Genomic DNA, 57,671 nt, shown 5'->3' with positions numbered 1-57,671 from the left:
CTGCATAAGCAATAACCTGATGCAAACTACCCGTACAACTTGAAACAACATCAGCACGATATAGATTCTCAGCCAAATCTGAAAAATCAATAATCTCAACTTCAACTTGATGTGCAATTTCTTGGGCCAATTGATCGGCACGTTCACGGCTACGATTACAAATAATCATCTTGGCGACGCCCATTTCAGCTAAATGCTTGGCAACAAGGCTGTTCATTTCGCCAGCAGCAACCACCATAACCGTTAGTTTTTCAGGTTTACTAAAAACCTGTAAAGCGAGCTGGGCAACTGCATAACCCATTGAAACGGCATGACTACCTACAGCTGTTTCAGAGCGCACACGTTTAGCGGCGTAAAAAGCGTACTCAAATACACTATTTAATTCTGGAGAAACTGTTTGCGCTTCTTTAGACAATGCTAGAGCACTTTTCACCTGCCCTAAAATTTGCGGTTCGCCCAACATGAGTGAGTCCAAACCACTTGCTACACGCATTAAATGTGTGATGGCTTGAGCATTTTCGTAACGATAAACATGATGAATTAACTGCTTTACATCAATATTATTGGCATCGGCTAACCATTTCAGAAGGCTTTCGGCATCTTCCGCCATGGCGTAGACTTCTGTACGGTTACACGTTGAGACAACCACTAAGTCTTTTAAAGACTCGTGATGACGTTGTTCGGCAAGCAAATTACTTAATCGCTCTGCATTGAAAGCAATTTGCTCGCGGAGTTCTACAGAAGCTGTTTGATGGTTGACACCCAATGCAAAGAAAGACATATCAGATCATCATTTCGCTAAATTTATGCTATTGTGCAACATCGGTGTCATAAAAAGCATTACTTTGGATCAATAAAAATTGCGTCAAATGAATAGCCGTATTAATTTTAACGGTGCTTCGATAAGACAGTATTCTACCACATTCTTATTGTTAGGTAGCATGTCCTCATATGTCTATGCACGTCCAGTGCAAGAGACCTATGCCGTGCATTCATTTGATCAGGCTTTACAGCAGAGTATGGTTGCTGAATTTGCCTTAGCTTATGACGATATTCCCACAGCACTGCACAATTACACAGTGCTTGCGATAAAAAGCAACTCAACAACAATTAAACAGCGTGCATTAGACGTTGCACTTGAATATAACGACTTACAAGCTGCATTAAATATTGCAACACATTGGGTTGTTCAAGAGCCTAAAGATGTCCCTGCTTTATTTTATTTATCGCATATTGCGCTAAAAACACATGAATATCAGCTTGCTGCCGAGACTTTAGATAAAATTTTAAAAATAGATCCAACTGCCGATCTTGAACAAATTTTGGCAAGCATTGCACCTGAAAATGCACAGGATCGAGAAGTTTTATTAACCGCTTTACGTTCTAGTGCAGAGAAAGACAACCCATCCATCTTAGCGCTTATTGCCAACCTAGAAGCACAAAATGGTCAGTTAGAACCAGCCTTAAGTACTATTAATCGCGCACTACGCCGTCGCCCTAAAGTGACCAGCTTTATCTTAATGAAAGCCAATTTACTAATCGCACTCAGTGATCAGGAAGGTGCTTTAAAATGGTATGCAAAATCAAGCCGTAAATATAAGAAAAACCTAGATATTCGCCTAGCCGAAGTACGTTACCTCATCCAGATTAATCAACCCCAGCTTGCTCTTGAAAAATTAGAGAAAATTATTGAAAGCAATCCTCATGCTGAAGAGGCTTTGTTTATTGCTGGTTTAACCAGTATTGACCTTAAGCAATATGACAAAGCAGAACAATATCTGGTTGATTTACGCAACTCTGCAAAATATCAAAATGAGGCGTATTACTACTTAGCGATTAATGCTGAAAGAAAACAACATTATGAAACTGCTAAAGCTTACTACCGTTTAGTCGATGGTAGTTTGTATATTGTTTCAAGACGCAATCTCATTGCAATCTATGATAAACAAGAAAACCTACACGATGCTTTACGCTTTTTAACCCAAGAGCGAGTCAATTATCCTCAGCATGCAAGCTTTCTCTACCAAGCTCAAGCTGAAATTTTGAAGAAGATGGGCAATAAAAAAGCTGCATTAAACTTATTAGATGAAGCGATCAAAAACTTACCAGATGATCCGGAACTCATCTATGCAGAAGTTTTATTATTAGACCCTTATACTGACCGCGATAAACTCGATAAAACACTCAAACAATTATTGCAGTTGGAACCCAATAGCCCAACGTATCTAAACGCCTATGCTTATACATTAGCTTTGCAAAATCGTAGGCTTAAGGAAGCACGTCAATATGCTGAACAGGCTTTAGAATATGCCCCTGAACAAGCTTCTATTCTGGATACGCTAGGCTATATCGCATTTTTACAAAATGATTATGAAGCGGCTGCGGAAGCTTTAGGCAAAGCATATGAACTAAGTCATAACATAAATATTGGCATTCGTTACGCTAAGGCACTTTATATGCAAGGATCATTAACTCAGTTCAGTGCCGTGTTACAACAACTGAAACAAAAGCACGCAAATGATCCACAATTACAACAACTTGATGCGTTAATTTTACCTACATCTGCAAAAAAGAGTTAAATTTATGAGCAAACTTGCCCAACTGTGCACAGCGATCTGTGGATCAAGTGTTTTATTTTTAACCGGTTGTCAGCATTTTACTCAACCTAAAGCTGCAGTTACCCACCAAGTACAAGACGAAAAACACTTCAATTTACAAGGTAAAATTGGAGTACGCACCCCCCAACAAACTGGTAGTGCATTCTTTACATGGATTCAACAGCAAGACAATTTCGATATCGAATTAAGCGGTATTTTAGGTGTTGGAAAAACACAAATTCAGGGTAAACCTGGTGAAGTTACTCTAAACAGTGCTAAAACTGGACTGATTACGGCTGCATCTCCTGAAGAACTTTTAGAGCGTGCAACTGGCTGGCAAGCACCAATTACTCATTTAACCAGTTGGATTTTAGCGAAACCTGCAACTTTAAATGCTCAAATTAGTAAAGATAATGCAAATCGTGTGAGCCAACTCATCGAAGATGGCTGGACAGTTAATTTTAGTTATGATGGTGAACAAACTCTACCAAATAAACTGGTTTTAAAGCAGGCTCTTGCTGAAGATAAAGAAAACCGTATTACAATGGTGATCCAAAACCGCTAATCCTTATTATATAAATCTATGATTCGAGTACCTTCTCCAGCTAAGCTCAACCTGTTTTTGCATATCACAGGACGTCGTGAAAATGGTTACCATGAACTACAAACCATTTTCCAACTTATTGATTTATATGACTGGATGACATTTACGCCTATATCTGAAGATGAGATTCAGATTGAAGGTTTAGGTGAGGTTCAACTTGAGCAAAATCTGATTTATCGAGCGGCACAGATATTACGCCCTCACGCTCAAAATCCTTGCGGACTCCATATAAAAATTGAAAAAAATATTCCGATGGGTGCTGGTTTAGGTGGCGGTTCTTCCAATGCAGCAACGACGCTTATTGTCTTAAATCAATTATGGCAATGTGGTCTAACTGAAGAACAATTAGCTCAGTTCGGTGTCAAGCTTGGTGCCGATGTTCCAATTTTTATTTATGGGTTAAATGCATGGGCTGAAGGGATTGGTGAACATTTATCATTCATAGACTTAGATCAAAAACAATTCATTGTTTTAAAACCTGATTGTTTTATCAGCACTCAACTGCTTTTTTCACAAAAAACATTGACAAGAGATTCTAAGCCCACTACATTTTGCGCCTATCAGTTAGAACCTTCTAATTTCGGAAATAACTTTGAGCCTCTGGCTAGAGAGTTATACCCTGAAGTTGAAGAAGCAATGCAATATCTCGACCAGTTTGGTCATGCAAAGCTTACAGGTACAGGTGCTTGTGTTTTTGCTGAGGTAACCGATGAAATGAATGTTGATGACATTCTTAAACATGCACCATGTAAAGCTTACTTGGTACATAGTTTAAAAGAATCTCCTTTACGTCATTTTAAAGTTGCAAGTTAGGGGCGTCGCCAAGTGGTAAGGCAGCGGGTTTTGATCCCGCCATCCGTTGGTTCGAATCCAGCCGCCCCTGCCATTTTCCACCTGTAATGATGATTGTATTAGGGGCGTCGCCAAGTGGTAAGGCAGCGGGTTTTGATCCCGCCATCCGTTGGTTCGAATCCAGCCGCCCCTGCCATCTTAATACAGCATCGAATTTAGGGGCGTCGCCAAGTGGTAAGGCAGCGGGTTTTGATCCCGCCATCCGTTGGTTCGAATCCAGCCGCCCCTGCCATTCTCTTATTTAAAAGACAGACTTAATTGCCTTGCTTTTTGTTGATTAACCTTGACATTGCATTGCAAAAATATTAAAGTTCTGCCGCATTAGGGGCGTCGCCAAGTGGTAAGGCAGCGGGTTTTGATCCCGCCATCCGTTGGTTCGAATCCAGCCGCCCCTGCCATCTACTTCATTACATACCAACCGCCAAGGGTGCTTCATGCCCAATCTTGTCGTTTTTAGTGGAAATGCTCATCCACAGTTCGCTCAAAAAGTCGTAAGTCACTTACATATCCCTCTAGGTGCTGCATCAGTCGGTCAGTTCTCTGATGGTGAAATTTCAGTAGAAATTACTGAAAATGTTCGTGGTAAAGACGTATTTATCGTTCAGCCTACTTGTGCTCCAACCAATGACAACCTTATGGAAATCTTGGTTATGGCAGATGCTTTGCGTCGTGCAAGTGCTGGTCGTATTACTGCTGTTATCCCTTATTTTGGTTATGCTCGCCAAGACCGTCGTCCACGTTCTGCACGTGTGCCGATCACAGCGAAAGTTGTTGCAGACATGCTTACCACTGTTGGTATTGACCGTGTCGTAATGATTGACTTACATGCTGACCAAATCCAGGGCTTCTTCGATATTCCAGTCGACAACATCTACGGTACTCCTGCTTTGCTTGCTGACTTACGTCAACAACAACATGACAACCTTATGGTGGTTTCTCCTGACGTTGGCGGTGTTGTACGTGCTCGTGCCGTTGCTAAACAGATGGGTGATATCGATTTAGCAATCATCGACAAACGTCGTCAAAAAGCCAACGAGTCGCAAGTTATGCACTTAATTGGTGACGTAAAAGATCGTGATTGCGTTATCGTAGACGACATGGTTGATACAGCTGGTACATTGTGTAAAGCAGCTGATGCGCTTAAACAATTCGGTGCACGTCGTGTTGTTGCTTACGCAACTCACCCTGTACTTTCAGGTAAAGCAATTGAGAACTTACGTAACTCTGTTATTGATGAGTTAGTTGTAACTGACACAATTCCTCTTTCTGAAGAAGCATTAAACTTAGGTAAAATTCGCCAAGTTTCTGTTGCTAGCATGGTTGCTGAAACGATTCGTCGTATTAATAACGAAGAGTCTATCAGCGCGATGTTCGATAGTTTATAATATTGCAGCTTTTTCTTAACCCTAGCTTTGGCTGGGGTTTTCTATCACTAAACTGGTCGCAAGTTTAGTTTATTTAATCTTTAATGAGGATTTATCTCATGGCAAACTTCGTATTAAACGCTCAAGCGCGTGCTGAAGACAAACAAGGGAAAGGTGCGAGCCGCCGCCTTCGTCGCGAATCTTTAGTTCCAGCTATCATCTACGGTGGTAACGCTGAGCCTGTAGCAGTTACTTTAGAACTTCGTGAGCTTGTAAAAGCTTTAGAAAGCAACGCTTTCTTTGAAGAAGTTGTTGAAATCAAAGTAGGTGACAAAGTTGAAAACGTTAAAATCCAAGCGTTACAACGTCACCCAGCTAAAAACACTCCTATGCACGCTGACTTCAAACGCGCATAAGTGTTTAAAGGCGTAGATTAGTGTCAAATATTTCGCTAATTGTTGGTTTGGGCAATCCTGGTTCAGAATATGCCCAAACCCGCCATAATGCAGGTTTCTGGTTCGTCGAACAGCTTGCAGATAAATATGGCATTACATTAAAAAATGATCCAAAATTTCACGGAATCAGTGGTCGTGGTAATATAGAAGGGCATGATGTTCGCTTACTTCTACCTATGACTTATATGAATCGTTCCGGACAAAGTGTTGTTCCTTTCTCAAAGTTCTATCAAATTGCTCCTGAAGCAATTCTGATTGCTCATGATGAACTTGATATGAACCCTGGTGTAATTCGCCTCAAAACAGGCGGTGGACACGGCGGTCATAACGGTTTACGTGATATTGTCCCGCATATTGGCCCAAATTTTCATCGTTTACGTATTGGTATTGGACATCCTGGCTCAAAAGAAAGAGTTTCTGGACATGTGCTCGGGAAAGCACCAAGTAGTGAACAAAGCCTGATGGATGGAGCAATTGATCATGCTCTCTCTAAAGTAAAGTTACTTGTTCAAGGGCAAGTACCACAGGCCATGAATCAAATTAATGCGTATAAACCAGCTTAAATTGTTGAACAATCAAGCTTGCTATCTTGCTTTTTTAGGAGCAAAATGCGCATCAGCCACCTAGCCGGCGGCAAAGGCGAAAGATTTCACCATAAGATCTTCATCTTAGATCTACTCAGGAGACGCTAGCCATGCTATCTCGTTTATTAAAATGCAAAATTCACCGTGCAGTTGTAACCCATGCTGAACTTCACTATGAAGGTTCTTGTGCAATTGATGGCGTATTGATGGACTTAGCTGGTATTCGTGAATACGAAGAAATCCACGTTTGGAACGTAACCAATGGCAAGCGCTTCACAACTTACGCAATTCGTGGTGAAGATAACTCTGGCATTATTTCAGTAAATGGTGGCGCTGCTCACCAAGCAGATGTGGGCGATTTAGTTATTATTGCTACTTTTGGTGATTTCACAGAAGCTGAAGCAAATGCCCATAAACCACGCTTGGTATATGCAAACCCAGATAATACAGTCAATCACACAGCGAACTGTATTCCGGTGCAAGTTGCCTAATTAAAGATTTAAAAATAATAAAAAGCCCGTAATACGGGCTTTTTTTATAAGACTTTATAAACTTCTGGCAGTTCCCTTCCACCAGCTCTGTTGCTGTTTACAATTTAGAGGCTGTAGCTCTTCTCCACGTAAATCAAATAAAATCGCCTCTCCTTTTGTATTTACCTTAAATTCAGCATATTTCGCTTTTTCATAGCAATGAGCTAAGCCTTCGGCAAATAAGAAACTGCGAGAAGCTGGGTACAAAGATTGATAGTGATTGTCCGGATTTTTTAAAATTAAATTCTGCTCGTTAGATAAAGATTTAGGGTCTAAAACCGTACGGATTACTCGATTTCGTGAATCTAAAATAACTTTTGCTGGAACAGAAGCATGATTAAAAATCACCTGATCTAAAGCTTCACTTTCTGTCAAAGCTTTGAGAGATTGTAAATTTAATTCATAAGCCAGCGCCATGTAGTCTCCTTGTAGAATAGAACGAGGATCAACTGGTTTCAGCTTAATAAAAATACTTTTACTCTGATGCAGGTGCCATTCATTTTTCATCACTAAACCTGCAAAAAATAATACAGTGACTATTGCAAGCATAAGAGAGAAATACTTTTTCATTACTTTTCTCCCTCAATACAATTAATTTTAGCTTCTTTCATAAGTAGCCCATATAGAGCCAGCAATATAATGCCCGACACCAAGATTGATGCACTTTTAGCTAAAAAACTTAATTGTAAACTGTAATAAAGTTGCCAAAGCACAAAGGCAAATACTACGAGCGTAACACCATAAACAATGCGATCTTTATTTTTTAAAGCCCATGTCAAAATAACAAATAAGATGAATACTTCAAAATAGCCGAGTGCAATAAGTAATATGCCAAAAACTAAAAAGGCAAAAAAAGTTATACCGTGAAGTTGCCGATAGAGATAGAAAAAACTAAAGCATAATAACCATACGCACGGCAATGCATAAAGCAACCATAGTGACTGATCAGCCGAATCAACAAGTGCTAATCCTATAAAGGTATCAAAGAATGAACTCCCCAAAATTACAACGAGCGTACATAAAAAGGTACTTCGCTTATACGATACGACCGCTTTACTTCCTATCAGTAGTACCGAGCTAAAAACCAAATAGTTAAGTAAGACTAAATTTAAATAAGTCTGAGTAGAGTTTAAAGACCATAATGAATGATCCATTTGTAGTAGATAGATTACTGCTATACCATAAGTTGCAAGCATTTGAATTAAAATAAAGAACCAATGCGGTTTAAGAAAATAACTGATACATAAAATAAAGATCTGGGCAATCAATACCCATAAAATTTGATCTGTTTCAGAACCAAGATGAAATAAAAAAGCAGTCTGTCCACTCACAAATAAACAATATGCAAACTGCCGGATGAAATAACTTTGCGATTTTATTAGTAAAGTTATAGCTACAGCAACAAAGATGATTCCAATAATTAAGGAAATAGTCTCCCAAAACACCAAAGTAAATGCTGCAAGCGCTAGACCAGCAAGCCAAGCACCAATTGCCAAAGGAATGATATAAAAACGGCTTTGACGGAAAATCTTGATTAAGAAATAACTAATGAGTGCAAACCAAGTAAAAATAATCCCCGCGATCAATAAAAAGATGAACTCATTAGAATCTTTAAATAGTTGATTAATACCATCCACAAGCCATATGGTAGCCGTCACACCAAGAACAGCAGCCATTAAACTGGCACACAACTGATCATCTTTATTAAAAAAATAATAAAAAGCGATGATTCCTAGAAAAAAAGCCGAGATCAGATAAGGTAAATTTTCACTTGATAGGAATTGAATCATTCCTGTTATTGAAATAACAGCAAACCAAGCAATAAAAATAAAACGTAAAGCCGTATATTTCTTTTGACAGATCCAAAACTGCACAAGACTTAATAGATTTAGAGCAAAAAGATAAAGATAGGGAAATTTTTCTGCCCAGAAAGTCTGTTTAAAAAATAAAAATAGGGTGAGTTGGCTTGTAATACAAATTAAAGCAAAGATTCCAATATTTGGTCGATATAGCCACGGTAATAAAAGCAAAGTCCAAATCAAGAAAAGTAAATAACTGTCTGCACCAGTTTGATAAACTTGCCCAATTACAGCTAAACTCAAACCGACCATTAAGCCGCAGATGCCATGTAAAGTTTGCCTTACTCCCTCACTTAAAGTCTTCTTGACACTCACCCAAGCTGTAATAAGTAATATAACAGGTGGAATAATGAGTTGAATGCTATCTGGAAGCATCAACCAATTAGCAGCAATTAAGTACAGAATACTGAGCGCCATAAATACATAACTGAAAATATGGAGATGCTGAATAAATAAAGTATTCCTAAAAGGATAATAATCTCTTATCTGCATGAAACACCGGTTTTACTTATAATTTTCTAGAAAAAACATAACATTCACTTTTAAGCTCAACAAGTAAGCTCTTGTTAAAAAGCCTATTTCAATTTATGAAAATACTTATTCATAAAGAGACTTAGCATTCTACAAAAGCATCTAGCCAATTTTGCCAAGCGCGCTATAATAAAACCCATCGCTTCAGGGCGGGGTGTAATTCCCCACCGGTGGTAAAGTTAATTTTTATTGTTAAATTAACAAGCCCACGAGCTTAAATTATGTAATTTGAGCAGATTTGGTGAAACTCCAAAGCCGACGGTATAGTCCGGATGAAAGAAGACGACGAACTGGAATAAATCCATTTTATTTCAGTGCCAGCCTGTTTTTGCATCAGTCCTGAAATGTTCAACCGTATTCTTACGAGAGCGTTTCATTATGTCTAGTTTAATTCAACCAGAACTTTTTTTCTCAGCCCTCTCTCCTGCTGAGCAACGCATTCAACAAGCATTAGAAGATATCCGTCAAGGCAAACCTGTCTTGGTGATGGATGACTTCGATCGTGAAAATGAAGCAGATTTAATTGTTGCAGCGGAAACCCTAACTGTTGAGACCATGGCACGTATGATTCGTGATGGCTCAGGTATTGTATGTTTATGCCTTACTGAAGAGTTAGCTGATCATCTTGAACTTCCACCAATGGTTTCTCAAAACTCAAGTCAGTTTCATACTGCATTTACAGTGACTATTGAAGCTGCTCAAGGCGTTACCACTGGTGTTTCTGCTAAAGACCGTGTAACAACGATTAAAACTGCTATTAAAGATGGTGCTGTTGCAAGTGATCTTAACCGTCCAGGCCATGTTTTCCCATTACGCGCACGTCATGGTGGCGTGCTTACCCGCCGAGGTCATACGGAGGGGACTATTGATCTAGCAAGATTAGCTGGTTTGAAACCTGCTGGAGTATTATGTGAATTAACCAATCCGGATGGGACAATGGCATCAGGAATTCAAGTTTTAGCATATGCTCAAACTCATCATTTAACCGTGATTACAATTGAAGAGCTTGTACAATATCGTCAACAACACGGTATTTAAAAATAAATAAAAAGGTTTGACTTGTTCACTTGCAGGTCAAACCTCTAAATTATAATTCTTGAAATTTAAGAAACTTTCTTTTGTGCGGCCTGTTCTTCAACATAATCTAAAAGTTCAGAAAATTTTGTAATCTTTGCTTTAGGTTGTGCTTGAGTAAGTTCTTCTGGTGTCCCATAACCATAAGTCACAGCTACCGCTTCAATACCATTATGACGGGCACCTAAAACATCGTATTGACGATCACCCACCATCAAGCATTCTTCTGGGTTTAATTGCTCACGTTCAAGAATATAATGGATAAGCTCAGCTTTATTGGTCCGCTCACCCGTTAATTCACTACCGTAAATTTGTACAAAATATTGGCTTAAATCAAAATGATCTAAAATTCGTTTTGCATAAATCGTTGGTTTAGCAGTAGCAACGAACAACCGATACCCTTCTGCTTTTAAGGCCTTAAGTGTTTCCGCAACAGATGGATATACTTCATTTTCAAATAAACCAATCACCGAGAAACGCTCACGGTAAGCAAGTAAAGCTTGCTCAGCTAGTGCATCATCTTGAGTAGCTAATAATTTTGCTAATGACGCTTTTAAAGGTGGGCCAATCGTCCAATCAATATTTAAATCGGCAGCTAATGGATAACCTAACTTATCCATTGCATAACGAATTGATGTATGGATACCAACTTTAGGGTCTGTTAAGGTTCCATCTAAATCAATCAAAATATGTTTTATAGCCATTCAATCACTAACCCAGTAAAGTATTTAATTCAATTGGTCGAGAGTTTAATTAAACTCTCTTATACTAACGTAAATTTAAATTGAAAAGGAAATAACCGTGCGTCCAACCGTACTTTGTTTCTCGGGTTTAGACCCTTCAGGTGGTGCAGGTTTACAAGCCGATATTGAAGCGATTGGACAAAGTGGTGCACATGCAGCAATTGCATGTACAGCCCTCACCATTCAGAATTCTCAACAAGTATTTGGCTTCGAAGCAACCTCAAAAGAACTATTATTAGCCCAAGCAAATGCTGTTGTAGGCGATTTACCCATTAAATGTGTTAAGTCTGGCATGCTAGGCACTACCGATAATATTGCGGCTCTAGCCGAATTTTTACGTGCTCATCCTGACTATCAATATGTACTTGATCCTGTTTTAGTTGCAAACAGTGGCGGTTCGTTAGGAGACCAAGCAACTTTAGTTAAAGCATTTGTGGAGCTTATTCCTCTAGCGACACTCATTACTCCAAATACAGTTGAATTGCGCGCTTTAACAGGCGTTACCGACTTAGATCAAGCAACCCAAAAGTTATTTGAAATGGGTGCCAAGGCCGTATTGGTGAAAGGTGGACATGAAGACACACCTGACTTTATTAAAAATAGTTTATATATTGATGGCGAGCTTGCAGCAAGTAGTACATGTCCGCGCCTTGAAGGTGAATATCATGGCTCAGGTTGTTCATTAGCGAGTTTTATTGCAGGTCGTTTAGCTCTAGGTGACTCTTTAAAAATTGCAGTTCAACATGCAGAAACATGGTTATTTGGTGTGTTAAAAAATGCTGAAACACCTGTACCCAATGGACAAAAGATTCCAAAACGGTTTTAACCAATAAATAAAAAAGGCGCTTTAAGCGCCTTTTTTTATATTCCTATTACTGAGGAATACGTAAAACTTGTCCTGGAAAAATCTCATCTGGATCTTTCAGCATTGGTTTATTCGCTTCAAAGATTTTTTGATATTGATTGGCATCACCATAAAACTCTTTGGCAATTTTTGAAAGATTATCGCCAGATTTCACTGTATAAAATTTGCTTTCTGGCTCAGGAGTTGCAACAGTCATCTGGTCATCTACTTGTGCCACATGATCCACATTGCCCACAATAAGAATAATTTTTTCTTTATCTGCTTGGCTTTGGACTTGCCCTTTAATAATAGCAGTGTCAGTTGAGCCATTATATGTTACAGATAAGCCTTCCACCCCAAGGCCTAAGCTTTTAATCAATCCCAATAATTTATTCGCAATTTCTTGTGCAGAAGGTTCTGCTGGTGTTGCTGGAGCTGCTTGTGGTTCTGCTGGTGCGGTATTTTTCTTACCAATACCTTTTACAAAATCAAAAAGACCCATTATTTAGTCCTCATATTATTGTTTATAGTAAAGTCATTAAACTGACCCTTATTGTTATACTTGAAAAAAGAGACACCTCTGCTATCAATTGAGGTTGATCTTGTAAAAATATGTATCTCATCAATTATCTTACTCGTATAAAAAAAGCCACCTTACGGTGGCCTTCTTTTTTAATCAGCAATATGCGAATTAACCAAGTTTTTTAGTTACATAGTCAATTGCAGATTGAACTGTAGTGATTTCGTTTGAATCTTCATCAGGGATAGTGATGTCGAAGTCATTTTCGAAAGACATAACAAGTTCAACTAAATCTAAAGAGTCAGCACCCAAGTCATCCATGAAAGATGCTTCGTTTTTAATCTCTTCAGCTTTAAGACCAAGTTGTTCTGCAACCGCTTGTTTAACGCGTTGTTCGATATCGCTCACAGGAATTCTCCTCATTGCTTGTGGCGTTTGATTTGCCACTAGTTTAATTGAATATAAAAATTTTTAAAAGTTTATACATCGGCGTTAGGCCATGTATAAACCACCATTTACATGTAATACCGTACCGGTAATGTAACCTGCTTTATCACTTGCAAGGAAACTCACCGCATTTGCGATATCTTGTGGCTCGCCTAAGCGATTTAAAGCCACTTGATCACTCATTTTTTTGCGAATGTCTTCACTAAGTGCATCTGTCATTTCTGTTGCAATAAAACCTGGTGCCACACTGTTTACAGTGATTTGGCGGCTACCCATCTCTTTTGCAAGACTACGGCTAAATGCTTCAATACCTGCTTTAGCAGCAGAATAGTTCGCTTGGCCTGGGTTTGCAAAGTGAGCTACAACAGAACTGATATTAATAATGCGACCAAAACGTGCTTTCGTCATACCCTTAAGTACACGTTTAGATAAACGATAAACGGCTTTAAGGTGGATATTGAGGATGTCATCCCAATCATCTTCCGACATACGAAGCAACAAATTGTCTTTCGTAATACCTGCATTGTTAACGAGAACAAGTACAGGACCATAGTTCTGTTCAATATGAGACACGACTGCTTCAATCTCATCGAGATTACGCACATCGAGAGCCAAACCTGCACCTTGTTCACCAAAGCTATCAGTTAGCTTTTGTGCACCAGATTCAGAAGTCGCAGTACCTACGACAAAATAACCGTCTTGAATAAGTTGCTGGGCAATTGCAGCGCCAATGCCCCGACTCGCGCCCGTTACTAATGCAACTTTGCGTTCTTGTGTCATGCAATTTTTCCTTCTGCCACTAAAACAGCATTTAGGGCATCTTCCATTTTGCTCTTACTATCAATAGAAAAAGCTTTTTCAATATTTGGTAAACGCTTTGCGAGATTACTCAATACTGTACCTGGGCCACACTCAACAATGTACTGAATACCTTGGTCTTGTAGAGACTGCATGGTACGTGTCCATTGTACAGACTGGTACAATTGTGCTGTTAAAGCCTGACGTAATTGAGCAACATCGGTAGCAATTTCCGCGTTGACATTTTGTATTACAGGAATGGTAGGTAGCTCAATGGCAGTTTGTTCCAAAGCTTCTGCAAATTTTTCTGCTGCCGGCTTCATCAATGAACAATGTGATGGAACAGAAACCGGTAAAGCAATTGCTTTAGCAGATTGTTCTTTTGCCAATGCCATAACTTGCTGTACAGATGCAGTACTACCAGCAATCACAACTTGACCTTGTGAATTATAGTTTGCTGCTTCAACTGAACCTTGGCCTGATGCAGACACGCTCTGGCACAATTCAACTACTTTATCATCAGCTAAACCAAGAATAGCAGCCATAGCGCCTTCCCCTTGAGGAACAGCATTTTGCATGAGTTTTCCACGCAAATTAACTAACTTAACTGCATCCGCCAAACTCATTGAACCTGCTGCAACTAAAGCGCTGTATTCACCTAAAGAGTGACCTGCAAGGTATTTAGGGGCTAAACCACCTAAATCTAACCATAAACGCCATAAAGCAATACTGGCAGTTAATAATACAGGCTGGGTATTTTCTGTTTGGTCTAAACCTTCACCACTTTGTGCAATGTGCCAAAGATCAAATCCTAGCGCGTCTGAAGCTTCGGCAAAAGTTTGCCCAACTCCACTAAACTGTTCTGCGAGTTCAGCGAGCATACCAACTTTTTGTGAACCTTGACCTGGAAACACAAATGCAGTTTTTGTGGCTAAAGCTACTTGTTCAAGACGTTTAGCAGACATAAGAAATCCTTTTTGGGTTTTCACTCATTTCTCTGGAGCGGAAATTTAACATTTAATTTGTATATTTATAATTGCGAAAAACAACAAAAAAAGGGAGCTTTCGCTCCCATTTTTTCTATACTTAAGCATCACGCTTAATGCATATCATGCAATTATTCAGCATCAGCTGCTTTAGCGAATAATTGGCGACCACGGTAGAAACCGTCTTTAGTCACGTGGTGACGACGATGAGTTTCACCAGTTGCTTGGTCTACTGTTAATGCATTCTCGGTTAAAGCGTCATGTGAACGGCGCATGTCACGGCGAGAGCGACTTTTACGGTTTTGCTGAACGGCCATGATGGCTCCTTACAAAGATCGAAAAAATGGATCAGAACAAATTCAGTTGTCTTATCCCATAATCATAACACAAATTATGAGTTAAGTTTACCCTTCAAACCTGCCAAAACATCAAACGGATTATCCCGTTTCTCTTCGACAACGTTCTGAATGGTAGGTTGATGTTTATGTTCACAAGCATCATGCTTGGGAGATAAAGGCATCAACAATAACAGTTCATCTTCTAGTAATGCGAGTAAGTTGATCGAGGCAGGTGTATCAAAATCACCTTTTGTCGAAGACTCACTTTCACCTAAAACGATGAAATCAGCATCCTCATCCAAGCGCTCTATCAGTGACTCATCATCTACAAGTGCAATATGAAAGTCAGAAACAATTGGCATTTCAACAGGTTCCAAACAACGTTGGCACTCCATTGGAACTTTTGTTTCCATGTGACCATCTAACCACACAATGCGATGATAGGCATCCATTGATAGCTTACAGTCTATGTTGATCAATTGGTTATCAATTGACCCAACAGCTTCACGAGCAATACGAGCAAAGCGAGACAATGGCAGTTGACCTGACCATGTAAAGCCTTGTTCAGCCCATTTAAACGGCTCAATCTGTGCCGGAAAGGTATTTGCTGACATAATTAAGGCGGCAATTCTACAAATTCATCGGTACTCTGTCAAAGATTAAGATACAATTTTGTACTTCTTTAGACAGAACTCGGGGTAAATTAAGCAATGCACCTGTTGCAGCCGCAACCTGAAGTTAACACTTCATTACTCGTTTGCACCCATTCAACCCACCAGAACCCTCTTTTACCTGACGTGGTGCAACTCTCACCATGGCCAAGCTCAAAATTAGAGTCTGAGCAAGTTGATTGGCTTATTTTACACTTTAATCACTGGTTTTCCCACCATAATGTGACATTAGTTCGTGGAGAATTTGAACCAGAATATTTCCCAGCGAACGATCATGAGCCAGCGAAAATTCAATTTGCTCATGGTTTTTTCAATAGTGCTCTTCACGAAATTAGCCATTGGACGATTGCAGGTACAAAACGTCGCCTATTACCCGATTTAGGTTATTGGTATGCGCCAGATGGCAGAACTAAAGAACAGCAAGATTTATTTGAACAAGTAGAAATCAAACCTCAAGCCATTGAATGGTTATTTGCACAGTCTTTTGGCAGAAAATTCAGAGTCTCGCTAGATAACCTTACGGGCGATGGTGGAGATGGCAGAAAGTTTAAAGATAATGTTTATGCCCAAGTTCAACGTTACTTTTCTGGTGAAGCAAAGCTGCCTACCGATGCAGCAAGATTCATTGAATGTATTTGCCAATGTACGCGAGCAGGTGCAGCATTAAAATTAAATGAATTTAAACGTGAACTCCTTGATTAAATGACAAAAAAACTACGTAAGTTACTTGCTTCACAAGTTTGAAAGGTCTAATACTATTTTTAATAATGGCGTGATGGAGTCTCTAAAATATGCTGCATTTACATGTACATCCTGAAAATCCACAGCAACGCCTCATTGAGCAAGCGGTTGAGCGTATTCGTGCCGGAGACGTTGTGGTCTACCCTACTGATGCTGCCTATGCAATCGGATGCCAGATTGGTAATAAAAATGCGATGGAACGGATTGCCCAGATTCGTGGTTTAGGTCCTAAGCATCAATATGCAATTATGTGTTGCGATTTATCAGATATCGCGACTTATGCCAAAGTTGATAATGCGACGTACCGTTTATTAAAGGCAAATACACCAGCCATCACTACTTTTATTTTACCGGCAACCAGCGAAGTTCCACGCAGGTTAATGCACCCTAAAAAGAAAACGATTGGTCTACGTATTCCAAGCAATCCAATTTGTCAGGCTTTATTAAAAGAGCTCGGTGAACCTTTACTCACCAGCACATTAATTTTACCGGGGCAAGAAGATCCACTAGATGATCCTTACGATATTGAAAATCAATTAGCTAAGCGTATTGATGTCTTTATTGATGGCGGTTTTGGTACTTTAACAACTACGAGTATTGTTGATTTATCAGGTGAGCATCCTGAAATTATTCGTCGTGGTGTCGGTGATGTAAGTGCTTTTGAATAAGCACTTACTTTTCATTTTTTACCAATAGTTTAAAAAAAAGCATTATCAAGAAAAAAAATACTCTTTATTTAGTTTGGATTTTTTTTACACTTTAGTCGTTAAGCAATTTATTAAAAGTCACAATTCCTTTAGAATGCTTCTCACTATCTGCTGTTCTTCTGCTACAGCTATTATTGACTTGAAAAACAAGTCTCATGCTTTTGAAAATTCGCGTGGCTTATAATCGTAATGAACCAATCACTTCATCAATCCATGGAAGACGTTCCACACATCCGTGTTTTAGATGAGTGGCACGACACGATTCCTGAAGATCTTTATATTCCTCCGGCTGCCTTTGAGATTTTACTCGAACAGTTTGAAGGACCACTCGACTTTTTAATTTATCTGATTCAGAAAAACGGTTTTGATTTAGTTCAGCTCGATATCGCCCCTATTGCCACTCAATATTTAGCTTATATGGATAGCATGAAATCCTTAAATATTGAGCTGACTGCCGACTATATGGTCATGGCTGCTTTATTGGCTGATTTGAAATCTCGCTTACTTTTACCTAAGCCTACTGTAGTAAGCATCGAAAAAGATCCTAAACAAGATCTTATCGATCGACTTGAAACTTATTTACGCATTAAACAAGCCGCTGAACGTTTAGGCCAAATGCCAGTTCTTGACCGTGATACATTCAGTGCCAATGTAAGCTTAGGTCATATTGCACCTGTTTATGAAGGATATGATGTTTCAGCATTACACGATGCTTTGTTCTGTGTATTTAACCGTCCGGAACCTGTAACACACACAATTGCGCAAGAGCCTGTACTGTTAGAAGAACGTATTGCTTATATTGAAGAGAAATTAGAGTCAGGCGACGTGTTAAGTTTTAAAGAATTACTTAATCCCCAACAAGGCCGTATGGGAATGGTTGTAACTTTTATGGCTGTTTTAGAATTGACCCGACAACAAAAGATTAAGATTATTGCTACAGGAGTTGAAGCTCCACTAGCTATTCAAGGGTCTTCAATATGAGCAGTTTTGAACAAAATAATAATGATTTGTCATTAGCCGATATTCATCATGAAGTTTTATTACAGCTTGAAGCCATTATTTTTGCTAGTGAAGCGCCTGTCTCAATTGCCCGTTTAAAAGAAGCATTTAATAATCAATATAACAAACAACAGCTTCGTCAGCTTTTACAACAGCTTGCCCTTTTACAACATGGCCGTTCCATTGAGTTGATTGAAACTGCGCAGGGCTTTCGTTTTCAGGTAAGATCCAAATATCGCAATATCATTGCGCAGATTTGGCCAGAGCGACCAACAAAACTGTCACCATCATTACTAGAAACGTTGGCTGTCATTGCGTATCATCAACCGGTCACACGTGCTGATATTGAACAAATTCGTGGTGTATCTAATAATAGTCAGATTCTCAGAACGCTATTTGACTGGAACTGGATTAAAGAAGCCGGTTTTAGAGATTTACCCGGAAGACCTGCGTTGCTAATTACAACGCCTCAATTTCTGAATGCTTTTGGTCTAGCCTCTCTAGGCCAATTGCCTCCCCTGCAGAACGCCAAGGAAGCATTTATGGCTCTCGATGCAAATGCACCGAAGTCATAAAGAGGTGGACTGTTGATCATTATGTCTAAGGTTGTGCTGTCATGAGTGAAAAATTGCAAAAAGTATTAGCGCGAATCGGATTAGGTTCTCGCCGATATATGGAAGAGGTTATTGCCGCAGGACGCGTGAGTGTGAACGGCCGCGTTGCCCAAGTTGGCGAGCGCATTGAACCAGGCGATGAATTACGCATTGATGGCCGTAAAGTTCAGTTCCAGATCGAAGATGAAATTCGTCGTCGTGTACTGATTTATTATAAACCAGAAGGTGAAATCTGTTCACGTAATGACCCTGAAAAGCGTCCAACCGTATTTGATCATTTACCACAAATTGCAAATGACCGTTGGGTAATGGTAGGCCGTCTAGATATTAACAGTACAGGTTTATTACTTTTTACAAACGATGGCGAGCTTGCTAACCGCTTAATGCATCCATCTAATGAAATTGAACGTGAATACGCTGTACGTGTAATGGGTGAAGTAACACCACAATTACGTCAAAACATGGTCAATGGTGTAGAGCTTGAAGATGGCCCTGCCAAATTCGAATCTTTCTCTGAAATTGGTGGTGAAGGTATTAACCGCTGGTATCAAGTTGTAGTGAAAGAAGGCCGTAACCGTGAAGTACGCCGTATTTTTGAATCACAAGGCCTTAAAGTAAGCCGCTTATTGCGTACTCGCTACGGTACAGTCATTTTACCACGCGAATTACGTACTGGTCGCTGGATGGAACTCGACAAAACTGACATCGATAACTTGGCAAAATCTGTTGAGTTAAAACCACGTCAAGGTACAGGCTTATTTGGTATGGCAAAACGTCGCACCGAACGTATGACAGAAAAGCCAATGGCAGCACGCCGTGGTGGTTACTTACGTCAGCAACGTCGTGATGATGAAAAAGAAGCACCAGCTAACACAGGTAATCAGCGCAAATCGACTGGTTTTAAACGTGGATTTAAAAAGTTCTAAGTAAAGCTTTTAAATCAAAAAAACCGCTCAATTTAGAGCGGTTTTTTATGGCCTAATTTTTTAATTCATTCATTTTTGCTAGTTCAATCCACTCAGCTTCAGGGAAATGAATGGCTAAATGGTTCTTCAAATAATTTGAAGTATCTTGAGAGATTAATGGATCTTTTGATTCATCTTTTAGGTTGTAAACCAAAGCTTTTAATTTCAGACCACGTGACTTAAGTGCCTCGAGACTAAGCAATGTATGGTTAATACTCCCCAAACGACCAGACGTCACCAAAATAACAGGAAACTGATGCTGAGCAACGTAATCAATAGTAAGTAAACTGGTGGTTAAGGGTACCATTAAGCCACCTGCACCTTCTAACAATACAATTTCAAAACGCTCAGCCAATGTTTGAGTCGCATTCTCAATTTTTTGAAAATCGATCTCTCGGTTATCAAGACGCGTTGCTAAATGAGGTGAAGCAGGATAACTAAAGATTTCCGGCATAGTCAGCTTGTCATGATCTTCCTGAAACCAACCTTGCCCCATAATTTCACGATGCTTCTGGATATCCTCAGAGATATCAGCATTACCTGTTTGAATAAGTTTTTGGGTAATTACTTTTTTACCCTGCTCAGTCCATAATTTTGCTAAGAAACCTGTCGCGTAGGTTTTACCAATTTCGGTATCAATCCCACTCACAAAATAGATCTGGCCACTCATTTACTTCATTCTCCGGGCAATACAATAAATCGGGTGATATGTTAGGGAGTACCCCTCGGTGTGCTTAAACCGGTCATAATCTTGATAAAACTGCTGTAAAGATTGCTTAGTCCAACGATGCTGAGCAGTTGCTGTTACACCTGTTGCTTTTAAATGCTGCAACACAGCTTTAGGCGAATCGAAATAAAGCTGAGTTTCTGACTGTGCCAAATGCAAAATCTCAAAACCAGCCTGAGTTAAGGCACTATTCCAATTTTCAAGATTCCAATAATTTAAACCTTGTCCAGTTAACTCTTTAATTTCAATGAGGTTTTTAGGACCAAATGTTGAAAAGCATAGCCAGCCTTGCTCATTTAAAGCAGCATCGCAATGTTGAAGTAACCGTGGTAAATCTTGCATCCATTGCAAAGCTGAACCGGAAACAATCATATCGAGCTGCTGAGGGAGTTCTAAGGTTTCAACGTCTCCAATTAACCATTTCACATGTTCTTCATGATTAAAGTGCTGTTGCACCTCTGCATACAAATCATTTAAAACTAAATCTTCAATTTGAAAAGATTCAACAAGCAGACGAGTTAAATTGCCAGAACCACAACCAATTTCAAAGACACGTGACATCGTGCTTGGACAAAATTGCTTTAGTAAGTTCGTTAAGTTTTGGCAAATTTGTTTTTGGACAATTGCATGCTTTGAATAGCTTTGCCCTGCTTTAGCAAAACGTTGGGCAACCAAATTTTTATTCAAACTCACAGGAAACTCACCAAGGCTTCAAGTTCATGTTGCTCAACCATTGATGTTAAGGAAATGCGCAAACGCGAACTATTTTTAGGTACTGTTGGTGGACGTACAGGCATGGCATAAAAACCGCTTTCCTGAACCTGTTTCGCCTTATCGATAGCAGCCTGACTTTCTCCCACAATCACTGGAATAATATGGCTAGTCGATGGACTCACATACCCCTTTTGCACCACTGCTTGTTGAAGATATTGGCTAATATTTTTTAAATGTTTACGTTGAGATTGAGCGTTTAATACTTTTTGAAAAATAAAATTTGCCCAAGCCATAACAATCGGAGGTTGAGCAGTACTAAAAATAAGCGGGCGCATTTTATTAATGAGATAATCTTTAATAATTGGATGGCAAATAATATAACCACCGACTGCTGCTAGCGCTTTACCCAAGGTACCAACTAGAAAATCAATTTCCTGAATTACATTATATTGTTCGGCACACCCTAAACCCTGCTGTCCACGTACGCCAATTGAATGCGCTTCATCGACATATAACATGGTTTTAGCAAAGCGTTTTTTAAGCTGGACTAAAGCGGTTAAATCTGTTTCATCGCCATCCATACTAAAAATACTTTCCGTGACCACAATGATTCGTTCAATCTGGTCATCATCATGATACTTTTGTAGAAGTTGCTCTAAATGCTGTAAATCATTATGTCGATACCGCACATACTGGGCACCAGACAAACGGATCCCATCAATCATACTGGCATGAACTAACTTATCTGCCAGAATTAAAGTTTTACTATCAGCAACAGCGGGCAAAATACCAATATTCATATGGTAGCCACTATTAAATAATAGAGCCGCCCGACCACCAAATGCTTGGCTTAGGCTATTTTCCAACTGTTCATATTCATCAAAATTGCCCGTTAATAAACGTGAAGATGAAGAACTAAAATAGCTACGTTCTAATGGATAGCAATCTAAAAATTCTTGGCGAAGATCAATATCAGCTGCCAACCCAAGATAGTCATTTGAAGCTAAATTGAGCATCGTTTTATTTTGAATTGTAATAAAACGGCCATGCTGCACATTTTGGGTAAATTGTCTGAAATTACCTTGTCGTTTTAACTCATCTAACTCTGTAGCAAAATGATCGAGCAATGACATCTTAATGTGCCCCCTGCATCGTTTTAACTACTTCAACCAACTGTTCGAGCAAGTCACTTAACTCTTGTTGAGTGATGACATAAGGCGGCATGACATAAACTAATTTTCCAAAAGGACGAATCCAGATTCCACGCTCTACAAATTGTTGCTGTAAAGTTTTCATATCGACATTAAAGGTGAGTTCTACCACACCAATTGCACCGAGCACTCGTACATCAGCAACATAATCAAGCTGATTTAAAGGCATTAAATATTGGCTAAGCTGTTGCTCAATTCGCTTAATATTGGCCTGCCAATCTTGCTCAATTAATAATTGCGTACTTTTTAAAGCAACGGCACAAGCGAGTGGATTGGCCATAAAAGTTGGGCCGTGCATAAATACCCCAGCCTCACCGCGACTAATGGTTTCTGCTACATACTTTGTCGTTAAGGTCGCAGACAAAGTCATATAACCGCCTGTTAACCCTTTACCTAGGCACATAATATCCGGCTCGACTTGAGCATGTTCCCAAGCAAAGAGCTTACCTGTACGGCCAAAACCAGTGGCAATTTCATCAAAAATTAACAACAGATGATATTTTTCACAAAGCGCTTTAGCCTGACGTAAATATTCAGGGTGATAAAAGCGCATGCCTCCTGCCCCTTGGACAATCGGCTCAATAATCAGTGCAGCAAGGTTTTCATGATTTTGCTGAATAGCTTGCTCTAACTCGGCAATATCTTCTCGGTTCCACTCCTCATGAAATTTGGTTTGCGGAGCTGCTACAAAAAGACGGTTCGGTAAGCTGGTACCAAAAATCTGATGCATGCCTGTCACTGGATCACAAACAGACATCGCATTCCATGTATCACCGTGATAACCAGAACGTGTAGTAATAAAATTTGTTTTTTGTGGCTGGCCTTGTGCTGTCCAGAATTGCACAGCCATTTTCAAAGCAACTTCAACGGCAACTGAACCTGAGTCTGCATAAAAAATTTTATCGAGACTCGGCGGTGTAATTTTTAAAAGAATTTTGCCAAGTTCAATAGCAGGATCATGAGTTAAACCGCCAAACATGATATGAGACATATTTTGTAGCTGGTCGGTCACTGCCTGATTAAGTTCAGGGTGGTTATAGCCATGAATTGCACACCACCAAGATGACATACCATCAATTAAAGTTCTACCATCATCAAGTTCAATCGTTGCCCCATAGGCACGCTTCACTTTAAATGTGGGTAAAGGTTGGGTCATTGAAGTATATGGATGCCAAATATGTTCCAAATCAAAATTATCGGTCATCCTCTATACCCTTTTACAGCAATCAAATCTTTCATTTAGCACATGTTAAACCTGTTAAGAATGAAAGAAAATTGCGAGATCAACCAAAGCTTATGAACTTTGCTGATGAATTGTTAAAAATTGGCAGATTTCTTCAATTGTTCTCTCTACCTGTAAGTAGGGAAAAGCATGTGTAGCATCTTTTATTAGCTTATAACTCATGTTTTCTGTCACTATATCTTTAAAATTTTCAACAATCTTGCAAGGAATGACATTATCTTGCTCAGCAAACAGGTGAAGCTGTCGACCTGAATAGGTTTTCAAGTTATCTACCAAATTTAGCTGCTCAAGCATTTTCAAACCTTCTAACAACAGTTTATTTGAGGGCGGATTTGCTATGTTTTGTACATTAAGCCAATCTTGTTTTGCCTGAGATGAGCCAAGTGTAATTAAATAATAAAAACGTTTTAAAGTAGCTTGGGGATTCTGTAAAAAGGACGCTTTAAATTGACTAAATACATCAGCAGGCATAGCAGTATGCCACGAGGTATTAGCCACAAAACAAGGATTAGAAGCAAGCGTAATTAACGTTTTAGTTTGGCCCGTTTGTTTATAAAAAAAGTCAACCAGGTATGTTGCTAACTGTCCACCTAAAGACCAACCTACAACCACCTCAATATCAGTTAAAAAATCAAGCTGCTCGTGAAAGCCACCATCTAAAACATTAAAAATATTAATAAGTTGCGTGTCATACCCAGCTTTCATTAAACCTAATTTTAACGATTGCAAAGGTTCTATTCCTACTCCCCAACCTGTAATCAATAAAATTTTATTTTGTAACTTCATATGCACGCTCAAAGACAAATTTATGGAAATTATATATTAATATCAATTTAAAATATCTTTTAAAATCAATATAAAAATTGAATTCAAAAAAGTAAAATCAACTATTTATAGCTGTTAAATATTCTGAAATATATTGATAAATAAGGCCTAAAATATTTATATGAAATATACAAAAATTTAATTATCTAAACATTGAAGCAAATCAAAAAACAACATAATCCACACTTCACCCATAAATCCATTATGCAATGTAATTAATGTTAATACTTATGTTTTTTTATTAAAAAAAATGACTCATCAATTCATTTTAATGTTAGAAGATTAAATATTGATCAAAAAAATATGGGCAGGCAAATATGAACAATCAAAGTATAATATCTGATGGGAGAGAAAAAGATACATATTTTGTTACACCCAATGATATTATAAATACCTTACCTACAGATAAAAATTATTGTTTATTTCTGGATATTGATGGAACATTAGCTCCATTTCAAATTCATCCTGAGCATAGTTTTATTCCAAATACTACCTTAGAAGTTATAAAAAAAATTATTGAATTAAATATACCGGTGATTGCTGTAACAGGACGTGATGTTGAAACAGCAAGTAAGCTACTTCAGTCTATTGAATTACCTATAGCGGGCTTACATGGTTTAGATATTTATTTTGATTCTGATACTTATATTCGCCCAGATTTAAGCGATATTAATTTTCAAAAATTAAAAGAAGATATTATAAATTCTTGTGAAAAATATCCCGATTTATTAATTGAGGATAAAGGGCATTCTATTGCTTTACATTATCGAAAAAACCCAGAATTAGAAGATAATGCAATTTATATTATGCAACAAATTAAATATTTTTATCCTCAATTAAAATTAAATAGAGGAAAATTTGTCGTTGAATTATTACCTAAACAGGCAGATAAAGGTAAAGCAATACAAACAGTATTAAACCACCTTAATTTACCGTTAATTCATCCTATATTTATAGGAGATGATTTAACGGATGAATCAGGTTTCATTTTTATTAATCAACAGCTTGGCACTTCAATTAAAGTAGGTTCTGGTGAAACAGAAGCTCAATATAGATTAAAAGATATTAATAGTGTTTCTAATTTTCTTTTTTTCTTCCTAGAAAAAATAAAAAAGTTATACGTCAAAAATAGTCAAGATCAGAATGGAGAACAAATATGTCTAAATTAATCGTGTTATCGAATCGAATTAGTATGCCATCGGGTAAGGCTTCAGCAGGTGGCCTTGCAGTAGCTGTACAAGACGCATTAAATGATAGTAACGGCATTTGGTTAGGCTGGAATGGTCAGCAAATTACCGATACTGAAGCGCCTGAATTCGATCAGGCATATTCTCATGGGATCGACTACATTACCTGCCCTCTTACACATCAGCAATATGCACAGTACTACTGTGGTTTTGCCAATAAAGTATTATGGCCTGCCATGCATGATCGGGATGACCTGATCGAATATAATGCAGAAGAATATAATACCTACCAAAAGGTCAATCGTTTATTTGCTGAAAAATTACAACAGATTGCTCAGCCTGATGATCTTATTTGGGTGCATGACTATCACTTTTTCAGCGTAGCTCGTCATTGCCGTGAATTAGGTATGCAAAATAAAATCGGTTTCTTTTTGCATATTCCTTTCGCAAGCTTAAATATCTGGCGCAAGATCCCAGTTGCACTACAGTTGGTCCAAGATCTTTGCCAATATGATGTGATTGGTTTACAAACTCAAACCGATCAGAACACCTGTATGCAAACCTGTATGGGCTTACTTGAAGCTCAAAAAATACTAAGCGACAGAATCAGTTATAAAAAACGTCAAATCTTGATTAAGTCCTATCCTATTGGTGTTCAACCAGAGCTTATTCAGCGCCAAGCACAACAGGCCTTTCATACCTCATACGTATTTAACTTTGAAGATATACCACGTCAAAAAACAATTATTGGGGTTGACCGGATTGATTATTCAAAAGGTTTACTTGAGCGTTTCAATGCATTTGCAACCTTTCTTGAAACTAATCCTGAATATCATGGATTGGTACGTCACCTTCAAGTTGCAACGCCTTCACGTACAGATATTCCGGCCTATCAACGCTTATACCAACGCTTTAAGGCCAAATTAGAACTGATTAATGAAGAGTTTGCTCATGAAGATTGGCGACCTATCGATTGTTGCTTCGACACAGTTCAACATGACAGCTTGATGCATATTTATCGTCGTTCTGACATTTGCTGGATTAGCTCATTACGTGATGGTATGAATTTGGTCGCAAAAGAATATATTGCAGCTCAAGATCCAGAGAACCCAGGTGTGCTGATTTTATCTAAATATGCCGGTGCAGCTGAACAAATGACTCAAGCATTGATTGTTGATCCATTAGATAGAGCAGCCATGATGGATTCTTTAAAAACGGCTCTAGAGATGTCAAAAGCTGAACGTATTAATCGTTATGAACAGTTAATAGGAGGTTTAGCAGCTACTGACCTGAGCGATTGGCGAAATAATTTCTTGAAGGATTTAGAAAATTCTCCGACATTCACAAAGTCTAAGTTGTCCTTACAAGAAAAGTATCAACCCACTTACCATGTTTTATAATAATTTAAGCTTAGGGAACATCGAGGATGTTTTTCTCGATGTTCCGCGGCTGGTAAGCAAGCTTAAATTACTTGGCCTTCACAAGAGTAAAGCGATTGAGTATAGCAATCATGGTTAATAAAACCGCCACTCCTGATAAGACGGTGGTTAGGCTAGTCCACTGGCCAATCAAACCAATTAAGGCTGGGCCACTTAATGAACCTGTATAAGCAATCGTTGACACTAAAGACAGTGCCGCTGCTTTAGGCATATCATTTTGGCGTCCAACACGAGAGAACATGACTGGTACAATATTAGAACAGCCTAAACCTAAAAGTGCATAACCCAATACGACAACTTGCCAAACAGGTGCCATCACAATAGTGACCATAGCAAGAGCAGCGACAATTGCACTATAAGTCACAATAGTTTTCTCACCCCACTGTTTTAACAAGATATGCCCTGCAAAACGACCACTTGTCATACTAAGCGCGAAGAAAGTATAAGCCAGCCCAGCAAAGGCAGGATTAAGCTGGTATTTACTGGTTAAATAAATACCACCCCAATCCATTGCCGCACCTTCTGACAAAAAGGCAATAAAACACATCATCCCAATCAAAAGGATCGTACCGTTCGGACGTGAAGATTTTTTAGGCGTGTCAGTTATTTCCGCTGCACCTTGTTCATCTTGCTCAAATGTTGTTAAGGCAGATGGAATGGCAACAAAGCTCACCACCAATAAAACCATGACTACAGACAATGTGCTCATGAGTGGTGAAAGGCCAATTGCTAATAGTGCAGTGACAAGCATGGCACCGATTAAACCGCCAAGGCTACACATACCATGAAAACTAGACATGAGCGCACGTAAGCTGTGCTTTTCCACCACAACTGCTTGTAAATTAATAGCAACGCCAAGACTACCTGCTGCCGTACCAAAAATGAATAACGCTACAGCCATCGATACAAGACTATGCCAGATCGTTAAACTTGGTAGTAATACCATCAAGAGTATGGTCGCCACAGCAATTAATGGACGACATCCCCAACGCTTAACTAAAGCCCCAGTCGCAGGCATAGCAATCATTGAGCCGATTCCCATACAAAGCAGCAATAAACCAAAATTTGCATGATTTAGGTTTAAACGTTGCTGAGCATACGGAATAAGTGGTGCCCATGCAGATATCGCAAAGCCCAAGCTAAAAAAGCTAAGACGAGTTGCTAATCGTTGTGTACTTAAGAGAGTAGCTGTATCTAAAACAGCAGGTTTGGAAAATAACATATACGCGAAGCTCACCATAAAACCATTGGCGATCCATACCAACCGATTCCCCATAGAAAAACCCTTGCCTCATTAAATTTCTAGGCAAGGGTTTTTGTTGGCGAAATTATATCCAATTCCACAAAAAAAACATGGGGTCTGATACAAATTTTCTGACTTTTTTGTAACTGCCAAAGCCTTATGTAGTAAGGCTTTGAATATATTCAATTTGGCAGAATTAACATTTAAACGGTGACTTCATTTTATTAAAATAAGCCAATAAAAAACCCAGCCTAAGCTGGGTTTTTCAAATCATTAAATTTGAGACTGGATATAATTTTGTAGGCCAATCAGTTCAATTAAACGCAACTGTTTTTCAAGCCAATAAGTATGGTCTTCTTCAGTATCTGATAATTGTTGACGTAACATGTCACGACTGATGTAGTCGCCTTTTTCTTCACAAAGTTTAATACCTGTCGCTAATTTTTCACGCACATGATATTCAAGTGCTAAATCGGCTTTTAAGCAAGATACAACGTCTGTACCAACATTGATATCTTCACGATGCATGTTTGGTTTGGCACCTAAAAATAATACACGACGAATAATCGCATCGGCGTGAGACGCTTCTTCTTGCATCTCATGGTCAATACGTTCATAAATCTTGTTTAAGCCCCAATCTTCATACATACGAGAATGGATTAAATATTGATCACGGGCAGCCAACTCTCCGCCAATGAGCATATTTAAATAGTCTATGACTTCTGGATTGCCACGCATAATAAATCTCCTATCGTATGAGTCTATTATGGGCAAACTTAAAAATGATTGCAAAACAAAAAATAGTTAAGTTTATGATTTTTATCAAATTAAAATGAGAAATATACGCATTTGCAGTTTAAGTTATTTAAATTTCCTTTGCAAAAAGAAACGCTTGTCCGATTTATAAGCTCAGACAAGCGTTCAAATATGGCAAAAACCATCAATTTATAAATTTGTAACTAAAATCAATGGTTCTTATTTCGCTAACCTTTTAGCTCAAAGTTTGCCCATAGCCTGCCATGAGTGATAAGAAATCTGTTTCATTCATGACAGGAATACCTAACTTTGCAGCTTTTTCTAATTTTGAACCCGCCTTCTCACCAGCAACTACACATTTCGTTTTGCTAGAAACACTCCCACTTACTCGTGCACCTAATGCTTGTAACATTTGAGTGGCCTGATCACGGGTCATTTGCTCTAATGTACCTGTAAGTACCCAGCTTTCACCATTTAAAGGCTGACGCGTTGGTGCTGTTGGCGCATCCCAATGAATTCCTGCGGCAATTAAACGATCGAGTACTTCAATGTTATGTGGTGCCAAGAAAAAGTCAGCAATCCACTCTGCTGTAATATCCCCTACGTCTGGGGTTTTCTTTAAAGCTTCTACATTCGCAGCTTTAAGAGCCTCAAGCGTCTGGAATGTATTTGCTAACATTCTAGCCGTTGTTTCACCTACTCCACGAATACCTAATGCATAAATAAAACGTGCTAGTGTTGTTTTCTTACTTGCTTCAATCGCATCTATTAAGTTCTGTACTGACTTTTCTCCCATTTTTTCGATGCCCAACAGAGTTTCTCTGTGCTCATGCAAATGGTAAATATCAGCAACATCTTTAAGTAAATCGAGACGTAATAAAGATTCTACCCAACGATCTCCCAAACCCTCGATATCCATCGCTTTACGCGATACAAAGTGACGAATGGCTTCAATACGCTGTGCAGCACAATATAAACCGCCTGAACAACGTGCAAGAGCCTCACCTTCTGGCATCACTACAGGCGAAGCACATACTGGGCACGACTCTGGTAAATGAACAACTTCTGCTTCAGCAGGACGGAACTCCGGCCAAACTTTTTCTACTTTAGGAATTACATCACCCGTACGATATACACTTACCGTATCGCCAATACGTACATCTAGACGATGAATTTCCCCAATATTATGCAACGTTACGTTAGAAACAGTCACACCACCCACGAAAACAGGGTTTAAGCGTGCTACAGGGGTCAAAGTCCCTGTACGCCCTACTTGCCAGTCAATCTGCTCAACTGTAGTTAATGCAGCTTGTGCCGGGAATTTATAAGCAGTTGCCCAGCGTGGCTCACGACTTAAGAAACCAAGCTGCTGTTGCTGTTTTAGGTCATCAACCTTCACCACCATGCCATCAATTTCAACTTGCAAGTTTGGACGCTCTTGCTGAATTTGCTCATAGCGCTGCTGTACTTCTTGAATTGAATTACACAAGTACTGACGCTCAGCAATTTGGAACCCAAGTTCCGTTAACCATTGCAAGCTATCATGCATGGTTGTCAGGCCATGATTTGGTTCACACTGTGCAATCCCATACGCATAAAATGCCAAAGGTCGAGCAGCAGCAATATTTGGATCAAGTTGTCTTAAACTTCCTGCGGCTGCATTTCGAGGGTTAGCGAAGGTTTTTTCTCCCTTTGCTTCTTGGTCAGCATTGAGTTTTTCAAAACCAGACTTTGGCATCAATACTTCGCCACGTACTTCAAGTAGACGAGGTATTTCATATTTTTCTGAATGCAGAACTTTAGGTAAGTTACGAATGGTTTTAATATTTTGAGTAATGTCTTCACCCGTTTCGCCATCCCCACGGGTTACGCCGCGAACGAGTACACCATTTTCATACCATAGTGAAATCGCAAGGCCATCGAGTTTTAACTCAACTTCATATTGTACTTTCTGGTTCGGAAGTCGCTCTTCTACACGGCGTGCAAATGCAAATAAGTCTTCTTGGTTAAATACATTACCAAGTGAAAGCATTGGCACCACATGTGTCACACTCTCAAATTTTGAAAGCGCTTGACCACCTACTTTCGTTGTTGGTGAGTCGGCTTGTACAAATTCCGGATATTGTTCTTCTAAAGCTTTTAACTGATGAAATAAATGATCATATTCACTGTCCGAGATTGTCGGCTGATCCATGACATAGTAGGCATGGTTATGCTTTGCAATCAGTTGAATAAGCTGACGCATCTGTTCGATCACGGAAGTTATTGCCATTATTTTATTCACCATAAAAAAGGGTGGAAATTTCTCCACCCTGAGCTGCGACTAGATATATTGCAATTATCGCAACCTATACCAAAAATTTAAACTAGGCTGTTGCCTGTGCTGGACGATAATCAATCACATGATGGCGCCAATGTTCTTTTAACTGTGGCGTAAATTCAAGGTTATTTTCATCATAAACCTTACCATCAATTTCACGAGCAATAAGGCCTGCAATACTGGTCATCATGTCAAAACCGGTAACAGCTTTGCTGTTTGGAAGTGCAAGGAAAAATGCTAAACCTTGAACTTGCTCAGTCGATAAAGTTTCTAAATCGAAACCAGCAGGACCATTATCAGTCATACGCAATACAGAGAACATCAATGCACTCGGCTCATCGGTATTTTCATAGCGGTGGAAACAAGACATTTCACCGTAACGTAGACCATATTTTAAAAGCACTTTCAGTGCTTTATCACCCGATAACGCACGGCGCGGATTTGGATATACATTTAATGCGATAATCTGCTCAGCCATTGCTAACGCACTTTCGTCATCAAAACGCTGCTGCTCATGTAAATGTACATCAAGAATGTTGCTTTCACCTTCAAACTCAGCAATTTCAGCAGTTTCGATATTTGGATTTAAGCTTAATTCCGGCTCAGTTTTCGGTTGCCCTTCTGCAACTTTTGGTTCTGATGAGCTAACAACTTCTGGTTCAGCAGAAACGGTATCAACTAACTCAACTGAACTATTTTCACTTACAGTTGGGCTAACAGTATTTTCTTCAGCTTTAACTTCTTCTACTTCTACTGGCGTATTTTCAACGGGTACTTGTGTCTGGACTGTTTGAGCTTGTGAAGCCTGTTCTAGTTCTTTTGTTCCCTTTTCTTCTGACTGTGCTGGCTCGCTTAAAGTTGGTTCCACTCGTTCAGCAACGGCTGCTGACGCAACAGTAACTTCTGGCTGTTCAAGTTGATCTCGTACATGACGAGGGATAACCGGTTGATTACTTTCAGGATTAATATGCAAATCACTGTCTAGCGAGGGTTCAGCATGGTTCGGCTTTTTTAAAATCATTCTTAAGCCAATTAGCATGATAATAATGGCAACAACGATGCCAATAATCGTATTGATTTCCATTCTATGACTCCGAAACTAACCCGTATTCTTTTGCCTGTTCTAAATTGACAGTGACTAATTTTGATGTACCCGGTTCAGGCATGGTTACACCCAACAAGTCAGTTGCCATGGTCATCGCCAGCTTATTATGTGTAATGTAAATGAATTGTACATGTTCAGAAAGCTCTTTTACCAAATTACAATATCTCTGTACATTCGCATCGTCGAGTGGGGCGTCCACTTCATCAAGTACACAAAACGGTGCCGGATTTAACCTGAAAATAGCAAATACTAATGCTAACGCTGTTAACGCTTTTTCTCCACCGGAAAGTAATGCTAGAGAACTGTTTTTCTTACCCGGTGGTCTCGCCATGAGCTTAACCCCAGATTGCCAATCATCCTCAAGACTTAAACTGGCTTCACCACCATTAAAAACTTTTGGAAATAGATTTTGTAACTCTTGATTAATCTGATCAAAAGTCGACATAAACAACTTACGGGTTTCTTGGTCAATGCTCTTCATCGCATCTTTTAACTGAGTTACCGTATTTTCCAAGTCTTGAATCTGGTGGCTCAACTCATCAAAACGCTGAGAAACCTCTTCAAACTCTTGTGAAGCAGCTAAGTTAACTGCACCGATTTTTTCAAACTGTTTCTGTACTTTTTCTAGTTTTTGCTGGTGTTCAGTTAAATCTATTTTCAAGCCCGTTTGAAGCTCGGCATTTAACTCTTTGAGCTGTTCTTGATAGTGCTCACGGTCCGACTTGGCGGCTTGCCATGCTAAACGTTTGGCTTCAAGCTGCTCTCTAAGCTTTTCATCTTGCTGTTGGTATTGATGGCGTTGGTCTGTAAGCGTTTGTTGCTTCTCTTGGACACTATTAAGCTCAATCTGCCATTCATTCCATGTCTTTTGCAGCTTTTCGGTTTGAGCAAACTGTTGTTGAAACTCTGACTCAAGGTTTGGCAACTCTAACTGAATAGGGTCAACAAACTTTTTCGCCTGTTCCATTTGCGCTGTAATTTGTTGATATTGGCTCTGCAAGAACGAAATATCTTTTTCAAGCAGCTCAATCTGTTGAGTTGTCTGCGTACTATTACGGCGTAAAATCTCACGTTCTTGTTGTTGCTGTTGTAAGACTTGTTGCTGTTCTTCAAGCTGCTCTGTTAATTCTTCTACCTGAAATTGCAAAGTTTTATAGTCAGGTAAAATAGTTTCGAGCTTCATTGCCAATGCATGCAAATCAATTTCAAGATCATCTTTTTGCATCGCATCTTCTTCAAGCTGCGTATCTAATTGAGCGAGTTGATCTTTCAATTGCTGTTTTTGCAATAAAAATGCTTGTGCTGCGGTTTGTTGCTTGGCAATTTGTACATCAAGCTGTTGCAAGTCTTTTTGTTTTTGTTTAATGACTTGTTGTTTTTGCTGTAGGTCAACTTGTAACTGTCCTAGCTCATCTTTTTGCTGAACTATAATTTGATCTAATGCTTGTAATTCTGGTTGCTGCTTTTGAAGAACTTGTTCAATTTCGTCTAGACGAATACGATGACTGAGCATACCTTGCGCACTTTGACTTTCGTCATCATACATAAGAGCAATTACCCAATCTTGCCCGACATGATAACCATCTAAAGTCAAAATAGACTGGCCATATTGCAGTTGCTTTTGTTCATTTAAAGCATGAGATAAATCTTGTGCAATCGCTACATTCGAGAATATTGATAGCTGTGGCGATGCAATCCAATCATTCAAGCAAGTCAGGTTCCCCTTAAATTTGCTTGATTGCTCTGAAGGCTTTAACTGGCGAGCAATTCCTTCCTGAAAGGCTTGTTCAGTTTCAACAATATGTGCCTGTAACCATTTTGCTAAAAACTTTTCAATAATTTGTGCGTGTGGTTTGCCCTGCTCTGTTAACTCTAGAGCCTGCATTAAACGTAGCGTATCTTGGTTTTGCTTTGGACTTTGTTTAGCAACAAGCTGGCTTAAGTTTTTCTGCTCTGATAATAAAACCTGTATTTCTGTTTTTAACGTTTGCTGCTGGTTTTTATTTACCTGATGCGCTTGTTGAGCTTGTTCAATACGCTGCACATACTGCTCAATTTCAGCTTCTAGCGTTGAGATTTCACGACAAAGCTGCTGCTGTAATTGCTCAAGCTCGCCTTGTTCATCTTCGTGTACTTGCGATTGGATCTGGTTTGCTTGATGTTGCAGCGTTTCTTTTTGCTGTTCAATGCGCTGAACATTTTTGCCTAATTGCTCGATTTGAGCAGACATTTGCATTTTTTGCTGTTGTTGTTTTTCAACCTGAGCTTTTACTTGCTCAAATTGTTGCTGCGCTTGCCGTTGCTGTGATTGTAAACCGGCAAAACTTTGCTCTGCTTCAGCTGCTGTATGCTCAATTGCAGTTAAAGCTTCGGTTTGCTCTTCTAACTGGCTATTCAGTGTTTCGAGTTGCAATTCAGAAAGCTGTAAACGTTCTTTAGTTTGGGCTTTTTGCTGTTCTAACTGAACGAGAGTTGTACTATTTTGCTGAAATAAACTTTGTTTTTGCTCTAGAGTCATTTTCAATTCAGACAGTTTCTTTTCAGCTTGTTGCCATTCTTGTTGTAACGGTGAAGATTGCTGAATAAGTCTCTGAAATAAAGCACTGGTAGATTCTAAATCATGTTCAATCGTACTTAATTCTGAACGAACTAATTTAAAAGTTTCCCCCAGTTCATTCATTTGAACGGTATATTCTTCTTGTAGACGTACACTTTTCTCTGCCTGAAAAGACAAAATTTCAATTTTGAGTGTACGAATCTGGCTTTCTAATGTTTTATATTGAACTGCTGCTTCTGACTGGCGTTTAAGCGTTTTAAGTTGTGATTTTAACTCAAGCGCAATATCTTCCAAGCGTGAAAGGTTTTGCTCCGTATGTTCAAGGTGCTGCAAGGTTTCGCGGCGACGCGCCTGATAACGGGAAACACCTGCCGCCTCTTCAATGAAAATACGCATTTCTTCTGGCTTGGCATCAACCAAGCGGTTAATCATGCCTTGTTCAATGACTGCGTAAGAGCGTGGCCCTAACCCTGTGCCCAAGAAAATGTCAGTAATATCACGGCGGCGACAACGTGTACCATTTAAGAAATACTCAGATTTACCTTCGCGGGTCACCTGACGACGAACTGCGAGCTCATTATAAGCATTATAAGCTCCACCTAATTTGCCATAGGTATTGTCAAAACGCAGTTCTACACTGGCAACACCAACTGGCTTACGCTTGGATGTTCCGGTAAAAATAACATCTTGCATGCTACCACCACGCAGCTGACGAGCGTTTGACTCCCCCATCACCCAGCGGATCGCATCAATAACATTGGATTTGCCACAACCATTTGGACCAACCACTGCTGTGCGGTTCGCCTTAAAATTTAAAGTTGTACTATCTGCAAAAGATTTAAAGCCGGAAAGTTTTAAACTGCTTAAACGCATAATGCCCTAACTAGCGGCGTGAGCGTCTCGCCCAAGCCAATTCAATCTGTTTCATTCGTGTCAGCGATTCCAACACAAGGTTACGTAAGTGTCGACAAAAATCTTCCATAAATAAAGCGGCTTGTTGTGATTTTCGGATCAAAATTGCATCAGTCACGAGTTTAAATAATGCAAACGCTTCTTGTAGTTCCCGTTTAGAGGTATTTAGCGTCAAAAAATAACTACGACGTAATGATGGTAATAATTCTTTATAAAATTTCATTAAATAAGGATTACCGACCATATCTTGTTGTTCAGCAAGATATTGGAAAATAGCATCGTAGAATTTTTCGATATCGCCTGCTTTTACATGCTCAAGAAGCTGTTCTAACAAGAGCTGTAATTGATCAGCTTCATGGGCACGCCATGTTTCGCTTATGCGTTGTACAATATGCCCCAATAACATCATATTTGTATCAAACAACGCTTTGACCTGTTGTGCCGACATTTCCGAAACAATTGCACCACGACGCGGAAAAATTTCAATGAGATGCGTACGCTCGAGTAATAATAGCGCCTCACGAACTGATCCCCTACTTACGTCAAGTTCTTTAGCGATACGAAGCTCTTGTATGCGTTCGCCTTCAACCAATTCGCCACTAATAATCTGTTCGCTAATATATTTGACAATTTGCTCAGAAAGACTTTCTGTCTCTTCGAGATTCATAAATCACCCGCTACTTTTTATATGCATTAATCCATGCTTTTCTTTCGCATCCTTGTTTTTAACTGATCCCATCCATTAAAAACTATGTCATTGTCTGACAATTTTATTGCATTTTAAGCCAACCCACCCAAAATCCATACACAAATCGGATGAAAAACTCACCGTTAATCTTTTCAAGTCTTCAAATAAAAAAAGCTTAAACCGTGAGAGTCTAAGCTTTCTTTTCTATATATTTTTAATAAAACGTTTTTAATTCATAAAACCTTTATAAATAAAGTAACTGCCGACCACGACTAACAAGCAAGCAAAGCATTTTTTTAGCATTTGTGGTGACAATGCGTGGGCAACCTTAGCCCCAAGTTTAGCAGTGACAAAACTCATGACACTAATACCAATAAAAGCGTAGATATGGATATATCCAATTGTATTAGGTACAGAAATGTGCTCTTTAGCACCAAACCACATAAAACCAATTGCACCTGCAATAGCAATAGGTAAACCACAAGCAGCAGAGGTCGCAACTGCTTTTTGCATGACTACGCCATGACGGTTTAAATATGGGACAGTTAAGCTTCCGCCTCCAATACCAAAAATTGCAGAGGCAATACCAATGCCTCCACCCGCCATAAATTGCATAGGTGTTGAAGGAAGCTGACGTGTTGGGTCAACCACAACATGGGCTCCTTTGAACATCCGATAAGCCATCACAACAGCAAAGACACCAATAAGAAGCTGTAAATGCTGTCCAGACAAAAGGTCGGCAATACCTGCACCTAAAAAGGAACCAATCACTAGTCCCGGTGCTAAATTACGAAAAACAGGCCAGAGGACTGCACCTTTTTTATGATGAGCCGAAACTGAACTAAAGGAAGTCACAATAATGGTTGCTAGGGAGGTTCCGACTGCAATATGCATGATTACCGCGGGATCATAGTGCAACTGGGTAAAAACGACATAGAGAATTGGTACAATAATTAGTCCACCACCAACTCCAAACAGTCCGGCAGTAAAACCAGCAATTGCGCCAATGAGTAAATATATGATTAACTCCATAAATGTTTTACCACTCTGCTCATATTCAACATGGATTTAGAGACTCGCCAACTACAACAACTTTTAAGCGCAAAAAACCAGCTTCCAGAAGTGGTTTTATTAAAAGCAACCACAACTTCGACCAATGATGATATTCGTGAAATTGCCCAAAAAGGCATTACAACAGGCTTGGTTTGCAGTGCTCAACAAACTCAAGGGCGAGGTCAACATCAACGGCAATGGATTTCACCTGAAGGAAACATTTATTTAAGCACATTGGTGCAAACTCGAACACCCTTAGATGGTCGCTTAGCACTTGAAGTTGCGTTGAATATTTTACAAATTCCACAGCTACAACCTTTGAGCCTACAAGTGAAATGGCCAAATGATTTGTATAGTACACAAGGAAAATGGGGCGGAATTTTGGTTGAACCTCTTTCCCAACATCAGGCGATTGTGGGTGTAGGTATTAATTTAAAAACACCACCAGTCACTGATAGTGATCAACCGATCACGTCTCTAGAAGATTTAGGCCTAGAGCAAATGAGTCGTCTTGAGTTAATTTCGGAGCTTTATGTTGCAATTCAAAATGCAGCCCGCTGGTTTGATCATGGTTGTTATAACCTTGCAGGACGTTTTAACCACCATGCAGCATGGCTTAATCAGTTAGTTCAGTTCGAACATAGTCAAGGACTGGTATATGGCCGTTTCGTTGGAATCTCTAATGAAGGTGCGGTGATTCTTGAAACTCCTGAACCACAGCAGTTTTATCAAGGTCGTCTAAGACCACAAACCACTCAGTAATCAGGTATTTTTCCCATGAAAAGTTTATGGCTTGATATCGGAAACACCCGTTTAAAATACTGGATTACTGAAAATCAGCAAATTATTGAACATGCAGCTGAGTTACATTTACAGTCTCCTGCCGATTTATTACTGGGATTAATCCAACACTTTAAACATCAAGGCTTGCATCGTATTGGGATTTCTTCGGTTCTCGATACCGAAAATAATCAGCGTATTCAGCAAATTCTAAAATGGCTAGAAATTCCTGTTGTTTTTGCCAAAGTGCATGCTGAATATGCAGGTTTACAATGTGGCTATGAAGTTCCAAGTCAGCTCGGGATTGACCGCTGGCTACAGGTACTCGCTGTTGCTGAGGAAAAAGAAAACTATTGCATTATTGGTTGTGGAACAGCGCTTACCATTGATTTAACCAAAGGCAAACAGCATTTAGGCGGTTATATTCTGCCAAACCTTTATTTACAGCGTGATGCACTGATTCAAAATACCAAAGGCATTAAAATTCCTGATTCGGCTTTTGATAATCTAAATCCAGGCAATAACACCGTAGATGCAGTACATCATGGTATTTTACTGGGCCTCATTAGTACGATTGAAAGCATTATGCAACAATCACCTAAGAAACTACTCCTCACAGGTGGCGATGCTCCTCTTTTTGCAAAATTTCTACAGAAGTACCAACCTACTGTTGAAACAGATCTTTTACTTAAAGGGTTGCAACAATATATTGCTTATCATCCTAAAGATGAATAAATACTCTGCAAAATAAAAGGCGCTCTAGGCGCCTTTTATTTTATGGTTTTATTTCTTTTGGTCGTTGTTACCAAATAGTGGTCCCATACCGCCGCCACCGCCAAATTGTTTTTGCATATTGCCTAATGAACGCATCATTTTGCTCATACCAGATGGATTCGCAAACTTCTTCATCATTTTAGCCATTTGTGCTTGTTGCTTAATGAGTTTATTCACTTCAGCTACATCCATACCACACCCAGCTGCAATACGTTTTTTACGGCTTGGGTTCATCAGGTCTGGATTACGGCGTTCCTTGATGGTCATTGACTGGATAATAGCTTCCATTTTCTTGACCTGCTTTTCAGGATTCGCCTGCTCAATTGCTTGCTGAATTCCTGCACTGCTCATGCCTGGCAACTTGTCTAAGAAGCCCATCATGCCGCCCATCTTCTTCATTTGCTCAAATTGCATCAGCATATCTTCAAAGTTGAAGCTGCCACCTTTTTGCAATTTTTTCGCCATTTTCTCGGCTTTTTCTTTGTCGATTTTACGTTCAACTTCTTCGACTAAAGAAAGTACGTCACCCATACCTAAAATACGTTGAGCAACACGGTCCGGATGGAATGGTTCTAAAGCATCAAGCTTTTCGCCCATACCTAAGAACTTAATTGGCTTACCGGTAATAGCACGCACAGAAAGTGCCGCACCACCACGCGCATCACCATCAGTTTTAGTAAGAATCACACCTGTAAGCGCTAAAGCATCGTTAAATGCTTTAGCAGTATTTGCAGCATCCTGACCTGTCATGGCATCAACCACAAACAAGGTTTCAGTCGGCTTAACTGCTGCATGCAATTCTTTAATTTCGTCCATCATGTCTTCATCGACATGTAAACGACCCGCCGTATCGACAATCAACACATCAGCAAACTGGATTTTTGCCTGTTCAATTGCACGGTTAACAATATCAATTGGTTTTTCAGAAGGATCTGATGGAATAAAGCCTGCACCAACTTCTGCTGACACAGTTTCTAACTGTTTAATCGCTGCCGGACGATAAACGTCGGCAGAAACGGTCATTACTTTTTTCTTTTGACGTTCTTTTAAGAAACGTGCCAGCTTGGCTGCTGTAGTTGTTTTACCTGCACCTTGTAAACCAGCAAGTAATACCACAACTGGAGGCTTAGCACTTAAATCCAGTGTTTCATTCGCCTCACCCATCATCTTGGTGAGTTCATCATAGACAATTTTTACAAATGCCTGGCCTGGAGATAACTGAGTCATCACTTCTTGGCCCAATGCCTCTTCCTTAACTTTCGCGATAAATTCACGAGTTACAGGTAACGCGACATCGGCTTCAAGAAGAGCCATACGTACTTCACGTAAGGTATCTTTAATATTGTCTTCGGTCAGCTGCCCTGAGCCAGTAACATTTCTTAAACTCTGCGTGAGTCGTTCTGTTAAGGTATCAAACATTGCAAAATCCGCTTAAAATGGCTAGTTGCAAAAAAATCTTTCTCGAAATAGAAAATTTATGCATAGAATGCTATAGGATACTTTAGTTCGCAGCGAATTTATATCTTATCTAGATGAATTAATCCTGAAAAAGGTTTGACATGATTAGCCTCCCCTTGGTTTACACAATTTTGGCACTCATCGCATATACCACTTCTTTCTGGTATCTGTTCATACGTTTAATGTCAAAACGTGAACCAAACCCATGGTTATTTGCTTTTGTTACGACCTTAGCACTGCTGTTACATGGCACAGTTTTATGTCATGCCATGCTGACGCCATCAGGAATTAACTACGATGTTTTTAATCTGGTGTCTTTTACATCAGGTCTTATGTTGTTGTTAAGCTTAGTTTTTAGTACTTTCCGCCCGATTGTACCGTTAAACTTGCTCGGCATTCCTGTAGCAGCGATTGGTCTTATTTTAGGTTTTGCATTTAGCCGTCCCGATCAGTTTATTGAACAGCATTCATTAGGTTTAGATACTCATATTATTCTTTCACTTTCTGCTTATGCTGTTTTACTGATGGCAACCATACATGCGATCTTGATATGGTTCCAAAACCGTGAACTCAAAAAGAAACAAAAAAAACGTATTTGGGTCAATTTACTTCCATCCATTCAGGCCATGGAGTCTTTATTATTTGACCTCATCATTACTGGTTTTATTTTATTAACCATTGCTCTCGCGTTTGGTTTCTTAACAGTTGATAACTTCTTTGCCCAACATCTCGCTCATAAAACCGTATTTAGTATTATTTCATGGTTTATTTATGGCTCTTTATTGATTGGCCACTATAAACTTGGCTGGCGCGGTCAAAAAGCGATTCGTTTTACCTTAATTGGTTTTGCATTATTAGCGATCGGTTTTATTGGCAGTAAATTTGTGCTTGAGATGATATTGGGTCGATAAAACAATTAAAATTTCAGCACTACTAGACAGCGTTATACATATCCCGTATAACGCTGTTTTTGTTTTGCTCAGGTGACTCAGACTGTGAAACTCATACTCGCTCCAATGGAAGGTTTAACCGACCCGATCATGCGGGATACACTCACATCTGTTGGTCACTTCGACTGGTGTGTAACCGAGTTTATTCGCGTTACAGACAGTATTTTGCCAGACCATATTTACTATAGTTTTTGTCCTGAACTTAAAAATGATGGTAAAACAGCTGCTGGAACACCTGTACACGTCCAGTTCTTAGGCAATAATCCAGAGATGCTGGCAGCAAATGCGGCAAAAGTCGTTGAACTGGGTGCTCCTGCAATCGACCTTAATTTTGGTTGTCCTGCAAAAACCGTCAATCGACATCGAGGTGGTTCGGTACTTCTTGATGAACCAGACGTAGTACATATACTCATTAAAGCTGTTCGAGATGCTGTACCTGCGCACATCCCTGTTTCAGCAAAAATGCGTTTAGGTTATCTAGATGAAAACCACACCATGGAAAACGCCCATGCTGTTGAAGATGCGGGTGCAAGCTGGTTAACTGTACATGCTCGAACTAAAGCAGATGGTTATACGCCACCAGCTTATTGGGAAAAAATTCTGCCTATTAAAGAAGCTTTAAAAATTAATGTGATTGCTAACGGCGAAATCTGGACCAATGCTGATGCTAGAGCTTGCCAGCAACAATCTGGCTGTGAAGATTTAATGATTGGCCGTGGTGCAGTGACTACTCCAGATTTAACACAATGTATTCGCCAAAATATGGATGAAGCACTGTTTACTTGGGAACAACTGGTTGACTTACAAATACGTTTTTTAAATGGTCAAGCAAAAACAGAAATTGGGATGGTTGGCCGTTATAAGCAGTGGTTAGGTATGATGACAAAAGCCTATCCTCAAGCGAAAGAATTATGGGACCAAGTGAAACGCATTAAAGCTTTAGATGAAATTGTTCAGCAGCTAGAGCAAACCAGTTCTTCTCGTATTTAATCACTCAAACAAAAGAGAGCGATTGTTTAGACAACCGCCCTCTTTTGGTATTTCAGGTTAAGTAATTATTAATTATTTTTTTAAAAGCCACTTACTTTCATTTTAAAGTCGGTCACCGAAGCACCCGTAACTCCAAAACTCCCCATAGACCCATTGGGTAAATTATTAAATGTTGTTGTACTTTGTGTACCTAAATTTCCTAAAGTCACATTGTTAAGTGATGCATCAAATTTACTAGATACACCTATATTTCCAATGGTAAGTCCAGTCGGATCAACTCCAGCATAAAATCCATCAAGAACAAAACCCGTTGACGCATTCGTACCTGCAAATTTAAACCCAAATGTAGCACCTGTGTTATCGGAAACTAAAGTAATCGGGCAGCCAGATGCAGCAGAACAAATCGATTGAATAGCTCCTCCAAATTTAACCATAACCGACTGGGCAGCATGTCCCAATTGAATATTTAAACGAGGCTTATTGGTTTGTACAAAGTTAATATCAAGATTACCAGTAGAACGAATCAGCTCTTTTACCCCGGTATTCACCGTTGTGCCCGAACTAAAAATTGATTTTGGTGCATAACTTGTTAATGCATAATCGGATGGGCTAGATAAAGATGTACTTGGTGCTAAATAAACTGAAAATGGTAAAAGCCGAATACCATTTACGTCACTCCCCATCGTGACAGCTAAATTTAAAAAAGGATTTCCACCACCAGCATCGGTATCGATTGCAATATTAAAAGAAGGATTTGTAGATACAGCAGCTTTAATAAACTCTATGCCAGGAACCGGGTTAGTAGAGTTTCCTGCAATGACAAGACCTGCTTTACTGTTGTACGACGTAGATGCAATACCGTTCGTATCAATCAAGGCGACTTGATTAAATTTAACTTGATCAGCCTGAATACCTAGGGTTAAACCATTTTGACCCGTCGCAGCCGCAAGACTTTGATCATCCAAAGGTTGCATCGCGCAAACACTTGAACTACCGGCAAGTAACAGCCAGCACCCTATATTTTTATTTTTCATGTCGCTCTAATCCTTAAGAGACAAACGTTTATTATTTGTTCAGACTATCAGAATAATATTCAAGTACAAAGCAATTATCCCTATAACCCGACGAATGCAAATCCAATCACACTAAACTAAAATTTATATAAAAAAGTGACGTTAAACGTCACTTTTATTGATTAGTTAAAGGCGCCATTTCTAGGCACAATGCTAAAGCTACTGTTTAGACGTCCACCCGTAATTGCAAGCTCACCTAAACGTGCTCCTGCACCTGTTGAAGGTGGGTAGAAATTAATATCTTTCACACGTAATGCACCGTCAATACTCTTATCAGGATTAAAATAAACCGCGGTATTTACACCAACTTTACCTAAACCACTTGCGGTATCTTTACCCACAACTAAAGCGGTATTAAACGCTAACTTTCCAGTAATATTGTCAAAACCAATTGCAGAACCATCAATCGGGTCACTAATTTGTACAGTATTTCCAGTTGCTGTCGCAGGCATTGTAAAATCGCCTAGTACAGTTAAAGCACTACCATCTGCAATTGAACTATTCGGCACTATCGATAAATTAAGATCGCCGCCTAAACGTAGTTTTAAACCAAATAAGACATCATTATTTTTGGCAAAGTTATCGATTGGCGAAGTACAAGACCCGGTTGCTGGACAAGTTTTGTATTTAGCTCCCGGTAAATAACCTGCCGCAATTTCGGTTGATAAAGCAAGTAACATATCTTTTAAACCGATATTTAAACTGCCATTTTCTAAACCAATAGTGCCATTGCCTTTGAGGAACATATCAATATTACGTAATCCCATATAATAATCGGTAGGGTTGCCCGCATTATTAGCATTTGGAGAACCATCAATTAATAAAATTGAAGTTGTTTTAGTACCGCCTGCATCTCGACCTGTCGTTCCGACAGCTATACCAAAACCTAAACGTGAAGTTGTACCAGATGTTGCAACTAAATTTTGAATCGGTTTACCGTTGGCATCTTTTGTATAGTAATAAGCACTATTTGCAGGCGCATCTACACCATAGACAGCGGCATTCGCATTTAAATTATAAAAAGGTAATGCCAAACCCCACTGGTTATTTAAACCATTATCTGCAAATTGATTAGCAGCAGCGACATTTGCACTGGTGGTAAAACGACCTCGTCTTGAAAATGCCTGAAACTCTGCTCCACGCATGGCAAGAATTAAGCTAAATGGATTAGTCACCGTATCACGATGAATATTATGTTGATAATCGGCAGCAGTTGTTAAAGTGCCGGATCCTAAACGAATTGCATTTAACGTTGCGTTATTTGGCATTAATAAAGTTTTTGTATCAGCAAGATTTAGATAAATATTTCCGCTGTCAAAATAACCGCGTGTAGCCGAGTTCAGCCCCGTTAAATTACCGAATTCAAAACCATAAGCATTCAGACCTGCACCACCAATTTCCAAGGTAGTTGCTTTACCATCTGAACCTAACATCGAATCATTATCTTTAGTGAACTCCCCTTTCATACGAAAGGCAATTCCAGAGTTACCTAAAATACTATTACTTGAACCCGTTCCAGAAGCCGTATTGGCAGTACCTAATGTTGTTTTATCTGAAGAACCATCCATACCACGGACTTGTAGGTAACTGTTAACCATACGGCCGCTAGCACCTAAACGAATCAAGCCTTTAGAATTCTGTGGGCTATTTGTCGTGTCTAGGGCATAAGAATTTGCCTTATCAACATTTGAGCTAAGCATTACTTCAATATTTAGACCTGAATTGGTTACTTTCCCACTACTGTCTACATATGTACCAGCAGTTAAACCAGAAGCAGAATCGGCGACACGATTAAAATCGACATAGCCATAGGTACTATTTGGAGTTTGCCCAACCGCAGCAGTATTATTCCCTGTATTAGTTTGTAAGACTATGCCACGGGTAGGATCAATAAACATGACGCCTTTACCAACAAAATTAAAGTTAAAATTCTTTAATATCAATTGATTTAGCTGACTACGCGCATCTAATTGCCCTAAATAAATATTTGCATTATTTAGACCAAGCGTCATGCTTGACTGACTATTCGGGCTAAATAAACCATCTTGAGTAGCAAGAGCCAAGTTTAAAGGCGAAGTTGTTTGTATAGCCAACTGTCCTAAAGTAGGTGAACAAGCAGCCGAACTATTACAGACTTTGACGCTATTTACAGTAATGAGCGAGGGGCTACTTTGCATAGAAAAATCGACCCCTGCTTTACCTGTAGTCGCATTACTTCCTACGTCTAAACGGTAGTTTGTACCTAAAGCTTGTGTAGAGGCATTGCTTTTTTGTATTTTTACACCACTCGCTTGAGCTCTTAAAATTTGATCAGCACTTGTTGGTGTGCCTGCATGGTCGTCCCAATAAGCATTATCAATATTGATTTCGTTGAAAGTCGTTTGTATCGAGATTCCATCTTGACCATTGACCGCACTCAAATCGGCATCTGTTAACGCTTCTAAAGCAAAAACCTGTCCGCTCACTAACAACATACTGGCTGTTAATGTATTTAAAATAAACTTTGAGCCGTGACTTTCTTTATTTTTGTTCATCACTTCAGTTCCTTTGAAATCTACATTAACCTTTAACAACGTGGATGGCTACCATCACAGCTAAAGACCATGACTTTTCCTTGGATAGCCAAATTCCCATTCATCATCAAGCCCATAAAACCAGTTTCACGTCCATGGTCATACGCCGATGGGGTCGCAGTAGCAACTTGCTGGTTTGCACTATTAGCAGTGGCCTCATAAGTTGGCTTTTTGAAATATGCATAATCATACATATTTGCACTCGAGCCTTGCGCTGTTGTTGAACTGGTAAAGTTATCTTGCTCAATTGATAAGGCATTAAAACCAAAGTTACGAATTAAAATTGGCTGTGCTGCACTAAAACTAAGTTGAATAGCCGGTTTTATAATTTCCGTATTACTTTTATCAAGATACTTTAAATCAGCACCATCCAAACCCATTTTTTGAATATTTAAAGTGCCTTGCACACCTTTAAATACTAACCAAAGTTTATTACCGCTGTCGCTATTTTCAGCCCAACCACTTGGCTTAGTCGCATCTGCTTGCACAAAGCGTTTATTAATTGCTAAACCAATATGACAGAACTCTACCTTTTCACAAACGCCACCACTGCCATTATCAAATATACCGTTACTGGTCTGGTTTAAATTAAGCATGAGTGATAAATCAGCACCAGCTTGGCCATTAATTGCCTGTAATGCATCATTATCCAAGGTTTGTAACTCTGCATGAGTCACAGTTGCACAAAGAGTAAAGAGTAAAGCAGTTATTTTTTTCATCGCGTTACTCTCCTCTTATAAACCTTTTGTGGTGAGCTTTAAATGTTGAATTAAAACACCATCAATAACAGCTGAACCTAAATTGTTTAGAGGACTAATATTGGATAATGCAGGTGCCTGATTGGCAGTTGGAATCACATAGCCTGTGGTGCCATTACTACTTCCAATTAAATCATTGACAACAGCATTTCTTGATGTGAGCCATGGAATAGCAGAATTATTCCAATCTCGGTTTAAAACAGTTCCATACATTGGGGTTGAACCTGATTTGTTGGTGCATCCTAATAGACTAGAACACTGTGGTGCATCTGCTGGTTTAGCTGTTGGATCCGTAATTACCCAAGTGCCTGTTCCTTTGTTATATTCCCACTGATATAAATAACCAGCAGTTTTATAACCACAGTCTGAATTAAATAAACCACAACTATATTCCTGATTCCATGTTTGAGTATTCTGTTGTCTTTGCTTAAAACGGACTTCTGTCATAGTTGCCGAGGTAGTTCCAGACACAGAATTGTTCAATGACACTAGACTACCAGCGGAGGTTCCAGAAACTTGCGTACCTGTTGAAATTAAGCGCCCAAATGAAACGCCTATTGCCCCTTCACCTGTATTTGCTAACAAGGTTTTTCCATTATCAGGACTATAGACCGTACCAATTGCGATACTACTATGCGTTGGGTTAGCACAAGAGTAAACATTACAAGTAGAACCTTTATAAGTCGTATCAGCACCAGTATAGTCAGTATAGACCTGTTTATATATTTCTGGCTTATTGGCAATTCTCGCAATTTCTATACTAAAGTTTTTACCATCAGTCCCTAAAATAACGGGTTGATATAAATTACCTAATACTAAATTAATATTTGGATTGTATAAATATAAACCCTCACTATCAGCAAATTTCGGTGCTATAGCACCAGTAGAATCCAATGCTGGTGTATATAACTTGTTTGATGTATTTGGTGAATCTGAAGTTTCACGGGTACTAAATCGTAAGACTTTACTCGTATCGTTAAAGGAATTACGCGTCTTACTTGATGTTCTTGTATCTGTTCTTGTGCGATTTTCTACGTAATAACGACATCCACGTAATGTGCTAAAGCTTCCCGTTCCACTATTACCACAATCTCCAGTGCTACTCGTGCTTAATGTAGAATTTGCGCCTGCATGTACCGTTTGCCAACCATTATTGGTACTCGATGCATATGTCTGGGTTTGACTCGTAACGTTTTCAGTCACTATACTGGTATTTTTACTATCACCTGTATTTAAGCGGACTAGGCCAGACATACCTAAAGTATTATTGTAAAAGGGGCTCATTCCACCTGTAGTAGTTGCTCCACCTAAAGTTTGAAACATACTAATCTGGCTGCCATTCAGACTAAAGCCATTTAAAACACCTTGTAAGCGCAATCGGTTAGCCCGATTTGTATCAATACTGGTACCAATTAATCCATTACTATCGCCATACTGGAACTGTGCTAAAGAGCCATCTGTAGTCGCTACAATATTAGGATTCCGTACAAAGGCATCAGCCCATAATCCTAATTTTAAATTATATGCATCAGCTCCTTCTGCACCATCAATTGTTGGTTGATATAAAGGAGCCTCTAAAGATAAATATGTTACAGGGTAAAGAGAACTATCCGTTGTACTAAAATTAGGAACATTCGTAGCAGTTTTTACCTTAAATATCCAAGGATTGGCTGCTGTGCCCCAACTCGAAATCGCTGCTGCTGTTGCAGTATTGGCAATACGTGAGTTTGCATCACCGTCCGATTTGGAAAGTGCTAAACCATAAAGAAAGATATCAGCTTTACCTACTGCGCGGTCTTCTGGCCCCACAGTGCCATTACCACTAGTATCGGCAGCAGCCACACTCAAGGGTCCTACAGGCACATAGTTAATAGAGCCTATATCTTTACTACGATCAGTAATAATTTGATTTACAGATTCATTTGGACCAGCACCACGAAATACCATAAATGCATTTTGAGGTAATATTGCAATACCTTCGCCCGTAGTTTCACTTAAACCGGCATCAGAAAGTTCTTCAAGAGCAAAGCTAGATTGACTTAAACAGAGTCCAATTAAGCTTGCTAAAACGGTTTTTTGAAAACCGACCGTATAATTAAGTGTAGTCATCATGACCTTCCTGTTTTATACGATGCCGCGCACCATATTTCTTTTTCTTGAACAGTCCTTGAGGCAAGATGAAATTATTTCCTTTTTCATCTCACTAGGGGCAAACTCTAAAAATTGCCAATCTTTCCACATTTCCATTATGCTGAATATTTACTCAAATGCAAAATTAAATCAGCAAAAACGCTTTTTTCCGATGAATGAAAATATTGATTTTTAGCTCAACTAACAGAATTTCAAAGAGCCATAACAGTTAGCTGAGAAATTTTGTTTTTGTAAGACAACATTAGTTAAGGTCATAGAGGCTGGCGTTTTTCCTGTTAAATCAACTGTCCCTACAGGAAGATTCCCTACTATTAAACAATTAGCTGCTAAAATTCCACATTCTACTGCGTGACCTGGACTATTTAAGTAAGCACTTACTTGCCCTAATGCATCAACAATTGTAGAAAGTGCAATATCAACGCTACCTGTAGGAGTAATTTGGCCGATATCAATTGGATTTGTGAGTTCTAGCCACCACCCAGTCTGTGCAGTAGAAGCAGCTTCAGGCCATAGAATATTTACCCCCTGTACGGAAAGATACCCTGCGGATCCATTTAATTGTGCAGCATGGAAATAACCCAGACTTTGTTTAATTGCTACATTAACATCTAGATTATCTACAGAACCTGTTACATTACCAGAAATAGGAATAGGAATTCCAAGTACTGAAGCTGTAGCATTTAGGGTCCCACTAATAGCCAGACCGCCGACTGTAGCTGTCGCTTTTAAATTAGCCGTATTTATACGTTTACCCGTAATAATCTGTTCCCCCATCGACAATGTACCCGTACCTACACCTAAATTTAAGTTATATGCAGTGGATGTAAAAGGAACCGTGACACCCTGTCCTAGAACAGTTGCTCGACCAGTAATTGCTGTGTTTGTTTCATCTTGAGTAATACCATAGTAAGGATTCGTTGTCACAGTCCCGCCTGTTGGTTTAGTAATTAAGTAACCACTCAAAGAATTAATACCACTCGCAGCATCGCCATTTTGCAAACCAAAGGTAAGTAAACCCGAAAGCGATTTAGCACTTAATCGGAAACCTTGTATTTCACGTGTAGACGCTGAATTCGGGTTCTTAACAGCGAACTCTAAAAATGGATTAGTAATAACTGCTGAAGAGGCAGCACGTTCAGCACTGGTACTATCTACAGTACCACCACTTAAGCTTAAATAATCGATATCAATATCACAGGCCCCTGCTCCATTGACACCACCACAACCTAACTGTAATTTTTTAATATTGGCATTCAGTTCTAATTGGGCATCTAGAGCAAGTCGATAGAAGCCCATGTTTCCGTTAGTATTAGAATTACTTGCAGCATCGGTAGGCGCAATATAAGACATACTCATCAAGGCTTGGCCACGAGTAGCTGACAATTCAGCATCTGACATTGGAACTAAAGTAGAACCAGCATAAGCTGAAGAAAAGCATAAACTTCCGAGTGCTAATATCGCAACCTGAAGAGACGTAAACTGTCGCATGACCGACCTCCGTATCCTTGGGGGCATAATCTAATTTCTTTTTATTTGGCTTCTTTTTCTTTAATGTACTCTTAAACTAAATACATAAGAAAAATACCGATATTTACGATTTCGCTTCTTTTTAATTTGTGTGATCCACATCAAAGAAAAAAATCAATTCTTGATCATTTTATATCATTTTCTACAAAAGAAAATGTACCTTATTAATATTCCGATAAACGTCACTTTCTAAGGTATATATAAAAAATAGGCCACTTAAAGTGACCCATTTTTAAAGCTCATCTATTTATAACAACTTATGTTTTAGGAAGTGTAACTCCAGTTTGACCTTGGTATTTACCACCACGATCTTTATAAGAGGTTTCGCATACTTCATCACTTTCGAAGAATAGCATTTGTGCTACACCTTCACCCGCATAAATACGCGCCGGTAAGTTCGTAGTATTTGAAAATTCTAAAGTAACGTGCCCTTCCCATTCTGGCTCTAAAGGAGTGACATTTACAATAATACCGCAACGTGCATAAGTTGATTTACCAAGGCACACAGTCAAAACATTACGTGGAATACGGAAATATTCAATTGTACGCGCTAGAGCAAATGAATTAGGCGGAATAATACAAACGTCAGACTCAATATCGATAAAACTTTTTTCATCGAAATTTTTTGGATCAACAATTGCAGAATGTACGTTAGTGAAAACTTTAAATTCGCGGGCACAGCGTACGTCATAACCATAGCTAGAGACCCCGTAGGAAATCAATTTTTCGCCATTCTTATCAAAACGGACTTGATTCTCTGCATAAGGTTCAATCATGCCGTGTTTTTCGCTCATCTCGCGAATCCAACGATCAGACTTAATAGCCATGTATTTTCTATCCAAAAGGTAATTTCATTGATTGCGACGTACTTTAACGTAAAAAAGCAATTATGAAAACAATGACGGCTACTCTTATCGCTAAGAATAGCCCGGAATAAATTTTTAAAGATTTAATAAAGCAGAATAGCTAATTGGAATTGAGAAACTAACTAAAACCAACGAGGCTGTTCTTTGTAAATTTGATTGATTTAACCAACGTACTTTATTTGCAGCCAAGACTGACCCTAAAAAAATCCAGAATAAGGCAATTGGGGTAATTAAAGCTAAATAAGCCAGCATATGAATGAGATAAATATGAAAATTAGTCCACGCTGCAACAGGGAAAATCGCTGAAGCAAAAAGTAATGCCTTAGGATTTAGTAAAGTTGCACAAAATAATTCACGTGGGCGAATAGTTGGCTGATCTAGTTCAAGCTGTTGATTTGCCGTGTGCCATAATTTAATTGCTAAAAAAATAATATAACAAGCACTGAGCAATTTAAGTATAGGAGGTAATAAAGGAAGCGTTGCAGAAACTTTCCCGATTAACATTCCCCAAGCTGAAATCGAAATCACATACCCTAGAACTTCTGCCGGAATTAATTTAGCAGATTTTTTGAGGCCTACTTGTACTCCTGATGATGCAAGTAGAGTATTTGTTGGGCCAGGGGTAAGTAAAATAGAGGCAACCAAGCCAATAAAAAGCCATGAAATCATTGAATGACCTCACAATGTAGTCATCTCAGATTAATAGATATTATTCTAGAAGGCAAAATCTAATTGTAAGACAATTTTTTAATATCTTAAGAAATAAAATTTAAAAATTATTTATAAACAATAATTTATTAAAATTTTATTAATTCTAAGCTAAAAAACTATAGAGTCAGTCACAGCGTTTTGCGTACCAAATTATATTTAAGTAATATAAGTATTTTTATTTTAAATCTATTTTTACATTAAAAAGGCCTATAATAAATTATTACTGCAGTAAGTTTAATTTTTAAGCTTTTAATAAGTTTCAATTAATATATTGTTTCTCTGTGTTTATACGAGCCCCTACGCTCTACTATCCTATGATTATGGCAAAGCAATTTTTTCAATCTTGGCTTCCTTCTCCAGAGAAAGTTTCAAATATGAAATTTTTAAGGATTTTCGGGCAAAAAACCCTTAATCCTGTGCTTTGGTATGTCAACCGTAAATCTATTACCCGTGCCATTTTTGTAGGGACTTTTTTCGGTTTACTGCCTATACCCTTTCATAGTGTATTTATTGTTATGGCAGTTTTACTGTTTGAAGTTAATTTACCTATTAGCTTAATGCTTGCTTGGCTCAGCAATCCTCTTACATTAGCGCCTATTTTATATATTGGTTTCTGGTTTGGTGCCCATATTTATCATGTACATATGATAAATAAGAAAATGCTTTTAGGGGTGCTTCACCAGATTTCACGTTGGATTACGCATTTTGGTCATGGTCATATCGATTTGAGCCTCGCTAAAATTTTAATATCAGGTCTCATTGTCGAAGCGTTTGTATTTGCAACCATACTATATATAGTGACTGAGGTTTTTTGGCGTTGGATGGTCATTCGAAACTGGAAAAATAGAACAGGTCATAAAAAACAAGAAGACGCTCTATAAGAATTCATCTTCTTGCCTAAAATTAAATTGTTATTTTGGTAGTTTAGATTTCATATATTCTTCAGCTACGTTAAGCACGTAGTCTTGGCAAGCTTCTCCTGTACCAGGGTCATAAGCCCCGTTATTTGTAATATTATTAGATAAAATTCGAATTCCTAAAAACGGAACATTTAATTGACTAGCAATTTGCGCAACAGAAGCCGCTTCCATTTCTTCAACTGATGTACCATAACGCTCATGGAAAAATTGAATTCGATCAAGTTCATTATTCCAAACATCTGCCGAGCCAATCGTTCCTTCAACCACCTCACCTTTGTCATAACGTACTTTATGTGCCGCCATTAATAGCTCTTGGTCACCTTCAAATTTGCGAATTGCAATAGGCTCAGGCTCAGATTCTTCTGTCGGTAAAACATCAAAAGCCTCAACCCATGTAAGTGAGTTTGAACCACCACCTAATGGCTGTTTAGGCGTTCTAAACGCCCCAATATTGGTTGCATATTTTCCTAAAACGATATCGTAAACATGAAGATCAGGATCGTGCCCCCCTGCTGTTCCTTGGTTAATAATCGCAATCGGTTTATAACGTTCAATTGCCAAAGCGGTTGCGGCAGCAGAGTTACTCATCCCCATACGTGTTTTAGAAATAATCATTGGATAACCATTGTAGGTTCCTTTCCAAAAGGTCCAGCCACCTATTTTTTCAACAGTTTTATTTTCTAACTTTGAAGCCATTCTTTCCGACTCTACGGGTAAAGCACCCTGAATAATAATCGGCTGTAACTTCTGTTTTTGTTCCTGAACAGTTGGTGTTTGTGAAACTGATGAGTTGTCATCATTACATCCAACTAAAAATAAAGCGCTACATAAACTGATAACGCCCAAACTATACTTAAATTGCATTTTCCACCTGTTTCTTTGAAAAAGAAGCGTAAAGTAGCAATCTGCATGCCAATTTCAAGTTTAGCTTTGTTATTTAGATTCAGTAATTTAAATTTTTCTTTTAATCAGCCAATAAAAAACCCGACTTAAAGTCGGGTCAAATGAATCAAAAAATTCGTTTGTCATCTCGTGTGCGCTGAGGGATTTTTTCAATCTGTTGCCACACTGCTTTCGCAATATCGATATAACTATCAGCTGCGTCATCCATTGCAACAACACTCGGTTTGCCCTGATCCGCATGCTCACGTATTTGAGCATTTAAAGGCAAACGACCCAGCAATGGAATATGGTACTGCTCGGAAAGCTTATCACCACCACCGATACCAAAAATTTGCTCTTCATGACCACAGTTTGAACAAATGTGGGTCGACATGTTCTCAACGACACCTAATACCGGAATACCAACTTTATTAAACAACTCGATTCCTTTAGTCGCATCAAGCAAAGCAACATTTTGTGGGGTCGTCACAATGATTGAGCCAGTCACTGGAATACGCTGTGCAAGTGTCAGCTGAATATCGCCTGTACCCGGCGGCATATCAATCATGAGTACATCTAAATCTGGCCAAAGCGTTTGATTAAATAATTGCATTAGAGCGCCTGTAGCCTTCGGTCCACGCCATGCAACAGGTGTGTTGTTATCGCCAGTTAGATGTCCAATAGAAAGTACTGCCATACCGTAAGCATCTAAAGGCACAAAATTTTCACTTTCAATCAGAGGAGTTTTACCAGCATTACCTAGCATGGTCGGGATACTTGGTCCATAGATATCAGCATCTAATACCCCAACCTTAAGTCCCATTTTTTGTAAGGCAAGCGCTAAATTGACCGTAGTTGTCGATTTACCAACACCACCTTTACCTGATGAAACTAAAATCACATTCTTGATTCGAGGATGAAGTGGCACATCTCTTTGTTGCGGCGCCGCTTTCTGAATGGGTGGGTTATTTGGATCCGGTTCAGACTTAGGTGAAGCATCAAGCACAGGAGGTAAATTCGAATTCTCTTTCGGTGCTTTAGATGAACAACCTTGACCCGAACTCTCTTGTGTAGGACGCTTTTGTTGAACTACATGTAAATTAAGTTCTTCAATACCACACTTTTGCAAAGCGCCAGCTAAATCATCATGAATTTGCTGCAAGTATTCTTTTTCGTCTGGGAAAGTATTAATGGTGAGTTGTAAAACACGACCTTGCACTTGAAGCTGACTAATGCGCTCTTTTAAAGCATCTTTTGAATCTGGCAATAAATAATTTTGGAGTACGGTTTGGATTTCCTCTTCTTTCACTTCTTGTGCGGGTGAAAAAACGGATTTTAATGAAGAAAGCCAAGACATATTGTTTACTCCAAAAACAGATCATTACAGCTTAATGGAGATAGTGTAACAGTATTGCTCCGCACTCGCTCACCTTGGGATGAATAATTACTAACTTCAGAACTCATCTTTTAGGTAAGGAGTACGGATTTTAGTTTAAATCAGCTTATTCAGCAGAATCATGATTTTTCAATTTATTAAGTTTTTCGGTAGCTGTTTTCTTCAACTCATCAAATTTCGCAGTTGCTTGAGTTTTTAACTCATCAAATTTTGTAGCCGCCTCTTCCTTTAATTCTGCAGCTTTGGCTTTAGCATCATCAAGTTTATGCGCTGCTTCAGTACGTAAATGATCAAACTTGTCTTGCAGGCTATGCTGAGCATCATCAAGTTTGCCTTTCAAATCACTAGCTTTATCTTCAACTGCCTCTTTTGCAGCAGCTTGTTTTTCTTTTACATTTTCCTTTAAATCTTCCAAGGCTTTTTCACCTTGTACTTTTGCATCGGCCGCTTTGGTCTTTAGCTCATCTACTTTATCTGCAACTGCTTCTTTACCCGCAGTTTGTTTCTCTTTTACATTTTCTTTTAAATCGTCCAAAGCTTTTTCACCTTGTACTTTTGCATCAGCCGCTTTTGCCTTTAATTCATCTAATTTATTTTCAGTAGTCATCGTTGTTATCCTCATCGTTAATTAAAAAAATTACCTGAATAAGTTATTAGTTATACATCGTTATGGCTTATTTTCTGACCGTAACTGCAATTTGAAACAAAGACAATACAGGAAGATTCAAATATTTTTTGATTTGTTTATCTGTTCTAAAGAGAAATAACTTCTGGCTTAGAGGTGGTCCCACATGTTTGAACAACTAAAAGCTTATTTATAAGTGATACTCTGCTCTAGTTAAGCTACCTTATTTTGTTGTGGTAGCTGGTCATAGTAAAACTCATCTGGAGTCATTTTGTCCAGACTCGAATGAGGTCGTTTCAAATTATAAAATTCAAAATATGCGTTTAATTGCTTCTTCGCATCCAAAACATTGCTGTAGGCTTTGAGATACACCTCTTCATATTTAACGCTCCGCCATAATCGTTCAACCATCACATTATCAACCCATCGACCTTTACCATCCATGCTGATTTGGATGTCATTTGATTTCAATACATCAATAAATGCATCACTGGTAAACTGACTGCCTTGGTCTGTATTAAATATTTCAGGTCGACCATATTTTTCAATAGCTTCATTTAATGTTTCTATGCAAAATGTAACCTCCATACTAATCGATACTCTATGCGCAAGTACCTTGCGGCTATGCCAATCAATCACAGCACATAAATAAACAAAGCCTTTTGCCATAGGGATATACGTTATATCCGTAGACCACACTTGATTACTGCGCTGAATAGCCAATCCTTTGAGCAGATATGGATATTTGCGGTGAGCTTGATTAGCCTGGCTTAAATTTGGTTTGCAATATAACGCATTAATGCCCATTTTCTTCATTAAAGTACGTGTATGACGTCGTCCTATATGATGTCCTTGACGATTCAACAAATCACGCATCATACGGCTACCTGCAAAAGGGTATTGCATATGTAACTCATCCATACACCGCATCAGCTTCAGATCTGATGCACTCACAGGTTTTGGGCGATAGTAATAACAACCACGGGAGACTTTCAGCAGCTGAGCTTGCTTAGATACTGAAATCTGAAGTGAGTCATCGATTAACTTTTGTGGTTGAAGCGGCCCAGTTTCTTCAACACACCTTCTAAAAAATCAATTTCTAATGCCTGCTCACCGATTTTTGCATGTAGTTTTTTTAGATCGATGGGTGGTTCTGTTGGAGCTTTTGATTGATCGAAAGCTTGCGAGGAAGCTGAAATCAGTTGATTTTTCCAGTCGATAATTTGGTTTTGATGAACATCAAATTCAGCACTCAATTCAGCAAGTGTTTTTTCTGCTTTAATCGCAGCAAGTGCTACCTTAGCTTTAAAATCATTTGAATGATTTCTTCTTGGTCTACGTGCCATAAAATACTCCATATATTGATGTTTATAACATCATTTGGGGAGCAAAATATCACTTATAAGTGTTGTTCAAATTTCCTGATCCACCTCT

The 57,671-nt window shown here is 39.0% G+C and carries 55 protein-coding genes, 4 tRNA genes and 1 riboswitch (1 of these 60 running past the window's edge); of the genes, 25 read left to right on the top strand and 34 right to left on the bottom strand.

Going from position 1 to position 57,671, the window contains the following annotated elements:
- Positions 1-781 carry the 5' portion of a glutamyl-tRNA reductase gene (gene hemA / locus MKL36_RS07800; RefSeq protein ID WP_000007423.1) on the bottom strand. Its footprint begins 503 nt before the window's first position, so only the first 781 of its 1,284 coding nucleotides appear in the window; its start codon is at positions 779-781; the stop codon falls past the left edge of the window.
- 88 nt (positions 782-869) lie between these two features.
- Between hemA and MKL36_RS07795 the strand changes: the two genes are divergently transcribed.
- From MKL36_RS07795 to panD, 11 genes are all read left to right on the top strand, one after another.
- Entirely contained in the window at positions 870-2,579 is a 1,710-nt protein-coding gene (locus MKL36_RS07795; protein ID WP_001088484.1) for a tetratricopeptide repeat protein, read from the top strand.
- 4 nt (positions 2,580-2,583) lie between these two features.
- Complete coding sequence (gene lolB, locus MKL36_RS07790; protein ID WP_000039821.1) at positions 2,584-3,162, top strand: lipoprotein insertase outer membrane protein LolB; 579 nt, start codon at positions 2,584-2,586, stop codon at positions 3,160-3,162.
- 18 nt (positions 3,163-3,180) lie between these two features.
- Positions 3,181-4,014, top strand: coding sequence for a 4-(cytidine 5'-diphospho)-2-C-methyl-D-erythritol kinase (gene ispE, locus MKL36_RS07785; protein ID WP_000621866.1), 834 nt, complete (start codon positions 3,181-3,183; stop codon positions 4,012-4,014).
- Positions 4,013-4,087 (top strand) — tRNA-Gln (locus tag MKL36_RS07780). The genes ispE and MKL36_RS07780 overlap by 2 nt, the downstream gene beginning before the upstream one ends.
- A 27-nt stretch (positions 4,088-4,114) precedes the next feature.
- Positions 4,115-4,189: transfer RNA gene (locus tag MKL36_RS07775), tRNA-Gln, on the top strand.
- A 21-nt stretch (positions 4,190-4,210) separates the two neighbouring features.
- Positions 4,211-4,285 (top strand) — tRNA-Gln (locus tag MKL36_RS07770).
- A 91-nt stretch (positions 4,286-4,376) separates the two neighbouring features.
- A tRNA-Gln gene (locus MKL36_RS07765) sits at positions 4,377-4,451 on the top strand.
- Positions 4,452-4,487: 36 nt separating this feature from the next.
- Entirely contained in the window at positions 4,488-5,438 is a 951-nt protein-coding gene (locus MKL36_RS07760) for a ribose-phosphate pyrophosphokinase (protein ID WP_001133287.1), read from the top strand.
- Positions 5,439-5,536: 98 nt separating this feature from the next.
- Positions 5,537-5,833, top strand: coding sequence for a 50S ribosomal protein L25 (rplY, locus tag MKL36_RS07755; protein WP_001273421.1), 297 nt, complete (start codon positions 5,537-5,539; stop codon positions 5,831-5,833).
- Positions 5,834-5,853: 20 nt separating this feature from the next.
- Positions 5,854-6,435, top strand: a complete 582-nt coding sequence (gene pth / locus MKL36_RS07750) for an aminoacyl-tRNA hydrolase (RefSeq protein ID WP_000065594.1) — start codon at positions 5,854-5,856, stop codon at positions 6,433-6,435.
- Positions 6,436-6,566: 131 nt separating this feature from the next.
- Entirely contained in the window at positions 6,567-6,947 is a 381-nt protein-coding gene (gene panD, locus MKL36_RS07745) for an aspartate 1-decarboxylase (RefSeq protein WP_000952664.1), read from the top strand.
- A gap of 54 nt (positions 6,948-7,001) precedes the next feature.
- On the opposite strand, the gene MKL36_RS07740 is transcribed toward panD, so the two are convergent.
- A complete protein-coding gene (locus MKL36_RS07740; protein WP_000759822.1) occupies positions 7,002-7,556 on the bottom strand; it encodes a GDYXXLXY domain-containing protein in 555 nt (184 codons plus the stop codon).
- Entirely contained in the window at positions 7,556-9,337 is a 1,782-nt protein-coding gene (locus MKL36_RS07735) for a DUF2157 domain-containing protein (RefSeq protein ID WP_021511493.1), read from the bottom strand. Before MKL36_RS07735 ends, MKL36_RS07740 begins: the two co-directional genes overlap by 1 nt.
- Before the next feature lie 176 nt (positions 9,338-9,513).
- Positions 9,514-9,664, top strand: a riboswitch (FMN riboswitch).
- 90 nt (positions 9,665-9,754) lie between these two features.
- Here MKL36_RS07735 and ribB point away from each other — a divergent pair.
- Positions 9,755-10,414: a 3,4-dihydroxy-2-butanone-4-phosphate synthase gene (ribB, locus tag MKL36_RS07730; protein WP_000096535.1), complete on the top strand. Its 660-nt coding sequence runs from the start codon at positions 9,755-9,757 to the stop codon at positions 10,412-10,414.
- A gap of 65 nt (positions 10,415-10,479) precedes the next feature.
- On the opposite strand, the gene MKL36_RS07725 is transcribed toward ribB, so the two are convergent.
- A complete protein-coding gene (locus MKL36_RS07725; protein WP_000985172.1) occupies positions 10,480-11,154 on the bottom strand; it encodes an HAD-IA family hydrolase in 675 nt (224 codons plus the stop codon).
- A gap of 97 nt (positions 11,155-11,251) precedes the next feature.
- Here MKL36_RS07725 and MKL36_RS07720 point away from each other — a divergent pair, with 97 nt between their 5' ends.
- A complete protein-coding gene (locus tag MKL36_RS07720) occupies positions 11,252-12,019 on the top strand; it encodes a hydroxymethylpyrimidine/phosphomethylpyrimidine kinase (protein ID WP_001247940.1) in 768 nt (255 codons plus the stop codon).
- Positions 12,020-12,065: 46 nt separating this feature from the next.
- Here MKL36_RS07720 and lysM read toward each other — a convergent pair whose 3' ends face one another.
- The 6 genes from lysM to MKL36_RS07690 all read right to left on the bottom strand — a co-directional run bounded on the left by lysM (position 12,066) and on the right by MKL36_RS07690 (position 15,740).
- Positions 12,066-12,539, bottom strand: coding sequence for a peptidoglycan-binding protein LysM (gene lysM, locus MKL36_RS07715; RefSeq protein ID WP_000522216.1), 474 nt, complete (start codon positions 12,537-12,539; stop codon positions 12,066-12,068).
- Between the two features lie 189 nt (positions 12,540-12,728).
- Positions 12,729-12,965: an acyl carrier protein gene (gene acpP / locus MKL36_RS07710; RefSeq protein ID WP_001279871.1), complete on the bottom strand. Its 237-nt coding sequence runs from the start codon at positions 12,963-12,965 to the stop codon at positions 12,729-12,731.
- Between the two features lie 84 nt (positions 12,966-13,049).
- The gene (fabG, locus tag MKL36_RS07705; protein WP_000191300.1) at positions 13,050-13,784 is read right to left on the bottom strand and encodes a 3-oxoacyl-ACP reductase FabG; all 735 of its coding nucleotides are present in this window, start codon (positions 13,782-13,784) and stop codon (positions 13,050-13,052) included.
- Positions 13,781-14,767 carry an ACP S-malonyltransferase gene (gene fabD / locus MKL36_RS07700; RefSeq protein ID WP_001274817.1) on the bottom strand — a complete coding sequence of 329 codons (987 nt, stop codon included), beginning with the start codon at positions 14,765-14,767 and terminating at the stop codon, positions 13,781-13,783. Before fabD ends, fabG begins: the two co-directional genes overlap by 4 nt.
- Before the next feature lie 152 nt (positions 14,768-14,919).
- Positions 14,920-15,105 carry a 50S ribosomal protein L32 gene (gene rpmF / locus MKL36_RS07695; protein ID WP_000290730.1) on the bottom strand — a complete coding sequence of 62 codons (186 nt, stop codon included), beginning with the start codon at positions 15,103-15,105 and terminating at the stop codon, positions 14,920-14,922.
- A gap of 74 nt (positions 15,106-15,179) precedes the next feature.
- The gene (locus MKL36_RS07690) at positions 15,180-15,740 is read right to left on the bottom strand and encodes a YceD family protein (RefSeq protein ID WP_001275712.1); all 561 of its coding nucleotides are present in this window, start codon (positions 15,738-15,740) and stop codon (positions 15,180-15,182) included.
- 96 nt (positions 15,741-15,836) lie between these two features.
- On the opposite strand from MKL36_RS07690, the gene MKL36_RS07685 reads away from it, so the two are divergent.
- The 5 genes from MKL36_RS07685 (at position 15,837) to rluB (ending at position 19,784) form a co-directional block, all read left to right on the top strand.
- Positions 15,837-16,499, top strand: coding sequence for an elongation factor P hydroxylase (locus MKL36_RS07685; RefSeq protein WP_021511494.1), 663 nt, complete (start codon positions 15,837-15,839; stop codon positions 16,497-16,499).
- Between the two features lie 89 nt (positions 16,500-16,588).
- Positions 16,589-17,206 carry an L-threonylcarbamoyladenylate synthase gene (locus tag MKL36_RS07680; RefSeq protein WP_000902820.1) on the top strand — a complete coding sequence of 206 codons (618 nt, stop codon included), beginning with the start codon at positions 16,589-16,591 and terminating at the stop codon, positions 17,204-17,206.
- Between the two features lie 228 nt (positions 17,207-17,434).
- A complete protein-coding gene (locus tag MKL36_RS07675) occupies positions 17,435-18,226 on the top strand; it encodes a segregation and condensation protein A (RefSeq protein ID WP_002040502.1) in 792 nt (263 codons plus the stop codon).
- Positions 18,223-18,819 carry an SMC-Scp complex subunit ScpB gene (gene scpB, locus MKL36_RS07670; RefSeq protein ID WP_000093856.1) on the top strand — a complete coding sequence of 199 codons (597 nt, stop codon included), beginning with the start codon at positions 18,223-18,225 and terminating at the stop codon, positions 18,817-18,819. Before MKL36_RS07675 ends, scpB begins: the two co-directional genes overlap by 4 nt.
- 41 nt (positions 18,820-18,860) lie before the next feature.
- A complete protein-coding gene (gene rluB / locus MKL36_RS07665; protein ID WP_021511495.1) occupies positions 18,861-19,784 on the top strand; it encodes a 23S rRNA pseudouridine(2605) synthase RluB in 924 nt (307 codons plus the stop codon).
- Between the two features lie 52 nt (positions 19,785-19,836).
- Here the strand turns inward: rluB and bioD are convergent, their stop codons facing one another.
- The 5 genes from bioD to MKL36_RS07640 all read right to left on the bottom strand — a co-directional run bounded on the left by bioD (position 19,837) and on the right by MKL36_RS07640 (position 24,504).
- Complete coding sequence (bioD, locus tag MKL36_RS07660) at positions 19,837-20,493, bottom strand: dethiobiotin synthase (protein ID WP_000016601.1); 657 nt, start codon at positions 20,491-20,493, stop codon at positions 19,837-19,839.
- Positions 20,494-21,243, bottom strand: coding sequence for a malonyl-ACP O-methyltransferase BioC (gene bioC, locus MKL36_RS07655; protein WP_000055881.1), 750 nt, complete (start codon positions 21,241-21,243; stop codon positions 20,494-20,496).
- Positions 21,240-22,397 (bottom strand): 8-amino-7-oxononanoate synthase, encoded by a 1,158-nt coding sequence (locus tag MKL36_RS07650; protein ID WP_000054329.1) that lies wholly within the window; start codon positions 22,395-22,397, stop codon positions 21,240-21,242. Before MKL36_RS07650 ends, bioC begins: the two co-directional genes overlap by 4 nt.
- A gap of 1 nt (position 22,398) precedes the next feature.
- Entirely contained in the window at positions 22,399-23,679 is a 1,281-nt protein-coding gene (gene bioA, locus MKL36_RS07645) for an adenosylmethionine--8-amino-7-oxononanoate transaminase (protein ID WP_000131440.1), read from the bottom strand.
- A gap of 90 nt (positions 23,680-23,769) precedes the next feature.
- Positions 23,770-24,504, bottom strand: coding sequence for a hydrolase (locus tag MKL36_RS07640; protein WP_000776128.1), 735 nt, complete (start codon positions 24,502-24,504; stop codon positions 23,770-23,772).
- A 356-nt stretch (positions 24,505-24,860) separates the two neighbouring features.
- Between MKL36_RS07640 and otsB the strand changes: the two genes are divergently transcribed.
- Positions 24,861-25,712, top strand: a complete 852-nt coding sequence (otsB, locus tag MKL36_RS07635; protein WP_001064775.1) for a trehalose-phosphatase — start codon at positions 24,861-24,863, stop codon at positions 25,710-25,712.
- On the top strand, positions 25,700-27,130 hold the full coding sequence (locus MKL36_RS07630) for an alpha,alpha-trehalose-phosphate synthase (UDP-forming) (protein ID WP_021511497.1): 1,431 nt from the start codon (positions 25,700-25,702) through the stop codon (positions 27,128-27,130). Before otsB ends, MKL36_RS07630 begins: the two co-directional genes overlap by 13 nt.
- A gap of 67 nt (positions 27,131-27,197) precedes the next feature.
- On the opposite strand, the gene MKL36_RS07625 is transcribed toward MKL36_RS07630, so the two are convergent.
- From MKL36_RS07625 to MKL36_RS07595, 7 genes are all read right to left on the bottom strand, one after another.
- The gene (locus MKL36_RS07625; protein WP_086374028.1) at positions 27,198-28,391 is read right to left on the bottom strand and encodes an MFS transporter; all 1,194 of its coding nucleotides are present in this window, start codon (positions 28,389-28,391) and stop codon (positions 27,198-27,200) included.
- 294 nt (positions 28,392-28,685) lie between these two features.
- The gene (ftn, locus tag MKL36_RS07620) at positions 28,686-29,150 is read right to left on the bottom strand and encodes a heteropolymeric bacterioferritin subunit Ftn (protein WP_001214863.1); all 465 of its coding nucleotides are present in this window, start codon (positions 29,148-29,150) and stop codon (positions 28,686-28,688) included.
- Between the two features lie 253 nt (positions 29,151-29,403).
- A complete protein-coding gene (ligA, locus tag MKL36_RS07615; RefSeq protein ID WP_021511499.1) occupies positions 29,404-31,440 on the bottom strand; it encodes an NAD-dependent DNA ligase LigA in 2,037 nt (678 codons plus the stop codon).
- A 94-nt stretch (positions 31,441-31,534) separates the two neighbouring features.
- Positions 31,535-32,572 (bottom strand): cell division protein ZipA C-terminal FtsZ-binding domain-containing protein, encoded by a 1,038-nt coding sequence (locus tag MKL36_RS07610; protein ID WP_000405211.1) that lies wholly within the window; start codon positions 32,570-32,572, stop codon positions 31,535-31,537.
- Position 32,573: 1 nt separating this feature from the next.
- Positions 32,574-36,023 carry a chromosome segregation protein SMC gene (smc, locus tag MKL36_RS07605; RefSeq protein WP_001239981.1) on the bottom strand — a complete coding sequence of 1,150 codons (3,450 nt, stop codon included), beginning with the start codon at positions 36,021-36,023 and terminating at the stop codon, positions 32,574-32,576.
- A gap of 10 nt (positions 36,024-36,033) precedes the next feature.
- Positions 36,034-36,729 (bottom strand): GntR family transcriptional regulator, encoded by a 696-nt coding sequence (locus MKL36_RS07600; RefSeq protein ID WP_001047228.1) that lies wholly within the window; start codon positions 36,727-36,729, stop codon positions 36,034-36,036.
- A gap of 249 nt (positions 36,730-36,978) precedes the next feature.
- Positions 36,979-37,782, bottom strand: coding sequence for a sulfite exporter TauE/SafE family protein (locus tag MKL36_RS07595; RefSeq protein WP_000420176.1), 804 nt, complete (start codon positions 37,780-37,782; stop codon positions 36,979-36,981).
- Positions 37,783-37,812: 30 nt separating this feature from the next.
- Here MKL36_RS07595 and MKL36_RS07590 point away from each other — a divergent pair, with 30 nt between their 5' ends.
- Entirely contained in the window at positions 37,813-38,565 is a 753-nt protein-coding gene (locus MKL36_RS07590) for a biotin--[acetyl-CoA-carboxylase] ligase (RefSeq protein ID WP_000362828.1), read from the top strand.
- A gap of 15 nt (positions 38,566-38,580) precedes the next feature.
- Complete coding sequence (locus MKL36_RS07585; RefSeq protein ID WP_000839418.1) at positions 38,581-39,318, top strand: pantothenate kinase; 738 nt, start codon at positions 38,581-38,583, stop codon at positions 39,316-39,318.
- Positions 39,319-39,366: 48 nt separating this feature from the next.
- Here MKL36_RS07585 and ffh read toward each other — a convergent pair whose 3' ends face one another.
- Positions 39,367-40,776 carry a signal recognition particle protein gene (gene ffh, locus MKL36_RS07580; protein ID WP_000460625.1) on the bottom strand — a complete coding sequence of 470 codons (1,410 nt, stop codon included), beginning with the start codon at positions 40,774-40,776 and terminating at the stop codon, positions 39,367-39,369.
- 140 nt (positions 40,777-40,916) lie between these two features.
- Here ffh and MKL36_RS07575 point away from each other — a divergent pair, with 140 nt between their 5' ends.
- Together MKL36_RS07575 and MKL36_RS07570 are read left to right on the top strand one after the other, a co-directional pair.
- Positions 40,917-41,726: a cytochrome C assembly family protein gene (locus tag MKL36_RS07575; RefSeq protein WP_021511500.1), complete on the top strand. Its 810-nt coding sequence runs from the start codon at positions 40,917-40,919 to the stop codon at positions 41,724-41,726.
- An 84-nt stretch (positions 41,727-41,810) separates the two neighbouring features.
- Positions 41,811-42,755 carry a tRNA dihydrouridine synthase gene (locus MKL36_RS07570; RefSeq protein WP_021511501.1) on the top strand — a complete coding sequence of 315 codons (945 nt, stop codon included), beginning with the start codon at positions 41,811-41,813 and terminating at the stop codon, positions 42,753-42,755.
- 80 nt (positions 42,756-42,835) lie between these two features.
- On the opposite strand, the gene MKL36_RS07565 is transcribed toward MKL36_RS07570, so the two are convergent.
- The 7 genes from MKL36_RS07565 to MKL36_RS07535 form a co-directional block, all read right to left on the bottom strand.
- Positions 42,836-43,789 carry a DUF6160 family protein gene (locus tag MKL36_RS07565; RefSeq protein ID WP_000791871.1) on the bottom strand — a complete coding sequence of 318 codons (954 nt, stop codon included), beginning with the start codon at positions 43,787-43,789 and terminating at the stop codon, positions 42,836-42,838.
- Between the two features lie 161 nt (positions 43,790-43,950).
- On the bottom strand, positions 43,951-46,362 hold the full coding sequence (locus tag MKL36_RS07560; RefSeq protein WP_021511502.1) for a DUF6160 family protein: 2,412 nt from the start codon (positions 46,360-46,362) through the stop codon (positions 43,951-43,953).
- A 32-nt stretch (positions 46,363-46,394) separates the two neighbouring features.
- Entirely contained in the window at positions 46,395-47,120 is a 726-nt protein-coding gene (locus tag MKL36_RS07555) for a hypothetical protein (RefSeq protein ID WP_021511503.1), read from the bottom strand.
- Positions 47,121-47,135: 15 nt separating this feature from the next.
- Positions 47,136-49,268, bottom strand: a complete 2,133-nt coding sequence (locus MKL36_RS07550) for a hypothetical protein (RefSeq protein WP_000209688.1) — start codon at positions 49,266-49,268, stop codon at positions 47,136-47,138.
- Positions 49,269-49,490: 222 nt separating this feature from the next.
- Positions 49,491-50,798, bottom strand: a complete 1,308-nt coding sequence (locus MKL36_RS07545; RefSeq protein WP_001248735.1) for a hypothetical protein — start codon at positions 50,796-50,798, stop codon at positions 49,491-49,493.
- A gap of 296 nt (positions 50,799-51,094) precedes the next feature.
- Positions 51,095-51,664 (bottom strand): dCTP deaminase, encoded by a 570-nt coding sequence (dcd, locus tag MKL36_RS07540; protein ID WP_000985728.1) that lies wholly within the window; start codon positions 51,662-51,664, stop codon positions 51,095-51,097.
- Between the two features lie 114 nt (positions 51,665-51,778).
- Positions 51,779-52,372 (bottom strand): LysE family translocator, encoded by a 594-nt coding sequence (locus tag MKL36_RS07535; protein ID WP_021511504.1) that lies wholly within the window; start codon positions 52,370-52,372, stop codon positions 51,779-51,781.
- 356 nt (positions 52,373-52,728) lie between these two features.
- Between MKL36_RS07535 and MKL36_RS07530 the strand changes: the two genes are divergently transcribed.
- Positions 52,729-53,295, top strand: coding sequence for a DUF2062 domain-containing protein (locus MKL36_RS07530; RefSeq protein ID WP_000605097.1), 567 nt, complete (start codon positions 52,729-52,731; stop codon positions 53,293-53,295).
- 30 nt (positions 53,296-53,325) lie between these two features.
- Here MKL36_RS07530 and MKL36_RS07525 read toward each other — a convergent pair whose 3' ends face one another.
- The 4 genes from MKL36_RS07525 to MKL36_RS07510 form a co-directional block, all read right to left on the bottom strand.
- Positions 53,326-54,198 carry a 5'-methylthioadenosine/S-adenosylhomocysteine nucleosidase gene (locus tag MKL36_RS07525; RefSeq protein WP_001159880.1) on the bottom strand — a complete coding sequence of 291 codons (873 nt, stop codon included), beginning with the start codon at positions 54,196-54,198 and terminating at the stop codon, positions 53,326-53,328.
- 145 nt (positions 54,199-54,343) lie between these two features.
- Complete coding sequence (gene apbC, locus MKL36_RS07520; protein WP_000118693.1) at positions 54,344-55,573, bottom strand: iron-sulfur cluster carrier protein ApbC; 1,230 nt, start codon at positions 55,571-55,573, stop codon at positions 54,344-54,346.
- Positions 55,574-55,718: 145 nt separating this feature from the next.
- The gene (locus MKL36_RS07515; protein ID WP_000206127.1) at positions 55,719-56,219 is read right to left on the bottom strand and encodes a hypothetical protein; all 501 of its coding nucleotides are present in this window, start codon (positions 56,217-56,219) and stop codon (positions 55,719-55,721) included.
- A 231-nt stretch (positions 56,220-56,450) separates the two neighbouring features.
- Positions 56,451-57,595 (bottom strand): IS3 family transposase gene (locus MKL36_RS07510; protein WP_085944219.1). Its coding sequence is split into 2 segments (ribosomal slippage): positions 56,451-57,331 and positions 57,331-57,595, totalling 1,146 coding nucleotides; the frame shifts between segments, so codons are not numbered across the junction.
- Between the last annotated feature and the right edge of the window lie 76 nt (positions 57,596-57,671).

The organism is Acinetobacter sp. AOR12_HL (assembly GCF_027855275.1).
GTDB lineage: Bacteria > Pseudomonadota > Gammaproteobacteria > Pseudomonadales > Moraxellaceae > Acinetobacter > Acinetobacter baumannii.
Note: the sequence above shows the minus strand (reverse complement) of the source record. Positions and strands in the feature narration are given on the sequence as shown.

Excerpts from the sequence above, each read along its gene's own strand:
- MKL36_RS07795 (WP_001088484.1), top strand. The coding sequence starts at position 870 with ATGAATAGCCGTATTAATTTTAACGGTGCTTCGATAAGACAGTATTCT.
- lolB (WP_000039821.1), top strand. The coding sequence starts at position 2,584 with ATGAGCAAACTTGCCCAACTGTGCACAGCGATCTGTGGATCAAGTGTT.
- ispE (WP_000621866.1), top strand. The coding sequence starts at position 3,181 with ATGATTCGAGTACCTTCTCCAGCTAAGCTCAACCTGTTTTTGCATATC.
- MKL36_RS07760 (WP_001133287.1), top strand. The coding sequence starts at position 4,488 with ATGCCCAATCTTGTCGTTTTTAGTGGAAATGCTCATCCACAGTTCGCT.
- rplY (WP_001273421.1), top strand. The coding sequence starts at position 5,537 with ATGGCAAACTTCGTATTAAACGCTCAAGCGCGTGCTGAAGACAAACAA.
- panD (WP_000952664.1), top strand. The coding sequence starts at position 6,567 with ATGCTATCTCGTTTATTAAAATGCAAAATTCACCGTGCAGTTGTAACC.
- MKL36_RS07740 (WP_000759822.1), bottom strand. The coding sequence starts at position 7,556 with ATGAAAAAGTATTTCTCTCTTATGCTTGCAATAGTCACTGTATTATTT.
- MKL36_RS07735 (WP_021511493.1), bottom strand. The coding sequence starts at position 9,337 with ATGCAGATAAGAGATTATTATCCTTTTAGGAATACTTTATTTATTCAG.
- ribB (WP_000096535.1), top strand. The coding sequence starts at position 9,755 with ATGTCTAGTTTAATTCAACCAGAACTTTTTTTCTCAGCCCTCTCTCCT.
- MKL36_RS07725 (WP_000985172.1), bottom strand. The coding sequence starts at position 11,154 with ATGGCTATAAAACATATTTTGATTGATTTAGATGGAACCTTAACAGAC.
- lysM (WP_000522216.1), bottom strand. The coding sequence starts at position 12,539 with ATGGGTCTTTTTGATTTTGTAAAAGGTATTGGTAAGAAAAATACCGCA.
- fabG (WP_000191300.1), bottom strand. The coding sequence starts at position 13,784 with ATGACACAAGAACGCAAAGTTGCATTAGTAACGGGCGCGAGTCGGGGC.
- fabD (WP_001274817.1), bottom strand. The coding sequence starts at position 14,767 with ATGTCTGCTAAACGTCTTGAACAAGTAGCTTTAGCCACAAAAACTGCA.
- rpmF (WP_000290730.1), bottom strand. The coding sequence starts at position 15,105 with ATGGCCGTTCAGCAAAACCGTAAAAGTCGCTCTCGCCGTGACATGCGC.
- MKL36_RS07690 (WP_001275712.1), bottom strand. The coding sequence starts at position 15,740 with ATGTCAGCAAATACCTTTCCGGCACAGATTGAGCCGTTTAAATGGGCT.
- MKL36_RS07685 (WP_021511494.1), top strand. The coding sequence starts at position 15,837 with ATGCACCTGTTGCAGCCGCAACCTGAAGTTAACACTTCATTACTCGTT.
- MKL36_RS07680 (WP_000902820.1), top strand. The coding sequence starts at position 16,589 with ATGCTGCATTTACATGTACATCCTGAAAATCCACAGCAACGCCTCATT.
- MKL36_RS07675 (WP_002040502.1), top strand. The coding sequence starts at position 17,435 with ATGAACCAATCACTTCATCAATCCATGGAAGACGTTCCACACATCCGT.
- scpB (WP_000093856.1), top strand. The coding sequence starts at position 18,223 with ATGAGCAGTTTTGAACAAAATAATAATGATTTGTCATTAGCCGATATT.
- rluB (WP_021511495.1), top strand. The coding sequence starts at position 18,861 with ATGAGTGAAAAATTGCAAAAAGTATTAGCGCGAATCGGATTAGGTTCT.
- bioD (WP_000016601.1), bottom strand. The coding sequence starts at position 20,493 with ATGAGTGGCCAGATCTATTTTGTGAGTGGGATTGATACCGAAATTGGT.
- MKL36_RS07650 (WP_000054329.1), bottom strand. The coding sequence starts at position 22,397 with ATGTCATTGCTCGATCATTTTGCTACAGAGTTAGATGAGTTAAAACGA.
- bioA (WP_000131440.1), bottom strand. The coding sequence starts at position 23,679 with ATGACCGATAATTTTGATTTGGAACATATTTGGCATCCATATACTTCA.
- MKL36_RS07640 (WP_000776128.1), bottom strand. The coding sequence starts at position 24,504 with ATGAAGTTACAAAATAAAATTTTATTGATTACAGGTTGGGGAGTAGGA.
- otsB (WP_001064775.1), top strand. The coding sequence starts at position 24,861 with ATGAACAATCAAAGTATAATATCTGATGGGAGAGAAAAAGATACATAT.
- MKL36_RS07630 (WP_021511497.1), top strand. The coding sequence starts at position 25,700 with ATGTCTAAATTAATCGTGTTATCGAATCGAATTAGTATGCCATCGGGT.
- MKL36_RS07625 (WP_086374028.1), bottom strand. The coding sequence starts at position 28,391 with ATGTTATTTTCCAAACCTGCTGTTTTAGATACAGCTACTCTCTTAAGT.
- ftn (WP_001214863.1), bottom strand. The coding sequence starts at position 29,150 with ATGCGTGGCAATCCAGAAGTCATAGACTATTTAAATATGCTCATTGGC.
- ligA (WP_021511499.1), bottom strand. The coding sequence starts at position 31,440 with ATGGCAATAACTTCCGTGATCGAACAGATGCGTCAGCTTATTCAACTG.
- MKL36_RS07610 (WP_000405211.1), bottom strand. The coding sequence starts at position 32,572 with ATGGAAATCAATACGATTATTGGCATCGTTGTTGCCATTATTATCATG.
- smc (WP_001239981.1), bottom strand. The coding sequence starts at position 36,023 with ATGCGTTTAAGCAGTTTAAAACTTTCCGGCTTTAAATCTTTTGCAGAT.
- MKL36_RS07600 (WP_001047228.1), bottom strand. The coding sequence starts at position 36,729 with ATGAATCTCGAAGAGACAGAAAGTCTTTCTGAGCAAATTGTCAAATAT.
- MKL36_RS07595 (WP_000420176.1), bottom strand. The coding sequence starts at position 37,782 with ATGGAGTTAATCATATATTTACTCATTGGCGCAATTGCTGGTTTTACT.
- MKL36_RS07590 (WP_000362828.1), top strand. The coding sequence starts at position 37,813 with ATGGATTTAGAGACTCGCCAACTACAACAACTTTTAAGCGCAAAAAAC.
- MKL36_RS07585 (WP_000839418.1), top strand. The coding sequence starts at position 38,581 with ATGAAAAGTTTATGGCTTGATATCGGAAACACCCGTTTAAAATACTGG.
- ffh (WP_000460625.1), bottom strand. The coding sequence starts at position 40,776 with ATGTTTGATACCTTAACAGAACGACTCACGCAGAGTTTAAGAAATGTT.
- MKL36_RS07575 (WP_021511500.1), top strand. The coding sequence starts at position 40,917 with ATGATTAGCCTCCCCTTGGTTTACACAATTTTGGCACTCATCGCATAT.
- MKL36_RS07565 (WP_000791871.1), bottom strand. The coding sequence starts at position 43,789 with ATGAAAAATAAAAATATAGGGTGCTGGCTGTTACTTGCCGGTAGTTCA.
- MKL36_RS07560 (WP_021511502.1), bottom strand. The coding sequence starts at position 46,362 with ATGAACAAAAATAAAGAAAGTCACGGCTCAAAGTTTATTTTAAATACA.
- MKL36_RS07555 (WP_021511503.1), bottom strand. The coding sequence starts at position 47,120 with ATGAAAAAAATAACTGCTTTACTCTTTACTCTTTGTGCAACTGTGACT.
- MKL36_RS07550 (WP_000209688.1), bottom strand. The coding sequence starts at position 49,268 with ATGACTACACTTAATTATACGGTCGGTTTTCAAAAAACCGTTTTAGCA.
- MKL36_RS07545 (WP_001248735.1), bottom strand. The coding sequence starts at position 50,798 with ATGCGACAGTTTACGTCTCTTCAGGTTGCGATATTAGCACTCGGAAGT.
- dcd (WP_000985728.1), bottom strand. The coding sequence starts at position 51,664 with ATGGCTATTAAGTCTGATCGTTGGATTCGCGAGATGAGCGAAAAACAC.
- MKL36_RS07535 (WP_021511504.1), bottom strand. The coding sequence starts at position 52,372 with ATGATTTCATGGCTTTTTATTGGCTTGGTTGCCTCTATTTTACTTACC.
- MKL36_RS07530 (WP_000605097.1), top strand. The coding sequence starts at position 52,729 with ATGATTATGGCAAAGCAATTTTTTCAATCTTGGCTTCCTTCTCCAGAG.
- MKL36_RS07525 (WP_001159880.1), bottom strand. The coding sequence starts at position 54,198 with ATGCAATTTAAGTATAGTTTGGGCGTTATCAGTTTATGTAGCGCTTTA.
- apbC (WP_000118693.1), bottom strand. The coding sequence starts at position 55,573 with ATGTCTTGGCTTTCTTCATTAAAATCCGTTTTTTCACCCGCACAAGAA.
- MKL36_RS07515 (WP_000206127.1), bottom strand. The coding sequence starts at position 56,219 with ATGACTACTGAAAATAAATTAGATGAATTAAAGGCAAAAGCGGCTGAT.